The sequence below is a fragment of the Flavobacterium sp. P3_A6 genome (assembly GCF_056403035.1).
This window is the reverse complement of the sequence record NZ_JBFUGG010000028.1, coordinates 1-55977: the sequence shown is the minus strand read 5'-3', so window position 1 is coordinate 55977 and position 55977 is coordinate 1. Positions and strand designations below refer to the sequence as shown.

Genomic DNA, 55977 nt, shown 5'->3' with positions numbered 1-55977 from the left:
GTGCAACTGTATACGGCGTAGAAGCCACACAGCCGAAACCGTCTTTTAAGTATAAGGTATAACTTCCAGGGGTTAAGCTGAATGTCGGGCTGGACTGGTAAGTTATACCGTCTTTGCTGTAGGTTAATGATCCTGTGCCTGATCCTGTAACGGTAACCGAAATTGGTGTTCCCGTATAGCACTGTGCCGCCGGAGCTGTGATCGATGGAACGCTTTCTGCTCCGATAGTAACTGTCGCCTTTGTGGTACAATCATTAGCATCTTTTATCCAAACATCCCAAACCAAATCTGCTCCTGAATTAGTATCTACAGTCTGAACAGCATTAGAATTATAAGCAGATGTTGGAGCTGTAGATGGGCTTTTGGCGTAAGCATAAGAATAATTAGGAGTTCCGTTTGCTGCTACAATTGTAATTTGCGAATTATCATTATTGCAATTTACTTTCGTTGGAGTTGCACTTGTAATTGATAAAGCTGCCACTGGCTGCGTAAGCGTTACGCTATAAGTTGCAGGGCAATTGGTTTTTCTATCGGTTACTGTAATCGTATAGATTCCTGCAGGCTGTGCTGTAGGCACACTAATCGTAGTAACAGTTTCACTAACATTATTAGCACTCTGAATAATTGCATTAGCGGCATTTTTAATTACATAATCATAGCCTCTGTCTTTTACACCATTTACTGTAAACTGAATTGTTCCTTTATCTCCAAAACATTTAATAGGAGTAAGCACAGATCCTCCAGCAACAATATCTGGCACACTTTTTACATTATAATCTAAATCAAAACTACATCCATTTTTATCAGTAGCTCTAAAAATATAGTCCCCTGGATCAAGACTATATTGTCCAGATGCTTCAATTGGAATACTAATACCTGAAGGAACAGCAGTTACTTGGTAACGAATAGGGGATAATCCACCTATTGCCTGAAATTTAACATGCGCCTTATATGCCGGACACTCTAAACCAGTTTCAAAAAACACATCAATACCAGTAATAAGCACCTTAGGCCTAATTATTGCTTGTAGCRGACCAAATTGACAGCCATTAGCATCTTGGATATAAGCCGTTACTGTCTGTGCAGTCCCTGTAGAATAAGTATTTCCAGTTGTAAAATTAGAAGTTCCGTTAAAACTATATTTATAAGGTGCAGTACCTCCAGAACCATTAACTGTAACTACAGCATCAACAGTACCTGCACTACTACAGCCCAATTCTGTTGCATTAATAGTTCCTCCAACTGCAGCTGGATTTATTATCGTAACATTGCTGACTGCAGATTCACAGCCTTTACTGTCAATAACCTTAATATTATAAGTTCCAGCAGCTAGGCCTGTAAATTGATTAGTAGTTTGAGTAGTATAAGCAGCTGCAGTGCTTAATTTAATTGCATACGTATAAGCAGCAGTTGAGCCATTAGCCGCAGTCACTGTAATAGTGCCGTCATTATTATTATTACAAGTAATGTCGGTTGTAACAGCAGTTAATGTAGGTGTCGTTTTTGCAGTAACAATAATAGTATTACTCGTTGCCGGACAGCTTTTACTGTCATTTACAGTAAATACATAACTTCCTGCAAGCGTAGCTGTATAAGGGAATGTTACTGAAGTAGTGGCACCGCTATTACGTGATACCGTATAAGTATAAGGAGCTCCATAACCGCCGTTCACAGTAGCGCTAATAGATGCATTTGCTAGACAGGTTAAATCTTGGTCTAACTTTGCAGTCAAAGTTAACTGATTCTCAATCTTGATATTGTTAATTGTGGCCGTACAATTATTACTGTCGGTTACTACAATAGTATAAGTTCCTACTCCTACTGTATTAAAGGTATTACTTCCTTGTGAGGCTCCTCCGTTTAGGCTATATGTATACGGACTTAATCCTCTCGAAACAGAAACCACTAATGAGGCTTGATTAACTGTATCAAAACAAAAATCAGACGATGCGGCCAAACTCGCAGTAAAGCCTGTAGGAGAGACCACATTTACTGAAGCGCCAACAGCACTAATACATGAACTGACATCTCTTGCAAATACCGTATAATTCCCATCGGATACATTTGTGAATTGTGCGTTACTGTTAAAAGCAGTTATTACTGTAGTTCCATTTGCTGCACGCAATTCATATTCATATCCTGGTTTTCCGCCACTGCCTACCGCAGTTATTGTTGCTCCAGTAGTACAAGTTGGTAATTTGGTTATAGAAGCTGTAACTGTTACACCTGTTGGAGCGTTAATATCTTGTTTTAAAGTATACTGGCAAGCACCTGTAGCATCATTGCGAACAATAATAGTATGAGTACCTGTCCCAAATCCTGATAAAGCTAATGGAGAAATCGTTGTTGTTTGAAAAATACCTCCGTCAACTGAGTATTGATATCCTGCAGCACTAAAGTTTTCGGCCGCAATAGTAATTGTTCCATTGGTTTCACCAAAACATTTCACATCTGTAAATGTTGGAATAGAAGCTTTAAATGCTTTGCTTCCATCAACTTTAATCAGAAACGATCTTTCGTTACCGCATGCTTTTGGAACTTGATACGCATGAATATCATCGACTGCTAAATCATTTCCATCAACAACCTGACTATTAGAAATAATTTGAAATTCTAAAGAAGTATTATTTCCTGGATTCAATGTCAAAATTGACCCTCCTGCTAAATCTGTACTCGAATGCCATATTTCATCTCTTGGGATACTTGGCATGGCTTGAGAAGCGATTACAGTTGTCCCTTTTACCAATTGAACTCTCAATTGAGGTGAAGGCAAATTATTAGTGGTTTTCAACAAATTAATCATGTACAATGACACATTAATCTCTTGATTTGGTATAATATCGTTAATTGTTTTTTGATATAAAACTGCTCCAAGAGGAATAGTTTTACCAATATTAACAGCCAAAAATCTTCCATCTGTAATAGCTGGGGTACTGTTTAATACAGCGGTATGGTCTTTTGGCAAAAACCAGTTAAAATCGTTAGCATGATCTGGTAATAAAGCTTTTGTAACTACATAGTCTCCATCATTCATTAACCAAGGATGCCAATCAGACAAACTGCACGTTGCAAATGCCAATGTATTTCCGTCCTGTTTTTCCCAGCAATAAGCAGCATTTATACCTGGCGATGTTGTATCATCTCCTCTGCCAAAATCTTCCTGCAGTAAATTACTGTAACTAGAAACTGTTTGAACATTATATTTTACAATTACCGTATGATCTCCAGAAGGCACATTTGTAAAAACATTATTAGTTATTGGAGAATTAGGTACTGCAGGATTTGTACCTGTTTGCAAATAATATTCATAAGTATAAGTCGTCCCACCTGATGTAGTTGGGTTATTTACAACAACAGTAGCAGTAGCAGTACCATCACAATTATAAATAGTATCAATGTTATCTTGAATATTTGGATCGGCCGGTTTTGGATCAAGAGTTACCGTATATGGTATTTTGAATACACAGCCTAAAGCATCTTTAACAGCCAAACTATAGGTTCCTGCTATAACATATTTTTGTGTTACATTTTCCCAAGTATTGCCACCGTCAAAACTATACTGATAAGGAGCTGTACCTCCTTCCACATTAGTAATACGTAAAAGTCCTGTAGGCTGACCTCCTACTAATGGACCGCAGCCAGCCAATTCACCAACACCTGCAGACGCAGTAACAGCTGAAGTCGGACCKCTGATGTTAATTGTCTGAACTGGATCAAGAGGACAAACAACAGTTTCAGTACCTGGCCAATTTGATATTGGATACGTAACACTAAAACGAACCAAAACTTTATATTGTCCGCCATATAAATTTAAGAACTCAATGCCTGTAGCATTTCCTTGAACATACGTAGCTCCATTGTCAATACTGTACTCAACTTTATAACCTGTACTACTGCCGTTTAGAGCGATACTTATTTTGGCTTTCTCATCATAACAATTTGTATTTGTATTCGTAACAGTATAAGTTGGTTTTGGCAATAAATCCACTTGCTGTGTTACTGTTACTTCACAATTATTTAGTCCTACTACTCTAATTGTATATAAACCAGAAGAAGTAACTTCAATTTCGTTTGACGATTGAAAAGTAGGAGACCCGTTTACAAAATAAGAAAAAGTATTAGAATAGTTTTTGTCTTGCTGCGTATCAATCTTAATAATCCCCTTATTACAATCCGTTAAAGGAATTTTTATAGATGGAGTCGCTTTAATCTGACCAGCAGATTCAGCAATAGCAACATAATACTGAGTATATGTACAGCCATCAGCCGTTGTAACAGTATATGAATATGCGCCTGAGTCTAAACCTGTGAAAGTAAAATCAGAATTTGCGGTGGTAACTTTATTTAATGAAGTTCCATTTTTAAAAATCTCATAGGTATAAGAGCCTCTTACATCATTTGCAGCCACCTTAATACTACCCTTTTCACCATAACATAAAGGACTAGTTACAAACTGATCCACAGTAAAATTCCTTTGTCTGATCTGAATGTTTTTTATTTCAAAAACACAAGGATTTGTAGTTACTCCTATTTGTTTAATAAAAACAGTATATAATCCAGCCGTACCTATTGTAAAACTATTACTGCTTTGATAAGGAATAGACGGTGTCGTACCGTTAACACTACTAATGCTATACTCATATGAAGTAAGCGGAATACCGCCAATAGTAATATTTCCTTTGGTATTACAAATAATATCAGAATGCGTTTCAGTAGGGTTTAACGTATTTTGATAGACATTAAAATAAAAGCGGTTGAAACAATTCCCCGGATAAGTCAAAGTTAACCTAAACTGACCTGAAGTATTTGCAGTATAACTAGCTCCTGATCCCACTTGATTCCATTTACAAGAACTACTCTCATTAGCACAATTCTTATCGGTTACAGCGGAACAGCTTGTTTCGTCTAATTTCTCCCAAACAATTGTAGAACCATCTGAGATATTCGTATTAATTAGTCGAGTGGAATTGGCACCGCACAAAAAGATATTTGGCAGTAATTTTCCAGCACCACCGCTGACACAAGTAACAACTTCATCAGCAAACGGAATTACAGGATTGGTCATAATTGTTCCAAAACGTGCAACTGTTACCTCCTCTGTTATAGATAAACAGGGAGCTTTAGCAGTATTATAAACATAATATTTGCCAGGATTGGTTACTGTAAGCGTTTGACTGTTACCAAGAATAGTTCCGCTTGTAGCACCAAATTTATCAAAAGGAGCAGTTGACCACTTATAGCCATCATATCCATTTGCTGCCTTAATATCAACACTATTACCGCACAAAATTTCACTCTTAGTAAATTTACAGCCATCAACACCAACTAAAAAATTGGTTGACTGAGGTGTTCCAATATTACAGCTTGTAAAAGAAGATAAACTTGGATCGTCTGTTATTTGAGCCGTATTGATTTCCCCTTTGTAAGTTGCATAAGCCGAATTTTTTATAATATTAGAACAGGCATCACTCAGCTGATTACAAGAATCAACTACTTTAACTTTAAAACGAATCTCATATCTAGGATCATTTTTTTCAACAAACTGCTTAGGAATCGTAAATATAATCGTTCGAGTTGCTGCATTATAAGTATGCGTCACTTTATAGGTTACTCCACTAATAACAATATCTGGTGGTAAAGACGTTATATCAGCAGGATAATTAAAATTAATATTAATTGGCAGAACATCTTTAATAGTAAAACCAGTCGCATTATCATTACCTTGATTTTGAAAACCAATGACGTAATTTAGTTGTTGGCTTAAAGTTACATTAGCTCCTCCAGCATCAGCTCCTGAATTGTCTTTTACTTCTTTTGTCAATAAAATTTTTGGCTCAATGATATCTACTGCAAAAGTTGTTACAAAAGCACCATACCCATCACCGTTTGTGGTCAGCATTAAATCTCCTGCACTTTCATTATTTGGAAGCACTGAATTTCCAGGGTTCGGAATAACCACATTATCTATATCAAAACCAAGTGTGTTTTTACTCGTAGGGTTTCTATTAAGTACATAAGCCCCATTATTTGAAATAGTAGAATTAAAAAAATTGTTAGTAAAATTAAGAGCATCAGAAATTATAGTATAAGAAGAATTTGTTGCTGCCTTAAATTGAAAAGAATCTCCAGAAATATTATAATCTCCTTCTAAAGCAGAAACACCAATTTTAGCATTTACAGGAAATGGACTTGGTAGTGTTTTAAATCCAGAAACAGGAATATTTAAAGTATTAGCACCTTGAACACCAGCATATCCATCGAATACTGAAATAAATTTACTTGGCAGAGTAGGGCTTTCATATACAACAACAAGGGTCCAACCTGCAGCACACCCTCCATTTCGTTTACCTCTTGTTGCTCTTAAATTAGCCAAGGTATAAGTTCCGTCTGCATCACCTAAAACAGACAACAAACTAGTTACATCCTTAAAACAAATTATAGGAGAATCTTTGAATGAATTGTTAATATTTGTATAGTTATATCCATCAAAAATCAATTCTTTTGGATCTGTTTTACTGGCAATCAAATCGACATAATTCCCTCCCGGGACTTTAAATTTTACTTGATTCCAATCATTTAATCTTGGAGTTCCCACAAAATTTTGTCCCCAATCTGATCCTACTTCATTAGGGTAAATTGAAGCCCAATACAACCCAGCCCAAACAATTTTTTTACAGGAGTTATTGATTTTTAAATTGGCTGAGCTTGAACTAAAAATTCCGGATGCCCCACTATCGATATTTATATAGGTACCTGTCTTACCATTATTATCAATACCGAGATTATCATTAGGAGTAGAAGCTTCACTTGCCGTAATAATACTATTCCCTATTAAAACAACATCTCCTTTTACCTTAACATTACCTCCTGCAAGTCTAGGACTAAAAGGGGTAGCAAGTTGCGAATAACTAGAAAATGTAGTTAGAAAAAAGAAAAAAAATAATCCTAGAATAATTTTACTTTCTGTCAAAAAAGAGTTTTTTTGAAAAAATAAATTTTTCAAATTTTGCAATTTGTTTATAGAAGAAATATTGCAAAATAAGTTTTCAATCAAAGATGATAACCAATGACAAATTTTAGAAAAAGTAGGTTTTTTCATGTATTTATATATTTATTTCTAAACATCTTTTCTTATTCAATAGGGCATCTGAATAAGAAATGATGCAAAGAAAATTTTAATTAAATGCGTTTTTTTAACAATAAATTTATGTTATCACAGTGTTTTGTAGTAAAAAACACTAGTAAAATCATTAATTTAAAGAAATTTATATTTTTTTAAACTTTCTTTAAGACAGTTTTTTTATGATTTATATTACAAATACTGTCTTAAAAAAAATAAAAATAAACATTTTAAAATAAAATCAAATAGAAATACAAATTATTTTATGCTAAATAAATCTGAATAAAATTATTTTTCAATTTTAACAATAACCATCTTTCCATTATATGGCTTATTTCCTTTTTCCCCTAATGCATCTGTAGCTTCCTGTAAATTATCAAACTTATCCGTATAAATAAAATACCTGCTTGTATTTACATCATAGAAGAAATTCACATTTGACTGTCCGGCAGCTACTGTCTTAGTGACAAATGCATCTCTTTTTGATACATCTCCATGTACTGCCAATATCATATAATAGCCACTTTCAAGGTTTTTATTATTTTTAATAATCTGCATATTTGCCTGATTATCTCCAAAATCAAAATCTTCCTTTTTCAATGGAACACTACTCACTTTAGTAGTTGCTTTTATTTGTTTTAAAGTAGCCATATCCTGTGCTAAACGATCTTGATCATTTGAAGAAACCGCACGTTTGATTCTACGTTTTTTCTCAATTTCAGTTTCAACTTTAATTTTTTCCAAAGTGGTAATTAAAGCAGAATTAGATTGTTCCGCCTTAGCCTGTTCTGCTTTTAAGTTTTCTATAGTTTTTAAATAATTCTGATTAATAAGATCATTTTTAGAGGTCTTCTTAAGCCTTTCATTGTAAAGCTTGTTAAACTCAGCCAAGTTATCAGCTTGTGTCTTATTTATTTCAGCGATTTGCGTTCTAATAGATTCTAGCTCGGCATTCTCTCCAGCTGTGCTTTTAAACTCTACTGCAGCATTTTTCACTATCCCTTTATCACTTAAATCATTCTCTTCTCTCATCTCTTTCAATGCCTTTTCTTTATTAGCCACAGATGCATCCAAACGAGTCAGCAATTGTTGCTGTCTCCTTTTTGAAGATTCAAGAACACTTGTCAGGTTGTCCATTGATTTACCATATTCATCTTTAGGCATAGCATCTGCTTTAGCTTTTGCTAATGCTTCAATAGCAAGCTTTGCAGCAGCGGCAGCTTCAATTTTTTCCTGCTCTGCCTGAGCGTCTGCTTTGGCTTTGGCATCAGCGGCTAATTTGGCGGCGGCGGCATCTGCAATCGCTTTAGCCTTAGCGTCGGCAGCAAGTTTTGCTACAGCTGCTTCAGCATCTGCTTTCGCTTTCGCGGCGGCGGCTAGTTTGGCGGCTGCTTCAGACTTAGCTTTCGCTTCTGCATCTGCTTTGGCCTTAGTCTCTGCCGCAAGTTTAGCGGCTTCTGCATCTGCCTTGGCTTTCGCATCGGCGGCTAATTTGGCGGCTGCTTCAGACTTAGCTTTTGCTTCTGCATCTGCTTTGGCCTTAGTCTCAGCCGCAAGTTTAGCGGCTTCTGCATCTGCTTTGGCTTTCGCATCGGCGGCTAATTTGGCGGCTGCTTCAGACTTAGCTTTTGCTTCTGCATCTGCTTTGGCCTTAGTCTCAGCAACAAGTTTGATCGCTGCTTCTGCATCCGCTTTCGCTTTCGCATCGGCGGCTAATTTGGCTGCTGCTTCAGACTTAGCTTTTGCTTCTGCATCTGCTTTTGCTTTAGCCTCTGCCACAAGTTTAGCGGCGGCTTCTGCATCTGCTTTAGCTTTCGCATCGGCGGCTAATTTGGCTGCTGCTTCAGACTTAGCTTTTGCTTCTGCATCTGCTTTAGCTTTAGCCTCTGCTGCAAGTTTAGCGGCTTCTGCATCTGCTTTGGCTTTCGCATCGGCGGCTAATTTGGCTGCTGCTTCAGACTTAGCTTTTGCTTCTGCATCTGCTTTAGCTTTAGCCTCTGCTGCAAGTTTAGCGGCTTCTGCATCTGCTTTGGCTTTCGCATCGGCGGCTAATTTGGCTGCTGCTTCAGACTTAGCTTTCGCTTCTGCATCTGCTTTGGCCTTAGTCTCTGCCGCAAGTTTAGCGGCTTCTGCATCTGCTTTGGCTTTCGCATCGGCGGCTAATTTGGCTGCTGCTTCAGACTTAGCTTTYGCTTCTGCATCTGCTTTGGCCTTAGTCTCAGCAACAAGTTTGATCGCTGCTTCTGCATCCGCTTTCGCTTTCGCATCGGCGGCTAATTTGGCTGCTGTATCTCCTTTAACCTTAGTCTCTCCTTCTGCATCTGCTTTCGCTTTCGCATCGGCAGCTAATTTGGCAGCTACTGCCTCTTTGGCTTTTGTTTCAGCTACTTTTTTTGCTGCTGCTGCATCTGCTTTAGCTTTCGCTTCAGCAGCTAATTTTGCTGCTGCTGCATCAGCATCAGCTTTTACTTTAGTATCGGTAGCTAATTTAGCAGTGGCAGCTGCTTTAGCTTTATTTTCAGCAATCAATTTTGCATTGGCATCAGCATCTGCTTTCGCTTTAGTGTCGGCTGCTAATTTTGCAGCTACAGCCGCTTTAGCTTTATTTGCTGCGGCCAACTTTGCAGCAGCATCGGCATCCGCTTTTACTTTAGTTTCAGCAGCTAATTTCTCTTTAGCTGTAAGTTCTGGTTTTTTAACTGCTAATGCAGTGGCGGCATCCGCTTTGGCTTTCGCATCCGCATCCAGTTTCTTTTTACGTTCAATAGCCAAGGCATCAGACTTAGCTTTTGCTAAAGCAACAGCATCAGCTTTAGCTTTATTAGCCGCTTCTAACTTAGCCTTATTAGCTTCAGCAATTTTAGCCTGTTGTGCAGTTTTGGCATCAGCAATTGCTTTGGCATTCGTTTTTGGAGTTGCTGCAACCTTCTTTTGTATTGGAGCAGGTTCAATTAAAGCCCCTTCTTCTTCATCGTCCCCATAATCAAAATTCTGATTCTTGAATTTATAAGCCAAAACAATTATATGAGAACCTCCTAATTGTGAAATATCACCCAACCCCATACCATAGGAATATTCAAGAGCTATTTTTGGAGTAATATTAAGTCCGAAACCAGCTGTGGCTCCTAATACAGAATTATAGCCTGCTTGTGCCCAAATACCTTTTGGAATAGTAAACATAGCTGATCCTGAAAAAACTGTTTTGTCTTTATTAACTTCTGTTTTGATTATACCTGAAAACTTACTTTTGTCAAAGAAACCATAAGAATCAAGGTAGCCAGTGTACATAACATGTCCTTCAATACCTTGGTTAGGGTCATCCTTCATAATTCCTGAATTAAAATTATAAGTAACCAAATTGGTAAACGAAAGTCCGAAATCCAAAAAAGCAGAACCATAATTAATTCCAGGATTAATGGTCAGTAAAGTATTGGATGGGATATTATCTAAAGAAGGATCTGGAAAATTAGAAATGACTTTACCTTTATCTAAACCACTTTTATACGCACTTAGATTAATACCAAAAGTCAAATTACTATCTTCCTGCAAAACGATATTGTGAGCAAAATTAGCAACAAGACCAAAAGTGCTAAATACTCCTTGTGTTTGCTGAAAAACACCTAGCCCAACTCCTTCATTCTCTTTAAAACGCCCTGAATAACTTAATAGATTAGTTTTTGGTGCGTTTTCAAATCCTGCCCATTGGGTCTTATTAAACAAAGTAAGATGAGTGCTTTGCTGTCTAACAAAACTGAACGTTGGATTAATTATAAATGAATTAAATTTTAAAGAGTTTCCTGGTGGGATAACATAAGATACAACACCGTCTTCTTGTTGTGCATAGAAAACATGAACAGAACAGCAAAAAAAGAAAACGCTTAATAAAATTTTTTTCATATTATTTCAGAAGAGTTATCGAACCCTTTTTGGCTGATTCGCCATTTGGAGCAATTATATAATAATAAACAGGGTTGAAATTTTTGAATTCAATATTGGTTTGTGGCCAGCCATTATAATTATCGTAGTTATCGGTTTCGAAGACGATTTCACCCAAAGAACTTAAAATTGTTACATGGGTATTTGTATTGCTATATAAGTCTGGAATAATCCAAGTATCATTAGTACCATCATTATTCGGTGAAATGACATTAGGAATTTTTGGCACATTATAATTTATTACTGTGCTATATTTTACTTTAAATAAAAATGCACAACCTGAAATAATCACTTTATAACTTCCAGCAAGAGTTATATCCAAATTACTTTGCGTAGCACCTGTAACAGGACTATTATTGAAATACCATTGATAAGTCGGATTTGAAACATTAGTCGTACTTGTCACTGTTAATGTATTTCCCTGTTCGACTGGCAATGTTTCTCCCTCGGTAACAATACTGCCATTAGCGCTTAGGCTGGCTGTAGTTTTTAAATCAATTTTAGCAGTATCGTTACAACCTCCAAAATCAATATCACAAGTGTATGTTCCCGGAACATTTGCAGTATATGTTTGACTAGTAGCACCAGTAATAATAGTGCCCTCTTTTCTCCAAATATAAGAATTACCAGAAGCTGCAGTTAAAGTTGTAGTTTCGGAAGAACAGAAAGGATTCCCTTTACTTGATGTAATTGTAGCACCTCCGCTTCCAGAAGAACTTATAACATCGATTCCCTGCGATCTAAAATTATCATCCGAACAAGGTCCATAATTTAATTTTGCATAATAAAACCCAGGATCATTTACAACTATTGAACTAGACGATTGGCCAGATATTAAAACATCATCTTTATACCAGTTGTATTTTAATTGAGGAAAATTGCCCGGTGATGAATTCGGAACACTTGGATCTGGGTTATAAACAGTTAATGTAACACTTCCGCCACTGCAAAAACTAACAGAAGTCTTCTTATCATTGATAAAAAAAGCCCCGTTATAAGCTTTAAAATAGGCTGAAAAAGATTTGGTGTTCATCGTCCCAAAAATTGTAAAACTAGGACTTACAAAACCATTACTGCTTTTAATTCTTAATTGATATTTATCAGAACCAGGTAAATTGGTTGGAATAGCAAAAGTTAATGTTCTATCAGTTGAAGTATCCGGAGGAGTTCCTGCCAAAGCTGCCAAAGGAATTGTAGCTGTCGGAGTTGTAAATAAGCCTGTTGGATCTGACAACTCAACAGTAAAAATTACATTTGAATCAAAACCAGCAACTTTGAATTGCGCCTGATATTCATTAAATACTTGATTCGGATCTGTAGGATGTGGACCGCCTGCACAAATTTTATCAAATGGTAATTTTTGCGGTGTAATTGTTTGTGCAAATACACCTGATGCAGTAAGAAGCACCAACAGCATTAAAAAAAATAAAAATGTACAAGAAGAAAATAAAAAAGTAGGTTTTCTATTCATAGGTCGATATTTATTGCATTTCATTGGGGATAAAATCCAATTTCTACTCGTTCATAAAGAGTTCAACCAATTTGTTCATTCTATATAAATAAGATTTACAAACAATTGAAATGGTTTATTTAAGTAATAAAATGAAAGCTAAACCCTGTCATTTTTTAAGGTCTAACTTTCATTTTATATTTAATACAAAGTTTATTTTTTATTTTGTAGAAGCAGTAAACTTAGTAAGAGCTAGTCTAAAATCAGGTCTTCTAGGATTTGCAAAATCATTGAATGTTTCAATATTAGAAGTTTTTGAATACAAATTAAAGAAAACATTAGTTCCATAATAACTTTCCAAATCTTCATTATTTAAAGAGCCTGCTGAAAATATATTTCCGCTGCAAAAATTAAAATACATTTCTTCGATTCTGATCTTTTTAAGATTTTTATCATTAATATCGATTTTGGAATCCAATATTACAGCTGGTTTAAAACCAGATATTACGCTTTTTCTTAAAACCAATGTAGTATTCTCTGCAACTAAAACTGCTTCTTTTACCAATCCAGCTTTTACATCTGTGTCTATATCATCACTGTCATTTGCTAAAGTAAGGTTCGTTGCAGTTACCGATGTTTGCTTTTTAGTAAAATCCACATCCTCTTTTTTGACATAAGAAGAAATATCTAAACAACGTGAACCACTGCTATTACTTACATAAGAAGATCTAATTGCTAACGAATTATCAATTTTAGCCTGAGCTCCTAATGTGAATTTAAAATCAATTCCGTTACATCTGTAAGAAACTAGCTTGCTCATTATTGGCTCGCCTCCTAAAACTTCAAAAGCTTCACCAGCGGCATAACTTACCATAATGTTTTCTAAGATCGTTTTATTTCCAATCCCACCAAGTAAAATAGCATCAAAATTATCAGCACCTCTAGCCTTTTTTCCAGCATATTCTACTCTGACAAATCTCAATACGCCAGACGAACTTGCAGTATTACTACCGCCATAAGTTGTCAATGCAGGATCTAAATCATCATAATTAACAGAAGAATAAAGTCCAAATTTATTAATCGGAGCATCGCCAAGAATTACGATACCTCCCCAGTCCCCAGCTTTTTTGGCAGTTTTATTAGATGTAAAAACTATAGGATCAGTTTCTAAACCTTCTGCAACAATTTGTGCACCTTTAGTTATTATTAAAGTACCTCTTGAATCCGAATCTCCAATAATTATAGTTCCTGGATCGATAGTAAGTACAGCATTATTAGTAACGTATACATTTCCTTGGATAATATATACATCCTTCTTTGTTAATCTTGTATTTACTGTGATATTACCAGCGAGGATTTGAGTTGCCTCACCATAATCAGCTTTAGCTGGTTTGAATTCAGTCCAATTATTTAACCAATTGCTTGGTCCAAAAATTCCTTTTTCCTGTTGAGCACTTACATTGCTAACAACTGCAAAAAAAACCCAAATAAGTAAAAATTTAGTTTTCATAGGCTTGGGGCTATTAATATTTTTCTCTGTAGGAGAGATTTCATTACTCATAAAAGAGTTTAAGATCGAACTTAGAAAAGATTAATTTTCTAAAAATATATTTTTATTGAGCTTCTAAATCACGTAATGATTTTAATGTTTGCTCATAAAACAAAATTGCATTTACAAGTTGTCCTTTATCACAAAAAGGCAACATTTTTCTTAGATAATCAACTGAAATATCTAAATATGTTTGAGTTGCTTCTTTGTCCAAATCCAAAGCTTTTTTATTATCAGCTGTATCAGGAATTCCTAGATCTGTCATTGTTACACCTGGCTTAGTCGCCAATCCAATTTTAGGCAGTATTCTTACAATCACTTTCATACGCTCGATGTATAATTCTACCAATTCTCCTTTTGACATAGCTTTCAATGTTTTATCATCATTGTAAGTACGAATCGATGCACTTGTACTAATAATACTTTGCGGCATATTAGGTTTTGCCTGTGCAATACATTTTGATGAGCTCAATGCTAACATAAAAATACTGAAAAAAATAATTTTCCCTTTCATATCTTGGTTTTTTAATTAATAAAACAAAAATATACAATTAAATTGAATTTGCAAGTTCTGGGAAATAAAATATAGAACATTTTAATGTAAAATCACCTGTTTTTTTACATTATATCCTATATAATCAACACTTTATCGAAATTAATTGCATATTAAAAAAATTTATAAATAGTAAAATTTAATACAAAAAGTAAGTTTTTACCCGTTAAACATACTGTGTGAAACATGAAAACAATAGTTGCAGACATAAGTAATACAAAAGTTATTAACACACAATGGTTGAAAAAACATTTAGACGATGCTGTCAATTATAAAAAGTTTAAAACAAACTCTGATAATTAAATGAGCCTCTAAAGTTTATATTAGAAAATTTTCGAAACTATCATTTTCTTATATCTTTGCCACATGCAATTCTCAAAAATTTTAGGACAGGAATACATTAAAAATCACTTAGTAAAAAGCGTCGATTTAGGCAGAATCCCTCATGCTCAATTATTTGTGGGCCCAGAAGGAAGCGGAACTTTACCGATGGCGATTGCTTATGCACAATATGTTTTATGCAATTCACAACAAAATACTAACGAGTCCTGCATACTTAAATTTGAAAAAATTTCTCATCCTGATTTACATTTTATTTATCCCACAGTAACAACTGAAGAGGTAAAACAAAAACCAAAAAGCATTGATTTCATTTCTGACTGGAGACAATTTATTTTAGAAAATCCTTACGGCGGCTTATTTGATTGGTATGCCAAATTGGGAGTGCAGAATAAACAAGGTGAAATTCGGGTAGACGATGCTCAGGAAATTTTGAAATCCCTGTCTTTAAAATCATATGAAGGCGGCCATAAAATAATGATCATTTGGATGGCCGATAAAATGAATGTCGCTGCATCCAACAAGCTTCTCAAATTACTTGAAGAGCCACCCGAAAAAACGGTATTTATCCTTATTTCAGAAAATGAAGAAGATATCATTCAAACTATTCGGTCTCGATGTCAGATTACTCATTTTAACGGATTAAGCGAAAAGACAATAGTTGATGCCCTTATTGCAAAAGAACAAATAGAACCCAAAACTGCCTTGAAAATTGCTCATCAAGCGCAGGGAAATTATAACAAAGCCCTTCATTTATTAAATGCTGATGATGAAGCTTCCCCTTTTGAGCTATGGTTTGTTACTTGGGTTCGGGCTGCATTTAAAGCTAAAGGAAATGCCACGGCCATACAAGACTTAATCGAATGGAGCGAACAGATAGCATCATTAGGAAGAGAAACACAAAAGAAGTTCCTTCAGTTTTGTATCGAAATGTTCCGTCAAGCCTTACTGCTCAATTATGAAGCAAAAGAGCTTGTTTATATTGAAACAAAAGTAGAAAAATTTAAACTTGAGAATTTTGCTCCTTTTATAAACGGCAAAAACATTAATGACATCTTTAAAGAATTGTCTGATGCCATGTATCATATCGAACGCAATGGAAATGCCAAAATAATTTTAACAGATTTATCAATAAAACTTACGCGTTTAATTCATAAAAAATAAAGCCCCATGAATAATATTTCTTCAATTTTATTATTAGTTTTTTTAGCTATCACCTTTTTACAATCGTCACAAGATAAATTATTCCACTGGAAAGATAACTTAGATTGGCTTAGAGAACATTTTGCACAAACGCCTTTGCGAAATCAAGTGCCTCTTGCTTTGCTGAACGTCTTGATATTAGAATTGATTTCTGGAATTCTATGTACTGTAGGTGCCATAGAGCTCGCCGTGAACAGTGGCAGAGTTTATGGTTTATATGGAGCAATATTTTCCAGCATAACTCTTATCATGCTGCTTTTTGGACAGCGGTTGGCAAAAGATTATGATGGTGCCAGAACCATTGTTCTGTATTTTATCCCATCTGTAATGGCGGTGTATTGGCTTAACTAAAAAAATCAATAACAATAGCAATGCCAAAACAATAACTCAAAAAGAAATTCAATAAATAAATTAAAACATTTTCTAATTATCTAATACAAAATATGACGGCAAAACACCCTTCTGAATCCTTAACTATATTGACCGATTTGGTTTTACCGAGCGAAACCAATCCTTTGAATAATTTATTTGGAGGGGAACTTTTGGCCAGAATGGATCGTGCTGCGAGTATTGCGGCAGGAAGGCATTCGCGCCGCATAGGAGTAACTGCATCTGTGAATCATGTTGCTTTCAACAAATCTATCCCGCTTGGAAGTGTCGTAATTATAGAAGCAAAAGTATCTAGAGCTTTTAAGAGTTCAATGGAAATTTATTTGGACGTTTGGGTCGAAGACCGTCAGTCTGGAAACAGAACTAAAGCCAACGAAGCGATCTACACTTTTGTAGCTGTAGATGATACTGGAAGACCAGTAGAAGTTCCAGCAATCGAACCCGAAACCGAATTAGAAAAACTGCGCTATGATGCCGCTTTAAGAAGAAAGCAATTGAGTTTAGTATTGGCTGGCAAAATGAATCCGCATGATGCAACGGAACTAAAAGCCTTATTTGCTGAATAATTAAATAGATGGCGTTGAATTTACTTCTATATATTTTCGAGCAAATAACATCTATATCATAAAGTGAATTTAAAAACCGTGAGTTTTAAAATCGGAAGCCGTTTTCTGTGTGAGGAATGGAAGCCAATGCCATTAAGCTAAGCTTTTATTTTTCGTGCGAAGACGCAAAGTTTAGAACCGATTTGTTTGTGGCTTTGCGAGAGCAATATTTAAAAAAAGCTAAGCGAGCAATCCTTAACTTAATGACATTGGTATGGAAGCAAGCAACCTAGTAGTGCGTACAGCCCGCAGCCCACACGAGCGATAGTGAACTGACGAAGCAAATACAAAAACCTATTTTGTTAAAAAGTCGTCTATTGTGACTTCAAAAAAAAGAAGTATTTTTACGAGCATTAAATAAAATCTAAACCAATATTTTGATTACAAAACTTGGTAAATCATATAAAAACAGAAGAAAATGAAAGAAAAGACTGGTTCGGACAAAGAAGCTAAGTTAAAGGCATTACAGCTTACTCTTGATAAATTAGACAAAACCTACGGAAAGGGAACTGTAATGAAAATGGGCGATAAAGCCATTGAGGAAGTAGAAACAATTTCATCCGGTTCTTTGGGAGTTGATTTGGCTTTGGGAGTAGGCGGTTATCCAAAAGGAAGAATTATAGAGATATATGGACCGGAATCATCTGGTAAAACGACTTTGACTTTACACGCAATTGCTGAAGCTCAAAAAGCAGGAGGAATTGCTGCATTTATAGATGCTGAGCATGCTTTTGACAGAAATTATGCTGAAAAATTAGGCGTTGATATCGAAAACCTCATCATTTCACAGCCTGATAACGGAGAACAAGCCTTGGAAATTGCCGAAAACCTGATTCGTTCTGGAGCAATTGACATTGTAGTTATTGACTCGGTTGCCGCCTTGACCCCAAAAAGCGAAATTGAAGGTGAAATGGGAGATTCCAAAATGGGTCTTCATGCACGATTAATGTCTCAAGCATTGAGAAAATTAACAGGAACGATCAGCAAAACTAATTGTACCGTATTTTTCATTAACCAGTTGAGAGAAAAAATTGGGGTAATGTTTGGAAATCCTGAAACAACTACAGGAGGTAATGCCTTGAAATTTTACGCTTCGGTGCGTTTGGATATTCGCCGTTCTACTCAAATTAAAGATGGCGAAAATGTATTGGGTAACCGTACCAAAGTGAAAGTGGTTAAAAACAAAGTAGCACCACCATTTAAAGTTGCTGAATTTGACATCATGTACGGTGAAGGAATTTCAAAAACCGGAGAGATCCTTGATCTTGCAGTTGAATTTGAAATTATCAAAAAAGCAGGCTCTTGGTTCAGTTATGGCGACACTAAATTAGGCCAAGGCCGAGATGCTGTTAAAACATTAATTAAAGACAATCCTGAATTGGCAGATGAACTTGAAGAAAAAATCAAAAGCCATATCAAAGAATTAGCAGATGCCTAAATAATTTAAAACCGACTGGAAATCAATTCAGTCGGTTTTTTTTTACAAGATCAAATCCTTTTAGATTACACATAACTAAAAAATAGTCACGCAACCAAATTGAGTTTTAATCATCTTTATTAAAATTAATATAATTTAATAAAAATTAAAACTATGAAAAAATTAAGATTACAAACTGTTGCTATGATTGCTTTTATTGCTATTTCATTAACCGCTTGCTCCAAAGATGATGATCAACAACAAGCAGTAACAAAGACCTCGCTAGTTACTGCAATTACAGGACCAACTACAGGTGTTCCCAATCAAGAATTAAGTTTTACGGTTACTTATGCAGTAGAAAACAATTGTGGAACTTTTAATAAGTTTATAGAAACAACTAATGAAAACACTAAACAAATTGAAGTGCAATCAAAGTATGAAGGAACAAGCTGCGGTACAACACCAGCAACTAAAACAACCACATACAAAATGAAACCAACAGCTGAAGGAACTTACACTTTGAAGTTTAAAAAAACGACTACAGAATTTGTTACACAAACAATAGTTGTAAAAAAAGCATCATAAATTTAAGAAGGAGGCTCTCAAAAAAATTAGAAAGCCTCCTTCTTATATATATAGGTTTGCATTATTTAATAAATCCGTCTTTTGAAACTCCAATAATTCATTTAGGATTAAACTTCGAACCTGCTCACGCAGTTCTTTTCGATCTTTTGGCACACTAGCCGCAGAAACAGTTTCCACAGGAGACAACATTTTTGCTCGCATCAATCCAGGACTTCCACTATAAAAGGTATATGATAATCTTTTTTTATTGTCAGGAAAAACAAGAGGCACTATTGGCAAATGATGTTCGGCTGCCAAACGAAAAGCTCCATCTTTAAAAGCATCTAATATAAGAGTCTCATCATGAGGAACACCTCCTTCGGGAAAAATACAAATACTAAGCCCGCGGTTAATTCTTTTTTGAGCTTCATTGAACACTTCCATTCTGCTTTTAGAACAGCTTCTGTCCACAAGAATACTTGTTCGTTTATAGAAAAAACCAAATAACGGAATTTTTGCCAACGACATTTTACCAACAAAAACAAAAGGATTATCCACAACAGCGAGCATCAGCATGATATCGGTCATAGAAGTATGATTGGCGACGAACATATAACTTTTTTTTGAGTCTAATTGTTGAACCTTTTCAACTTTGTAATAAAAGCCCATTCCAAAAAGAACGCACTTCGCCCAAATACGGGACATTTTAAAAAAATAAGGATAACCGCTTTCCGTCAATATCGAAATCACCAAAAAGGGAAGCATAATTAGGATGGGAATGAGCATTACCACATAAAACCAAACTCTCCAAACGGCCCACAATACTTTTTTTATACTTTTCATGTGTTGTAATAATTGTTTTAAATGGTCGCATGTAATTGATAACCGTTTATATTTTTTATTGGAGCAATCGAACTTCATTTCGCATATCATCGTCAGTTTTTTGCAACCAATTTAAAATTATGCTCTTTTCAAAGAGCCAAAAATAGGTAAACTTGCGGAAAATTTAGCAAAAGAATTAACTTTGCGAAAAAATAACATACTTCATTATAATAATACGAGTTTAAAAAAATAAAAATGGCAAAAATACTTACAGGCGTTCAAAGTACTGGCACTCCACATTTGGGTAACTTATTAGGCGCAATTATTCCTGCAATCGAATTATCTAATAAACCAGAAAACGAATCTTACCTTTTTATAGCCGATTTGCATTCGATTACCCAAATCAAAAACGGCGAAACACTAAGAAGCAACACTTACAGTACTGCCTGTGCTTGGTTAGCTTGCGGTTTGAACATCGAAAAAGTGATTTTTTACCGCCAATCCGATGTGGCGCAAACAGCAGAACTATCTTGGTATTTAAGCTGCTTCTTCCCATTTCAGCGCCTAACATTGGCGCACTCATTCAAAGACAAATCCGATCGTTTAGAAGATGTTAATGCAGGATTGTTTTCGTATCCAATGCTTATGGCAGCAGATATTTTATTATACGATGCCGAATTTGTTCCTGTTGGAAAAGACCAATTGCAGCATTTAGAAATTACACGCGATGTGGCGTCACGATTCAACCATCAAATGGGGGAAACCTTTGTCATTCCAGAAGCCAAAATCCAAGAAGACAGCATGCTGATTCCTGGTACCAATGGTGGAAAAATGAGTAAATCCGCCAATAATTTCATCAACATTTTCTTGGATGACAAACCGTTGCGTAAACAAATCATGAGTATTGAAACAGACAGCACGCCACTGGAAGCACCAAAGAATCCAGATACCTGTAACTGTTTTGCTTTATATAAATTATTGGCAGATGAAAATCAAATCGAAACAATGAAAGCTAATTATTTAGGCGGTAATTATGGCTATGGCCACGCCAAACAAGCGTTATTTGAATTGATCTTAGAAAAATTTAAAACTGAAAGAGAAAAATACAACTATTATATCAATAACCTTCCAGAAGTTGATGACCTATTAAAAAAAGGAGCTGCAAAAGCTGGTGTTGTTGCTAATGGCGTTTTGAATAGAGTAAGAGAAAAATTGGGATTTGAGATTTAATCCAATTCACTATTTTTTAAAATAAACAACAACTATTTTTAAACATATAAGTCATTTAAGTTAAAGAAAAATTATTAATCTAAGTAGGTTTTAAAATAAATATAAGTTACGACATTCCTTGGAATGCTATGTTCCTTAAATAAACTATTCGGTTTCTATATATTAAAAAAATTGCCTCCAACAGGTAAAACTTAAATGACTTATATATTTAAAATAAAAAGTACTCCTAATTTTTACTCTTTACTGTATCGGCAAGTTTTTCTCAAACGCAGACCCGAAAGAAATAAATGAATCCGTTCCTCCCACTCCTTCTATAATATGAATTTGTTCGTATATAATTTTACGCAACTCTTCATTATTGGCGGCTACAATCTTGATAAACAAAGCATATTTGCCCGAAACCCAGTGACATTCCACAATCTCGGGAATCAATTTGAGTTGTTCGGCTATTGAGTAAGCAAAACGGGCTTCTTTGGTAGTGATTCCAGTATATGTAATAGTTTCAAAGCCGTTGGCTTTTGCATTCAATTTTACTGAAAAGCCAGCTATCACACCCGATTCCTGCAATTTTCGCACACGCAAATGCACTAATGAATTAGACACTTTTAATTCTTTGGCCAATTCAGAATAGGGGATTCTGCCATTTTCACTCAGCTTTCTGATGATTTCTTGGTCTAAATAATCAGTATTTTCGTTGTTCTTGGAGTTTAGCATCAGTTAACTATTTGGTTGAAAATATAACATTGACAATTCTAAAGCAGAAAATGCATTTAAAAATGTCAAAATTACACAATTATCATTCAAAAAAGCTAATTTATAAATAATCGAAATACAAATATGTTAGTTCAACAGATTTCTATCTAGTTTTGTGTCATTATTACAATTCAAAAATACAGACAGAAATGGACAAAAATCAACTGCTTTCAAAACTATGGGAACAATATGCCGCAATAACCCCATCTGCAAAAAAAATACACACTTTACTGGAAGAAAAAGGCGAAACAATTCAAAATGATCACATTGCGATTCGTACCTTTAATGACCCGCGCATCAATATTGCCGTTTTAGAAAAACCTTTCTTGGCTATTGGTTATGAGGCACGGGGTGAATATATTTTTGAATCCAAAAAATTATTTGCCAAACATTATGAACATACAACAGATACAAATGCGCCTAGAATTTTCATCTCCGAATTGGAGTTGGAAAAATGTTCAAATGAATTACGGGAAACTGTAAAAAATATCTTGAACAATTGTAACCAAAACGACTTTGCCCACCCTGAATTAGTTCTAAACGGTGTAATTTGGAAGCCTAGTTCTAAAGCAATTTATCAATCATTATTGGAAGAATCAGAATATGCGGCTTGGATGTATGTGTATGGTTTCCGAGCCAATCATTTTACGATCAATGTCAATGCCTTAAAACATTTTGAAAAACTCGAAGAATTAAACACATTCCTAGAAGAAAATGGCTGGAAATTGAACGCCTCTGGCGGAAAAATAAAAGGAACTCCAGAGCAATTATTGGAACAATCCAGCACATTGGCTGATTTATATACCATCAACTTTGAAGAAGGCTCTTTTGAAATTCCATCTTGCTATTACGAATTTGCATTGCGATATGCTATGGCCGACGGTAATTTGTACCAAGGATTTGTAGCTTCATCTGCCGATAAAATTTTTGAAAGCACTGATGTAAAATTGCAAAATTAAAGACTAAAAAAATTCAATAACTTGTCAAATTCACCGTTTTTTAGGCTGGATTACGGCAAGTTATTGTAGTTTTAAAAGAATATTGTTCTCAAATTGCGAAAAACCGATACTGAAAAACCCTTCTCAAAATCAATAAAACAAAATTTAAAATTGCTTTTTGAAGATTAAATTTAATAATGTCTGCTCAAAAAGACAATTTATAACAATAACCTCAATTATCGTTAAACTGGCTAGTATTATACCAATATATTTTCAGAATAGCAATCGAGGGTTTATCTTTGTGCAAAAAATTTACAAATAATTTTTATTTGTGACAAACACTAAAAAGATGACAGAAAATCAGGAAACATTTATATTCGATTTTGACAGTACTTTTATGAAAGTCGAAGCACTAGATGTATTATGCGAAGTAATTTACCAAGATAGTGCTGCAGGAGTTCAAATATTAAGCGAAATTCAACGATTAACCGATCTTGGAATGGAAGGCAAATTGTCCTTGAAAGAATCTTTGACTCAAAGAATCCAATTATTGCAAGCCAATAGAGACCACATCGGCAGTGTAATTGAAGAACTAAAAAAGAAAGTGACCGCATCTGTAATACGAAATAGAGCTTTTTTCAAACAGCATTCGGATAACATTTATATCATTTCAAACGGTTTTAAGGAAATTATTATCCCAATCGTTCAGGAATATGGCATCAAACCAGAGCATGTTTTGGCCAATACCTTCAAATTTGACCATGAGGGGAAAATAATTGGTTTTGACGAAAAAGATGAATTGTGTGAAAACCAAGGAAAAGTAAAAAAAATCAAATCCTTAAATCTTCAAGGCGAAGCAATAATGATTGGTGACGGATATACCGATTATGAAACTCTTGAAGGAGGCGCTGTTTCCAAATTTTTTGCTTTTACTGAAAATGTAACGAGAAAAATTGTGGTAGAAAAAGCCAGTCAGATAGCTCCATCATTGGACGAAATTCTTTATGAACTTTCGTATAAAGCTTCGGTTTCTTATCCAAAGAACAGAATTAATGTTTTATTATTAGAGAACATTCATCAAGACGCCGTTAATATCTTTGAACACGAAGGTTACAACGTAGAAACGCTCAAAGGATCTTTGTCTGAAGAGGAATTGATCGAAAAAATAAAAGGCGTTTCCATACTTGGAATCCGTTCAAAAACAAATGTGACTGCCAAAGTTTTGGAACATGCCAATAAACTGCACGCTGTTGGAACTTTCTGTATTGGAACCAATCAGGTAGATTTGAACGCCTGCAGTATGAAAGGAATCTCTGTTTTCAATGCTCCATACAGCAACACCAGATCTGTTGTGGAATTAGCTTTGGGACAAATCATTATGCTAGTTCGTAATACTTTCGAAAAAAGTAAATTAATGCACGAAGGCGTTTGGGACAAATCAGCTACAAACAGTGTTGAAATCCGCGGTAAAAAATTAGGTTTGGTTGGATACGGAAGCATTGGATCACAGCTTTCTATCGTAGCTGAAGCACTAGGTATGAAAGTGTATTTCTATGATGCTGTCGATAGATTGGCTCTTGGAAATGCAAAAAAATGTTCTTCTTTGAAAGAATTATTAGCGCTTTCGGATGTTGTTTCTTTACACGTGGATGGACGCGCAAGCAATAAAAACTTAATTGATGCCGATGCTTTTGAAAGCATGAAGCCCGGGGTTATCTTTTTAAATCTTTCCAGAGGCCATGTTGTTGATATTGAAGCATTGGTAGCTAACTTAAAAAACGGTAGAATTCACGGAGCCGCAGTCGATGTTTTCCCATACGAGCCAAAAAACAATGACGAGCCGTTTGTATCTGAACTGCAGGGATTGAAAAATGTGATATTGACTCCCCACATTGGAGGAAGCACCGAAGAGGCCCAAGAAGATATTGGTCATTATGTTGCCAACAAAATCATTCAATATATTAATACAGGTACTACTTATGGAAGCGTAAATCTTCCGGAGATACAGCTTCCGGAGCTTCAAAGTGCACACCGTATCATGCATATTCATGAAAACGTGAAAGGTATTTTGGCACAAATAAATAATATTCTTTTGGAATATGACAACAATATTTTGGGACAATATTTAAAAACCAATGAAACTTTGGGTTACGTAATTACCGATATTGATAATTTCCATAACAAAGATTTGGAGAAAAAATTAAAAAAGATTCCGAATACCATTCGATATAGAATTTTATACTAAAGATTTCAGATTGTTGATTTTTGACTGCAGATTTCGACGCAATAAAAATCAAAAATCAGCAATCGTTAATCCTTAATCAAAACATAATGAACCTTGAAAGTCTTGAAAAGCAATTAGATGGAAAATTATTGTACGACCATACAATGCGTACACTATATGCCACTGATGCGAGTGCTTACAAAGAAATGCCGCTGGCTGTAGCGATTCCAAAAACGAAGGAAGATATTCAAAAAATCATTGCTTTTGCCAGAGAAAACAAAAGCAGCATAATTCCTCGTGCTGCAGGAACTTCTCTTGCCGGGCAGGTTGTTGGAAACGGAATCGTGGTTGATATTTCGCAGGAATTCACCAAAATCCTTTCGGTTGACCCTGTCGAAAAATCGGCTTGGGTAGAACCTGGAGTGATTCGTGATGAACTGAACATCCATTTAAAACCCTATAAATTATTTTTTGGTCCGGAAACTTCCACCAGTAACCGCTGTATGATTGGCGGCATGGTGGGTAACAATGCCTGTGGAGCAAGATCAGTTATTTATGGTTCCACCCGTGAGCATTTACTTGAAATTAAAGGATTCTTGGCAGATGGAAATGAAGTTACTTTTGGCGCTTTGACCAATGCCGAATTTGAAGACAAATGCAACGGAATAAATGTAGTGAGTCCTTTGGAACAGGCAATTTATGTTCAGGCAAAAGAATTATTGGGTTCTCCAGCTAACAGAACATTATTCGACGAAAATTATCCAAAAAAATCAATCCCGAGAAGAAATACAGGATACGCTTTAGATTTATTGGCATACAGCCAGCCTTTTGGCGATCCGACAGAAAAATTTAATTTTTGTAAATTAATCGCAGGTTCTGAAGGAACATTGTTTTTTTCAACATCAATTAAACTGAATTTAGTAGATGCATTAAAACCGTTTGCTGCCTTGGTTTGCGTGCATTGCAACAGTATCAATGAATCGTTGAAAGCCAATTTGGAAGCCTTGAAATTCAAACCTGACAGTGTTGAATTAATCGATCATTATATCTTAGAATGCACCAAAGAAAATATTGAGCAAAGCAAAAACCGATTTTTTGTTGAAGGCGACCCGCAAGCCATTCTTGTTGTAGAATTTTTGAGAGATACGCAGGAAGAAATTCTGGAACTTGCCAAAGAAATGGAGGAATTGATGCGTTCCAAAAATCTGGGCTATCATTTCCCGATTGTTTTTGGTGAGGACACCAATAAAGTTTGGAACCTGAGGAAAGCAGGATTGGGATTATTGTCTAATATTCCCGGCGATGCCAAAGCAGTTGCCGTTATTGAAGATACTGCGGTTGATGTAAATGATTTACCCGATTTTATCGAAGATTTTAATGCCGTTTTAAAAGAGCGAAACCTAAGCTGTGTGCACTATGCGCATGCTGCTACAGGAGAACTGCACCTACGCCCAATCATTGATCTAAAAACTAAAGAAGGAACTGCGCTTTTTAGAACTATTGCTACCGATATTGCTCATTTAGTTAAAAAATACAAAGGCTCGCTAAGCGGAGAACACGGCGACGGAAGACTTCGCGGTGAATTTATTCCGCTGATGCTGGGCGACGAAATCTACCAATTGTTTATCCAAGTGAAAAATACTTGGGATCCTTGGGGCATTTTCAATCCAGGCAAAATAGTGAATACGCCTCCAATGGACACCAGCCTGAGATACAATCCGGGTCAGGAAACTCCAATGCCGGAAACCTATTTTGATTTCTCCGAGCATAACGGAATCGTGCGTGCTGCCGAAATGTGCAACGGATCGGGAGACTGCAGAAAAACAGAAAAAAGCGGCGGTACCATGTGTCCAAGTTATATGGCTACCCGTGATGAAAAACACACCACTCGTGCCAGAGCCAACATACTGAGAGAAACCATCACCAATTCTACCAAAGAAAACAGATTTGACGATGAAGGTCTGCTCGAAGTCCTCGATTTGTGTTTGAGCTGTAAAGGATGCAAATCCGAATGCCCGTCAAATGTGGATATGGCAAAGCTAAAAGCCGAAACCTTACAGCAATACCATGATAAAAACGGAGTGAAATTCCGTTCGAAATTAATTGGCAATACGCCAAAAATTAATCAATTATTTGCTTCTTTGCCATGGCTGTATAATTTTGGTTCCAAAGGAATCATAGGAAACATTATGAAACGTTCTACTGGTTTTGCTACCGAAAGATCGTTGCCGTTAATGCATAAAATTACCTTTGCCAAATGGATCAAAAGTTATAGACAGACGGGGAATTTTATTCAAGGTAAAGTCTATTTGTACAACGATGAATTCCTGAATTTCTATGATGTCGAAATTGGCCAGACTGCCGTGAAGCTTTTTAACCGTTTAGGTTATGAAGTCATAGTTCCAGAAATTGGCATCAGCGGAAGAACGTATCTTTCGAAAGGAATGCTGAAAGAAGCGCGTGAAATTGCCGAAAAGAATACTCAGGCTTTCGCCAAAGAAATACCGGAAAATGCAATTTTAATCGGAATTGAACCTTCGGCAATATTATCTTTCCGAGATGAATATCCTGATTTATGCCGTGGTGATTTAAAAGAAAAAGCAAAAGCATTCTCCGACAGAGCAATGCTTATCGAAGAATTTTTGGCCAAAGAATTGGACGAAGGCCGAATCACTTCCGCTTCGTTTACAGAAAACCAAGAAAGAGTCCGTATGCACGGTCACTGTTTCCAGAAAGCGTTATCATCATTGGTACCTCTCAAAAAAATCCTGATGCTGCCTCAAAATTATACTGTACTCAATATCCCAAGTGGCTGCTGTGGTATGGCGGGATCTTTTGGATACGAAAAAGAGCATTATGACATTTCGATGAAAATAGGAGAATTGGTATTATTCCCAACCATTCGTTCCGAAGAAGAAGCCACATTGATTTCTGCGTCAGGAACGAGCTGCAGACACCAAATAAGCGACGGAACCAGCCGAAAAGCATTTCATCCCGTTGAGATACTTTATAAAGCCTTAAAATAAGTACAATTAGTTTAAAATCAAAAAAGGTTGCAGATATATGAATCTGCAACCTTTTTTGATTTTATAGTTTATAAACTCTGTTTATTACAAATCTGTATAGGACTTGAATCAAAATAAACAAATAACTATTTATCATCTACTTAAAATTTTCATTTTTTTTTGCATGGTAGAAAAATACTCCAAATTAAAGATTTTTACTTCCTATACAAAAGCATTAAAAAATTAATGTTTCACAATCATTATTATTAATAAAAATATTGACTTTGTGAAAAAAAAAATATAACTTCGTCGAAATCTTTAATCAAGTGCGCATAAATAAATTTATGTGCACTTGATATAAAACGGCATAATTTTAGTAGTGAATGAAGTTAATCATAACTTAATTGTTTATTGAATTTATCAAATTTTATGTAATTTTAATTATATAATAAATTATATTACTTTTGCACCCCTTTTCGGAATTTATCTTGAGAGGCATTTTAAAATTAAGGTTTAAAATAACCAATTTAATTAAATCGTTATGGAAGAAACTAAGGTGAAATATAAAGCGGATTATCTATTTTCAAAATGTAATTTTATGAAAGGTATCGGTTCTGTGTTAAATTTACCTGGTAATTATTATGAGTTTAACACCTTCAAAACCGAACAAGAAGCAGACAATAGAGCTTTGACGTCAGATTGGCAAAATGTTGGTAACGACATTGAAAAAGCTAGAAAAAAATTTGAAAAGCAGAACTATAATAAGCTTTGCCTAAAATAGATTCAAATTATGTCAAAAACTCCAGAGAAAAAGCGCACAAAATCAGAACTAGCACAAAGAAGCAATACTCCTTTAAAAGAGAAAGCCTTTAACGATGAAAGATTACTTAAAGCTGAAATTGTTGAAATAAAAGAAGAGCTAGAATTATTAAATCCGCATATTTTTGATGGAGTAGACGAAACAAAAAAAGGAGAACTATTACAAACATTCAGTCAAATGACATTGAGTGTAACCGAGAGACATCATTCTGGACCTCTTCCATCAGCAGAAGCATTAATTCAATACAATTCAGTTATTCCAAATGGAGCTGATAGAATAATGATTATGGCTGAAAAACAGCAAGATCATAGAATGGGATTAGAAAATAAAGCTGTTACATCCCAATTGAATCAAAGCAAGGCTGGTCAAATTTTTGGCTTTATTTTATGTCTTTTAGCACTTTCAGCAAGTACGTATTTAGGGTTTACAGGACATGAAGCAATTGGCTCAATTATTGGCAGTACCACAATTATTGCCATGGCCAGTATTTTTGTACTTGGCAAACTAAGCAATTCAAAATCAGACAAAAACAGCGAAGACAAAGAGAAAAAAGAATAGATTTTAAGAAAACATACCCGTTCTACGAAGTCACACGACTTCGTCACACACGCAGAGCACAAAACAAAAATCAAAAGCCACAAAGTAACAGATGTTATTTTGTGGCTTTTTCTATATTTATATAAGAAATACCTGCAAAATCAGTTTGCAAATATAAATACATATAAGGGAAAAGTCGGTAGACTCCCACTGCTACTCGTTTGTAACGAGTACTTATTTAAATTAGGAGATAAATCGTAGCATTTACAAACCGGTTAATTAAAACAGGAACAACTATAAATAAGTATATTCCTGTATTTTTTATTACCATCCTTTTAAAATCAATATATTTGAAAAAAAGAGAGCCATGATGGTAATGTATAAAGATAAATTGTATTGTAAACACTTCGTTTAGTTCACAACAATAAGTAGGAGTTCCTTGCAAACAAGCACCAGATGGGCCTCGATGCAATACGATTGTGTTGCTTTTCACCAATTGAAAAAAAGTTTTTAAAACAAAATCTAAAATAACATGAAAAAATACTTTATTCTTTTAATCATAATTATCACTACAACTACCTATTCTCAAACTACTGAAGACAATGKGAAAATCTATAACAATAATGAATTGGATAAAAAACCAGAATTTAAAGGTGGCATGGAGAAGTTTTATAAATTTGTAGGCAAAAGCTTCCATGTCCCAGATGTAAAAGGATTAAAAGGAAAGATTATTGTAGAATTTGTGATTGAAAAAAATGGTTCAATCACAAATTTTGTTGTAGTGCAGGATATTGGCTATGGTACTTCTGAAGAAATAACAAAAATATTTAAAACATGTCCAGATTGGCAAGCAGGAATTAAAGACCGAAAAGTTGTTCGATCATTATTCAGGCTTCCGATAACAATAACGGCTGCTGAGTAATGTTATAAAACTAAACAATGGTAGCAATTGACACACTCCGAAAATTAGCCCTTTCATTCCCCGAAGCAACGGAAGATCCGCACTTTGAAAAAACATCTTTCAGGGTAAAGAAAAAAATATTTGCCACTTATGATGATAAACTCAAAAGAGCCTGTATAAAATTATCAGAAATTGACCAAGACGTTTTTTCTGCAGCAGACAAAACCATTATTTATCCTGTTGACAACAAATGGGGCAAACAAGGCTGGACTTTAATTGATCTGGAAAAAGTGCATAAAGACTTATTTGCAGATGCATTGACAACAGCTTATTGTGAAGTGGCGCCAAAAAAACTCGCCGAAAAATTACGTCCAAATGACAGTGCCTTTAGCAGAAATAATGATTGAACAAAAACATGACAACAAAAAAGTGGACAATAAAAAAAGTCTTAAAGACAATTTGGATAACGGCTGGTGTTGTTTTTACGCTTTGGTTATTCTATTCGTATCAATCACAAGGTGTAGACGAGAAATTTTTTGATGACAGCAATACTATTGAAGTTGAAAACACAGACGATTTCTTTTCCTTTACGCCAAAAACAACATTTAAAAATGTCTTTATTTTTTATCCGGGTGCAATGGTCGATCCAAAAGCGTATGTCCCGCTCTGCAGAAAAATAGCCGAGAGCAACATAAAAGTATATTTGATCAAAATGCCTTGGAGGTTGGCATCCAATGGATACAACAAGCCTAAAGAATTACAATTATTTAATGACTCGAGTAAAACATATATTTTGTCTGGGCATTCACAAGGCGCAAAAATGGCCGCACAGTTTGTATTTGAAAACCCTGAGTTAATAAATAAACTAATCCTCATTGGCAGTACTCATCCAAAAACCATTTCACTTGCTGACAGCAAAATACCCATCTTAAAAATTTATGGCTCAAATGATGGGGTTGCTGAGGAAAAATCAATTTTGGGAAACAAGTCAAAACTGCCGAAAACGGCAAAGTTTATAAAAATAGAAGGCGGTAATCATTGTCAATTTGGTTATTATGGCTTTCAATTAGGAGATAACCTAGCTACCATTAGCAGAGAAAAACAGCAAGCGGCAACTTTGAAAATTATTTTAGAATTTATAAATGAATAAAGTACTTACTTAGCGCTAAAATTAAATTACTCCACCAAGAGTCTAAATCCTGAAGATAGACTTTGTGCCTTTGCATGAAATTAGTCTCACAAAGGCGCAGAGACGCAAAGAATTGAAAAAATATAATTATAGAAAACATTCATAAAATAGTATTATAAATGACACCAAAAATAGTAAACCTAAACGAGAAAAAATTAATTGGAAAACGGCTTATAATGAGTTTTGCAGACTACAAAGTCGGCGAACTTTGGAAGAGTTTTATGCCAAGAAGGAAAGAAATAAACAACAACCTATCCAGCGATTTAATCTCGATGACGGTTTATAATCCAACTCATTTTTTATCTTTAAAACCTATAAAAGAATTTGAAAAATGGGCGGCCATAGAAGTTTCAGACTTTGACAATGTCCCTTCAGGAATGGAGACATTCACTTTGGCCGGAGGGCTGTATGCCGTTTTTGATTATAAAGGCTTAAATACTGATGATTCCGTTTTCCGTTATATTTATGGGGAATGGATACCCAATTCGGATTACGATTTGGACAACAGACCGCATTTTGAAATTTTGGGAGACAAATACAAAAACGGAGATCCAGAATCTGAAGAAGAAATATGGATTCCTATAAAACGGAAACAATAAGTTAAGTGCTTGGTGTATTAAAACGATTTTAGAACAAACCTTCCAATGCTTTGTTTTGAATTCCGATTTTGGTGAAATCAAAATTCAGTTTGTTTTTCAAAATCGAGGCATAAACACTTCTAAAATCAATTTCATGTCTTAAATCACCATTGTCCAAATCAGTTAGATTTGGGTTTTTACCAATAATTTCGCCACGGTTATTGCCGCCTATGACAAACATTGGAGCAGCTGTCCCGTGATCAGTTCCTCGTCCATTATCTTTTACGCGACGGCCAAATTCTGAGAAAACAACGATGGTTACATTCTGTAACTGCTGTGATTTTTTTAAATCTTCATAGAAACTAAAAACAGCATCATTGAGTTCGGTCAATCTGTTTTTGTGAATGGAAAGCTGATTGTCATGAGTGTCAAAACCGCCAAGCGAAGTATAATACACCTTGGAATTTAAGTTTCCTTTTATCAGTTTCGAAATCCATTCCAGATTTTTAGCCAGACCAGTCTTTGGATAAACGACATCTGAGGGTGCTGATTTAGCTAATGCATTCTGAATATCATCTGAACCTTCTATTACCGAATTAGCTACTTTTCGAACAAAATCCAATTGCGGATTCCCTGATAACTGCCCTTCTCTTTCTTGTTTGTTTTTAGTCTTAAATCGGTCAGGATCTTTTACGGTAATAGAATTTGGTTCATCGCCTTTTAATGCTAAATTATCAATAGTATCAATGTTTATTCCAGCAGTAGGCTGGTGTTCCTTACACTGCAAATCCAGATAACGCCCCAGCCAGCCATCATTAAGATATTCCTGATGAGTTGGTGCCGTTTGCCAAATTTCCTGACTTCGAAAATGAGAACGCACTGGATTTGGATAACCCACATTTTGGATAACAGACAAATCACCACTTTGCTGCATGCTGGCAAATCCTTTCAAAGCGGGATGAAACGCCATTCCTTTTGCTACATTTAAAACCTCGGTTTTTGAGATAGCGATTGTTGGACGCGAATCATAATAAAGCGCATCTTCAAACGGGATAAAAGTGTTTAACCCATCATTTCCACCGTTTAATTGAACAAAAACTACGCATTGCTCGCCCAAAACCAAATTAGTCTGTGAGCCAAAAGAGTATAAAAAATTAGGCAGCAGAAGTGAACCTCCTGTAAATGTCCCTGTAAGCGCTAAAAATTTTCTTCTGTTCATGATACTAAATCTTAATGTCCAAAGTGAAAAGTTATAAAGGAAATATTTCATTCTCCTTTACAACTTTTGACCTTCGGCAGCTATTATATTAATTGAAATTCGGGGGTTTTTACCATAAAATTGAATAACCGCAATACAGCGTTTTCCGAACCTTCGGTTTTACTGTCAAAATCGTATTTTAAAAGTTGCTCGAAATCCTGCTGATTCGATGCATCAGTTTTAAACAACAACCTATTTTCGAGCTCTGCAATGATTTCCTTGTTACTACCGTCTTTATCCCAATCCAGTTTCACCTTAAATTGCCGATTTGGGTTTTGCGCCATCATCGAATTTTCAGCATTCTGTTTATTTCCCCGAGTTAAATTTTTACCGTTACAAAGTAAATCAGCAACATTATTCCGTTGCAAAAAAATCTGAGAAGTAAGCCAAGAATTGCCTCCGTCCCACCCTTTTACATTAGGCTGGCTGAACAAATCCATTCCTTGATCTTTTAGAAATCTGGCAATTAATCTTTCATTAGGGTTTTCGATATTGAGTTCGTTAGTTAATTGCAGAATATACTCCAAAGGGCTTTTAATCTTAGAACCCGCATTATTTTTAGCAAACTCTTCAGTAAATATTTTAGTCAATAATGGTTTGATTTCAAAATTCTTTTTCTTCAGATAATCACCATAATAACGAACTAATTCTTCCTTAGGATTATCATAAATGAACCATTTTAATATTTTTCGGGTAACCAAATAAGGAATATTTGGCTGTTCGAAAATAATATCAATCATTTCATCTATTTTAAAATTGCCTTTTTTTCCAAAATAAATGAAACTTTCATTGTCTTCAAATTTTGGTCTGTAAACGGCACTTTCTTCCCCAAGACTAAGCCCAGCGAGACCTTTGGCTCCATTTTTTATATCTTGCTCAGAGTAATTTCCAATGCCAAGGGTAAAAAGTTCGAGCAGCTCCCGGCTTAAATTTTCGTTGAGTTTGTCTTTTCGATTGTCCGTATTATCGAGATAACGCACCATTGCATTGCTTTGAACAATCTCTTTGGTCAGTGTTTTGAAATTTCCAAAAGAATTTTTTCTTAGAATTTGATTGTGCTGAAAAATCCAATAATTGACTTTTACTTTTGGAAATGTTGCCACGTAATGATTATGCCAAAAACAAGTCATTTTTTCGCGAAGCGGAAATTCAGACGCAGTCATTTTATCAACCCACCACATCTTCATCTCTTCCAAAGTCTGTCGCTCCTTTTTCTGATTTTCCTGCTTTTGTTCCCTTGTAGCATTTTTATACAATTCACGTTGCTGCAATAATTCTTCCTTTGTTTTTGGGCTGTTTACTAAAAAAAAAGGAATAGAGGAATCAACAGGAGACATAAAGGAACTTTCCAGAAAAGTGGACAATCCTTTTTGAGCAATTTTTGATGCTTCTTTATTAGTAAAACCCAAACGAAGTGACCAAAGCACATTTTGATCCATAATAAAAAGTGTTTAAATGAATTCGAAATCGTTTTAGTATGACCAATATTCATGAAAAAGGTTTAACCATAATCTTAAAAAGATATTCATTCTTCAATAATAACAAGGATTTTAAAAATAAATTTTATGATGACAGAACCACAAAATTATTTAATTGATTTTAAATTTAACAACCAAAATCATATACGTTTACAAATTTTGATATATTTGAGTTTAAAAACATAACCCTCAAACTAATTTAACTATTGGACACTACTCAATTATTACCTTCAGATTTAAAATCGGTTATCGGAACAGAAAAAGTTGATTTTTCAATCCTTGCCAAAAGAAAAGAACCTTTAAATAAATCCTTAGGAATTATTGGTTTTGGAATTATATGGTCAGCATTTATCAGCATTTTTGTAATTGCTTTTTTAGGACCGCTTTTTAAAGGAGAAGAGGTTCATTTTAAAGTAAACGATGAACCGACTACAGCTAGTTGGGATAATTTTGAACCGATGCTTGTTCCGTCTTTAATAATTGGTCTTTTTGTTGTAGTAGGAATTGCCATTTTATGTGGCGGATTTTACTCCTTATTACAAAAAGGCGGGTATTTTGTAGGAACGACAAACAGACTAGTTCACTATCGCAAAGGAACTATTACCACTTATGACTGGGAACAATTTTCAGGAAACATGGAAATAAACAGTAAAAAAGAAGACATGTCTATGGAACTCCGCACTGGTAAAATGGTAAGCCGAAAAAACGAATCTGACAAATACGTTCCTAATATTCTCTATATTTCGGGAGTGGCAAATATTCTTGAAATCGAAAAAATATGCAGAAACAGAATTAAGGAAAACGACCCTACTCCTGCTGTTCTTCAAAATACATGATCACATAAAAATGCCTAATCTGAATATTCAGATTAGGCATTTTTTGATTGTATTATTTAGCAGTATATCTAAAATCAATTGTTAGAACATTTAGAAAAAAGAACCAGTATTTTTATAATGGCAATCACCAAAAAAATGATGGTTCTGGCAGACAAGCCTGATGAACCCGATGATTCCCGGTTAGTGCTGTTGGCAAAAACAGTTTCCTTATTCCCAACCAAAACCTGGGTCAAACTTGGATCATAAGCAACATAACCTGACATGGCAGAAATACAGGTCATAAAATAATCAGACAGCTTATTAGCATTATAACAGTCTGTCACAATGTTAACCAAGCTTCGTATTTTACTGTCCATTTCGATAGAACTGAAATAAGACAATAAAACATAAAAACTGCGGTACTGGACATACGGAATAGCCTGAAGATTGTTTTGGCTTACATTCGTTAGCAGAAAATCAATTTTGCTAATGAGTTTCTTGTTCAGTTGAAACAATGCATCTTCGGGAAAACAATCTTTAAAGTCAAAAATATCGCTGATGAGATCGAATTTATTTTGAGATAAATTTTGGTCAAAAAACAGCACTAAATCATCATTAAGAAACTGATTAATGAAAATCTGAATGTTTGCAGCATCATATACTCTTTGCGGAGACGGAAAATTGTGTCGGGAATAATTTTTTTTCGCAAAAAGATTGTACAAAACCCTATTGGAAACCACAAAATACAGCTCTTGAGGATATTCTTTTAAAGCCAAAACAAGGCTGTTGGCAACATTGACGTCGATATCGGGATTTATTCTTTTCTCAACATTAACCTGTTTTTCTATTCGGATAACATCTTCGGGAGAAAATAACAGAATATTGCTTTTATCTATCTTTAATTCTTCAAACAACTCTATTATGTTCATACTTTTCGCGAATTTTAAAACACAAACATACTCTTTTTAACTCTTTTGCAAAAGATAAATATTAGGAAATTAGGTTACTAAAAGGCATAATGTTTCTAATCAAAACAACAGTTCATTTTGTGCTGCTTAAGAAGAAAATTAAATTTTTAATAGTATAAAAATCAATTTTAGAACTTATACTTTTAATTCTAATACAATTCTCAGAGCCGAATTTTACATTCAAATTTATATTTAGGGTCAAATAATTAAATGACATTCAAACTATTATAAATCAATTAATAAAAAATAATCTTGGTAAATAACAACCTACTAAATAAATTGTAAATTGCTCATTCATAAAATCCAATTTTAAAAATGAATGCAATAATAAACCAGCTATTTGAGATTGAAAAAAAAGCGCTTGAACAAAACATTGATGGTTTTGAGCGCAATCTAAAAAGAATTTACCACGAATTGGAAGAAAAAGGATATAAAATAATAAATCCTTTGGGCACAAATTATGATGAAAGAGACAGTTCTATTGAGGCAAATATTCTTAATTCAAATTCGAAGAAAATAACCAAAGTCATTAGACCAACCATTTATAAAACAGAAAACAATACCTTTCAGCTGATTCAAAAGGCTGTAGTTATTGTAGAATAATAAGCTATTAGGTTTAATTTATAAAGTTTTTATTTAACACATAGAAACATAGATTTTATTTAAAAAAGAATGCAAAAAAGAAATACATTTCTTTCACATAGTGAGCTATGTGTGTTTTAAATAAGTGAAACGCCTACATTAGAAGTTACAAAATCTATGTTTCTATGTGTTGAAAATAGTCACACCAATAGGGAAATAATAATACCATTTTATGAAGAATATAAACATTGGAATTGATTTAGGAACCACGAATTCGGGAATAGCAAAATATGAAAACGGAAAAATCAGCATTTACAAAAATCCTGTTGGTTTCAAAGACACCATTCCCTCGGTGGTTTCATTCCGAAAAGGACGCATACAAATAGGTGAAAAAGCGAGAGAACACAGCGCTACCAACGCCGAAAATGTATTTTCTTCTTTTAAGCGAAAAATGGGATCGGATGAAGTGTATTTCATCAAAGATTTGAATAAAAACTGCAGTCCGATAGAGCTCTCTTCAATGGTTTTGAATGAGCTGGTTAATTTCGCTCAAGGCGAAAGCTTGAAATCTGCGGTAATTACGATTCCGGCTTCGTTTGATACGATTCAGTCAAATGCTACCAAAAAAGCAGGCTATCAAGCGGGTTTTGAAGAAATTGTTTTGCTCCAAGAACCCATTGCCGCTTGTTTGGCGTATTCCAACTCCTTAAATCTTGAAATCACTTCAGATAAAAAATGGCTGGTATACGATTTTGGAGGAGGAACTTTTGACATTGCATTAATAAACATCAATGAGCGCGACCTCAAAGTATATGATCATAAGGGCAATAATTTTTTGGGCGGTGTTGATTTGGACACTTTGTTTGTTGAGAAAATAATCTGTCCGAAAATCGAAAAGGAAACCCACGAAAGTAATCTCTGGGAGAAGCTGATTTCTAAAGAAAACGCCGCCTACAACAAACTGTTTTTTGAACTGCTGTACAAAGCGGAAGAAGCCAAAAAAGAACTTTCGATAAAAGAAACATCAAGCATTGAGATTGACTCCGATGAACTTTCCATCTCCTTGGACATAGACATCAGCCGAAAAGAATTTGAAACAATTATTCAATCCAAGTTTGAGGAATCCTTTCATTTAGTCGAAAAATTAATCAAAGACAATCACTTAAGCTTTTCGGATATTGAGCGCATCATCCTTGTTGGCGGCACCACATACATTCCATACATCCGTCAGCAGTTACAGCAAAGAACTCAAATTCAGGTAGAAACCACTTTGGATCCTACAACTGCTGTAGTCATTGGCGCAGCATATTATGCCGGTTCAAAGCCATCGGAATTAATTGAGGAAGAAATTCTGAATGAACCTGTAATTGATCAAAATAATATTCAGGTTGAAACAATCTATGAACCTCATTCTAAAGATTCAGAAGAACTGATTGTAATTCTTTTGGAGGAATCATTCGACGGTTATTATAGAATTACCCGAGCCGACGGCGGTTTTGACACCGGTCTCTTAAAAGCAAGTAAAAAAATAGCCGAGTTTGTTCCTTTACTGGAAAAAACAACCAATCAATTTACGCTTTTTTTATACGATCAGCAGCAAAAACAAGTGTTTAGCAATGGTAATATTCAAATTACAAATGGCTTATACAGTATTTTGGGCCAGCCAATACCAAATGATATATGTTTAGAATTAGACGAAGAAACAGGTAAAAGCCACATGGAGATTATCTTTAAGAAAAATGATATACTTCCCTTAAAGAAAACCATTTACAAAACCTGCTCCAAAAACATATTGAAAAACTCCGACCAAAAACTGATCATCAATGTTGTTGAAGGCAATGCCGGAAGCATGGTCGGCAGTAACCTTTCCATTGGTTATATCGAAATCTGCGGCAGTGATTTTGAGCAAGATTTGTTAAAAGGAATGGATATTGAGCTTAATTTTAAAGTTTCGGAATCTCGGGATTTAAGTATTGATGTTTATATCAGTGCTTTGGATCTTGAAATAAATGAAGTTTTTAATCCACACCAACGCAAGATTTCCATCGATAAATTATCATTGGAAATCAAAAATGCTTTGGACACTGTTATTGAGGAAATCAGGAGTGAAGAGCAAAACGAAAATTATGAATATTTAGCCAAATTAAAAAGATCCCAAGAATCGTTAACCATTCTCTACAACGAGGCATTGGAAAATAAAAATGACGCCATAACTGATAAAAAATATCAGATTGACGAACTGAAAAAGATCTACATTCAGGAATTTGATGATATTATTCGGCACAAACATGTATTGGCCGAGCTGGAAGAATACAGTAAAATCAAGGATGGGCTTTACTTTTATCTCGAAAAAGCCAGCCCAAGACAAAAAGAAGAGTATGAAAAAATCATAAGAAACGAAAAGGAAATTCTTCAATCCAGCAACAAATATTTGATCCGAAAAAAGAACAAAGAACTCGAAAGTCTGCTGGATAACATATATCAAAACCAGGACGAGAGTTACATAGACTATTTTTATTATTTGCGTTTTGAAGATCCGAGTGCTTTCAAAGACAGGTCCAAACACAGCAAATTGATGCAGTTGGGAGAAAAAGCAATAGACAACTCCAACCTAATCGAATTAAAATCGATATGCCATCAGCTGTATCATTTATTGATTGTTAAGCCCAGAAGAAAAGATGATTTTAATACGTTTGATGGGAATCTTGGGATAAAATAATCTGGTAATGAACCATTAACGCTATCATGCATCTTTCTAAAATTTGCACCTTTGCTTCTTAACGCCTTTGCGAGAAAATGAACTCGCAAAGGCGTTAAGAAACAAAATTTTTTACAAAAAATCAAACCCTTACTGAAAGTCATTTAAAAAACATTAAGTGCAATTCTATCCTAAATCGCCTCAAATATTTTACCAGGCAAAGGTCTTATCACACCTTTCAATTCCATATTCAAAAGTAATCCCGAAATGCGGTAAATAGGGAAATCACAATGCAAAGCGATGATATCCATCAGTTCTTTGCCTGTTTTCAAAAGGTAGTCATACACTTTCTGCTCGTCATCATCCAGCGTCACAAACAATTGTTTTTGAACTGTTTTGGTTTCCTGCACAATATCCCAATTCAGGTTGTAAATCAAATCGGCGGCAGAAGTAATCACATTTGCCTTTTGGGTTTTGATCAAATTATTGCATCCTTGGCTGTATTTATCGGTGGTTCGGCCCGGAACGGCAAAAACATCGCGGTTGTAATCATTGGCCATATTGGCCGTGATGAGTGAACCGCCCTTATCGGCAGATTCAATAACAATTGTGGCTTCGGACATTCCGGCAACAATACGGTTTCTTCGGACAAAATTCTCTTTATCAGGATTAGAAGTACTCCAGAATTCAGTCATAAAACCTCCGTTCTGCTCCATTTTCGCAACGTATTTTTTATGCGGTTTAGGATAAATTTGGTTCAAACCATGAGCCACTACCCCAATCGTCTGTAAATCATTCTCCATTGCCAATTGATGCGCCACAATATCTACTCCGTAAGCAAAACCGCTAACGATTATAGGATCTAATGGCGCTAAATCTTCAATTAGTTTTCGGCAGAACTCTAAACCATAAGACGTTATTTGCCGTGTACCTACGATGCTGATGATTTTGCGGTTTTTCAAATTGATATTCCCGGATGAAAACAGTAAAATGGGGCCGTCAATACAATGCTTCAAACGGTCAGGGTAGTTGTAGTCCTGAAAACAAAGCACTTCAATATTGTTCTTTTGAATGAAATCCAATTCTTGCCTTGCTTTTTCAAAAACACTTTTGTCCTTAAAATTTTTCAGCAAAACAGTTCCTACACCATCAACGGAGGCAAGCTGCTGTGATTTGGCATTCAAAACATTTTCGGCAGTTCCAAAGTGAGTGAGCAGCTTTTTAGCCATAATGTCACCCACACCTTCAATCCGCAATAAAGCCAACAGGTAAAATATATTTTCTTCTGACATATCTTACAATTATACGATAAATATTTAAAAAAAAACTACTTACAAATTCACAGTTCTATTAATTTATAAAAAAATGAACCAAAAAAAGAGTTTCAAAATAAAAATTTGCCAAAAAACAAAATAGTAATCTACTGATAGTGCATTACTTGCAAATTGTTAATAAAAATTGTGAATAAAATTTTGATAACTATTCACGTTGCATAACTTTGTTAACATGAAAATAGAACTTTACATCGCGCAGCTTTTATACCGTTATCAATGTGTAACCGTTCCTGGTTTTGGAGCTTTCTTGGCCGAAATTCAATCGGCTCAACTGCTTGAAAACTCTCATTCTTTTTTTCCGCCAAAAAAAATGATTTCTTTTAATTCCAACATCAAAAATAATGACGGATTATTGGCTAATCATATTGCCCAGGCTGAAAAGACTTCCTATGATTATTCCTTGAGCGCTATCGAATACGAGGTGCTAAACTGGAAAAAAGCGTTACAGGAAAACCGTTCTTTAACCATAAAAAATATTGGCATCCTTAGTCTGAATGCCGAAAACAATATTCTTTTTACGCCAAACGAGCAAACCAATTACAATGCAAAATCATTTGGGCTTACATCTTTTGTTTCGCCAGCTGTAAAAAGAGAATTGGAACTTGTAAAACCTGAAGCGGCAACTGAAATCCAAAAAACAGTAATTGAAGAAGAAAAGCCTATTTTCAATTTTATTCCAGAAACAGAAGCCAGAAAAAGTAATCCTTATCTAAAATATGCCGCAGTATTCGTAATCGGTTTGGCTGTTGCCGGATCTGTAGGATATCCAATATATCAGAACCAAATCGCAACTGAAACTCTTTTGGTAGAAACAGCAGTGCAAAAAAAGGTACAAAATAAAATACAGGAAGCAACCTTCTTTATCCAAACGCCAATACCGCCTGTCACGCTTTCTTTAAAATCGGACAAAAAAGAAGCAGTAAAATTGCCGTATCATATTATGGCTGGCGCTTTCAGAAGTGAAGCTAATGCTCAAAAAAGATACAATCAGCTGGTTGCCAAAGGTTTTTACGCAAGAATTTTGGGTGTAAACAAAAATGGCTACTACCCGGTTTTATACGGAAGCTATACTACTTTTGCGGAAGCAGAAAAAGAGAAAAATAAAATTATCGAAACAGATAATCCCGAAGCATGGATTTTAATTCAGTCTTTATAGAATATATTTTTTAATACTTAGATCACGAATAAAACCAAATCAAAAAAGCGGTTTATTCGTGATTTTTTGTTTACAGCCGTTTCATTATGAAATCAGAAAGCAATTTTAAAGCGCCTGACGACATTTTTCTTCCAAAACCAACCCAAGGAGAACCATAAAGCTTAAGGTTCTTTTAAAACAAATAAAAACAGCCTTTATAAGGCATGGGGCAAATATCTTAAGAACTCAATCTTTTCATAAAGGCAGGTTTGTAAGAGCAATTGAGGAATCAACACTCATAAGGCAAGGAAATTGATTACTTGCTATTATTAAATTACAGTCATTCAGGTTAGTGTCTGATTCTGTTTTCGATCTTCCTGTAGCCGAAAGAAATTCAAGGGAGACGACTTGAAAATACAATTTCTGTCCGACATTATTTTATAGCATCTTTTACAAAAAACCATTAGGTAGATTTTGACAGAAATGAATTTTAGGTCAAAAAGTATTCAGAATTAAAACAGCCGCAGATTAAATCATTTAATCTGCGGCTGTTTTTTGCTGACAAATCTCTAAAAAACTAATTATCAATTAAAGAAAATAAAACTGACTAATCAGTCATTTATTTTATTCATTAATCTTCAATCATTTTCCAAAAAAGTTCAAAAGTTTCATTAATCAATTCAGCTATTTCATCTTTAGACCTATCTACAGAAGTAAAATAATAATACAACCCATTTGTTTGAGCGGTAAAAAGCGAAAAAATAAAAGCTGCGGGCAAAGGTTTTAAAACTACGAGATCAATTCCTTTTTGAATTAAAATATAAAGCGGATGTTCCTCTTCACTCAAGACTCTTGTTATCGCAGATTTATAATAAGGTGAATTGTTAAACTGCTGTAAATACTTAAATTCAATTATATTTTCTAAATTCCATTGCACTGAAGCCACAAACAAGGAACGGAAAGACTCTTTGGAAACTGAATGTGACTCTAAGCTTTCAATAATAAAATCATCCGCTTTCTTGACGATATTGTTATAAATCGCAACAACAAGAATCTCTTTGGTAGCAAAATAGTTAAACAGCGTTCCGTTTGCAACTCCAGATTCTTGGGCGATTTTGCTGGTTGCTGTTCCATGAAACCCATTCTCAACAAACAGCTTAAGCGCTGTTCCAATAATGACCTGATCTTTATTCATAATTTATTTAACTGACTAATCAGTCGTAAAGATAAGAATAAAATTAAAATATGTATTACTGAAAAGAAATAAAGTAATCTATTATTTCTCTCTCTTTTAGAAAATACTTTTTTATGTTTTGCAGCAAGATAATTATTTCTAGTCTTTAATCGGATTATAGTGCTATTTATCTGATTTATTTTTGAATAAAAATATTCTTACTTTATATTTGTATATATCTTATTATCAGAAATATATATAAAATTTGAGTTGTTATTTAAATTAAAACTAAAAAAAATCAAAGATGAAAACCAATCAAATTACTGCCAAAGAATGTGCATATTTAATCTATGCCTATGTAAGCATCTCTACATTTGTATTGATGACAATTAGCAAACTCACGGATAGTCTTGAAAAAGCCCTAAATTTCAATTCGACGGTATCACTAATAATTATTTTAAACATGATAGTATTTGTCTCTTCGCATTTTTTATTCAAAAGAAATCATATCGTTCACAAATAATCATCTTACTAAATTCTAAGTCCTGCGATTAGATTTTAAACAGGATTGACATCAAAAGAGGCTGAATGCTGATTCAGTCTCTTTTTTTGCAAAAAAACCATAAGAAATAGTTTCCTTATAGCTTCATGAATATTCAATCTTTATTTAGCAAATGTCAATAAATCTAACGTTCTTTATTTGGCAGTTTCTATGAACTTTATAGCACGCTCTAATACTTCATCTTTTCCCTGCTGAATACCGAGAATCGTGGGTTTAACTTCAATGTCAGGGATGATGCCGATTCTTTGTGTTTCGTGTCTGTCTGGATAATAAACGCCAATTCCAGGATATCTGGTATGGAATCATTGAAAATCAAAGTTATATGAAATCAAATCTGTTTACCCGCGCTGCAAAAAGCTACATTTTTGTTTTAATTTTAAATATTAATGGTACTCGTTATAAACGAGAACCAGAGGGAGAGGGAATCTGAATAATTCCGTTCAACACAGGTAACATTGTTCGTACTGCGCATGCAGCGAGACCTTTGCTGTTATCTCCTGGCTTTTTGTTAGTTTGATATTTTTCTCATTAATGTTTCAAATGGTCCGCATTTAAATTTTTCATTCCATAAAACGCTGAACAAAATACTGAAAATATAAAATATGATTGAGTACGCTAAAATATAAATCGGCATGGTAGGTTTTTCTTCTTCCAATAAACCGGTATAATGTTTGTTAGTTATGTATGCAAATAGTATCATTCCTAAAGTTAAATGAATAACATAGTGTGATAAAGTCATTTGTCCTGTTTTTTGTAACGCTAAAACAAAGGAATTGGTTGAGAATTTTTCTCCAATATACATACAAACAGAAATTACCATAAATGCAAAGCCCATAGTTATCATTATGAAAGGCAGATAAGGCGGAAAATATTCAGCCATAATATAATCGCTCCAAAAGGGGTTAAAGAAATGCAGTTTTACTAAAACTCGAAGAGTTTGAAAAACAATGAAAATTAAAAATCCACTAATAAAAACATTACGCCTTGTGAGTTTGTCTGTCCAATTCAGCCGTCCTAACCACATACCTACTACAAAGTAGGAAAGCCAAGGAAACATTGAATTCCACCCATTATAAAAAGTATTCCTTAAAAAGCCAAGTGGTGTCCAAAAGTCGTTATACTTGAATGTTGTAAAATTCCAGCCTGTGTCTATTGGTATAATAAACAGCAGAATATGAAAAACGAAAACTGCAGAAATAGCGACCCCTAAATAATAGCGGCTCGGTACGAATAGAAGAAATGCTGCAAAGTGCATATATCCGCCATAAAAATGCAAAATGTCTCCCGACCACCAATTATAGAGTAAAAGTCCTAAGGCAAATAAGAACCAAGAACGTTTCAGTATTATAGATTTTATCTTTGCTTTTTCTTCTTTACTGTAGTCCTTTCTATTTGTCATTAACGAAACGCCCATCCCAGCACAAATAATAAAAATTGCTGTTGAGTTTCCTGTAAAGATGTTTAGAAAGTGTCCAACAGTGTCAGTTGGTGCCATAATAGAGCCAAAGTTGAAATTAAAATTGACAATAAACATTCCAAATATTGCGTATGCCCTTGCTAAGTCAAATCCTATTATTCGCTGTCTCATTTTTAGTTGTTTATTCTCGTTGAGTGCTGTCTGTTATCCTTGCTCGTAACGTCAGTGTGTCAACATCCTTTTTAATCTTTCATGTTCAGACTCCTGCTTCTTTCAAAAATTTCAAATATAGAATTCTTCGAGACTTGATTTGTGTTTTTAGACAGCCTTACATTCCCTTACTACAACTGGTTTGGGACTAAATTAAGTGCAACTTTCAGATTTTCCAAATCATCCTAAATACAAAACCATATTTCCATTAAGCCAATTGCCCAAATCCGTTGTAGCATCTGTTAGCCATTGTGCTTTTATTTATTAATATTTTTCCGCAACAAATTTCTGCCATTCTATTTCAAATTCCTTTTCGGTAACTCCAAGTACATTTTCAAAGTTAGCATAAGATTTTATAAATGCAGGAAGTTTTTCTTTTCCATATTTGGAAACAAGACATTCAACTATCGTGTAGCCGACATTGTAAATTTGATTATTACTGTTTAATTCTTTTAAAGTTGGTTTGTTTTTCATTCCGTAATTTACACTTGTTTTATTTACGATGCCAGCTTCATAATCTGAAAGCGCTTCCCAAAACCATTGTGGATAATTTTTTTCAAATTCTTTCTCAAAGTTTTTATCAAAATCAGCAACTTTTTCATTTTCGGATTTCAAAAGTGCATTTTGAATTAAAATGTTAAGTTGAACGCAATGAGTAAATTCGTGGACTGCTACTTTTTCCATTTTCTGTGGAAAAATACTGCTATACCAAGTTTCATATTTTAAATGAAATACTAAAGGTCCGCGACTAGTTCCGCTTGCTTTACTATTCATTAAACCTGTTGCTTTATTAAATTCATTTTGATTTGGATGAATAAAGACAGAAATTTTTCCGTGTTTTGGGTCGTTTAAATCGGTTCTAATTCTTTCGTAATTCAGTTCGAGTGCTTTAGAAATATCTTCGGCTTCGCTTTCGAGAATTCCATTATAATTAACTACAAAGTTTGTTGAATTTATTTTTTTGGTTTCGCTTTCAACTCTAACTTTTCTAATTAGAAATGTTATAAAAAAGATTGTAGCTAAACTTCCAACAGAAAGTAAAATAAATTTGGCAAATTTTTTTAGTTTTTTCATTGGTGTAGATTTAATTCGATATTTTCTCGCGTTACGAAAGCATCGTGGCTAACGTTCTGGTAATAAAGCGGGTTTGGGACTAAATTAAGCCCATTCATCGGATTTGCCAAATCATCCCAAATACAAAACCAACTTCCCATTAAGCCAATTGCCCAAATCCGTTGTAGCATCTGTTGGGCGATCGGCAATTTATTGGTTAACTATTTATACTTTATTTTACTCAACTATTTAAATTCATTTATTTCAAATAAATTTTTTAATATTCATCATAAATCCCAAATGCAATCCTTCGTGATAATTATTATATTCAAGTGCTTCTTCCACCGAGCCTAAATGAAAACCCATACTTGTTGTTCGTTCATTAAATATATTAAATTCTCCTTTATAAAAATCTGTTTCTGTTTTTTCGATTAATGAAATTAATATTTTTTTCAACTCTTTTATTTCATTTTCTGAGATCTTTTCCGTCGGTTTAGTTCCTGGTTTATAAAGTTCAACTAATTCTTGTGAAAGATATCCTTGTAAATTTGAAGATTTATAAATTAGTACTTGTTGACAAACTATTATATGTCCTATATTCCAAATCAAATTATTACTAAATCCAACAGGTATTTTATTCAATTCTTCTAAAGTATATTTCTCAAAATAATCCAAATATAAATTTCTGTTCTTTTTCCAGATTTTAAATGTATTTTCCATTTATATATTATTGTTTTATGTGGTTGAATTTTCTAGTTCAGTGAGTTGCTGTCGCCCAACGTCAGTCTGTGAAAAAACTAAAATCAGCCTCTTGAGAATCTCATATTGGGCTTTTTTCTTTGGTAGCCCTCCAAATACTTTCTAAATTTAAAGTAGTTTTTTCACAGCCTGACGTTCCCGCGCTACAAGCAGTTTGGGACTAAATTAAGCCCTATTTTCGGATTTGCCAAATCATCCCAAATACAAAACCAACTTTCCATTAAGCCAATTGCCCAAATTCGTTGTAGCTGTTAGGCGCAGATTTTTATTAGTATACTTTTTTTATAATTTCCATTGCTTCATTTTTAGCATCTTCGACATTTTCAAACTTTCGAGAATAGAAGTAAAATAACGCTATACCAAACTTCGGAAGTTCTAAAAAAATAAAATCATTTAAGTGATGAAAGAAATAAAAACTTTCATTTTTTGTTTTAAATATAACTAAAGATTTTTGATTCCTAGATTTAGATTTTTGGGTTACTCTTTTCTGCGCAAATCTAATTTCAGCTACTGCTTTACTTGGCGAATAATCAATGATGGGTCTCATAATAGATACAGGAATGTCTCTTAGATATTTTAAATATGGAGACGACTTTGATTTTATAAATTTTCTCCGAATCTCCAACAATTGAAATTTATATTCTATTATTTCCAACCAACGAATTATGTTTTGCAATTGCTCATTATTGAAAAATGAGTTTGATAAATCTGTATCATTAAAAATGGAAATTATATAGCTTTCAACACTACTCAATAAATTATTGTTACAATCTGCGCAAACTGGAATTGTCGTTTTATTATATGTTTGTTCGCTACCATTTATATCAGTTACAAAGAACTTTTTAGTGCAATTTTCAAATACCCATTTTGGCAATACATGTTCTTTTGTTAAATTATCTTGATTTGCACAAAAGACGCATATTTCTTTTTTTGATTTATCTTTTAAACTGATTTTTGGAACGTGTCTCACTAAAACATCATTCATGATTTCTTTGGAGTTCTGTCTCAATTTGACCCTAAGATTTTTTAGTTTAATGTCAATATCCATGAATGTGTTTTTTTAACGAAGCATCTTGTAAATTTGCGCCTAACTTAACATAACTTCGTCTATACATCTGTCAGTTGGCTAGATTGGCGATACAATCGTCAGTTTTATATTCCCAAATATAATGATTTCCCCACAATTCCAATTCGCTTTATTTTTTTATCAATTCACGCAGGGTCTCCAGCTGGATTTCCATTTTTTGTATAATCGCTTCTTTCTGGGCAAGTTCTTCTTTTAGGGGTTTTTCGGGGATGGTTTCAAAATTATGTATCTGGTATTTAATTAGTTATGAAATAATCTATTATGAATTATTCCTTATTGAAGCTTAGTTCTTGTAATAACGTGAAGCCCGCGTGAGGGGGAGAAGTGAGCTACCGAAATAGCACGGATCACCCGACCCCTTTGAGAAAAGGAGGCGAATCACCGTTCCAATAAATAGCCTCCTTTTTTCAAAGGGGGCACGCCCAAACAAGCATTAATGAACTTAAAAAGTAAATATTTTAGAAGTCCTTAAATTTAGTGAAGATTCAAACTCGCCTTAAACATTCTGAGTTCCTCCCAACTGAAGGTGTCACCATATTTTTCTTTTAAAGGCGAAACTGATTCTTCCTTGTAACCCTCAAAAGCCTCGCTAAGCGCAAGAACTTTATCTTCGGGAAGCACTTCGTTAATGGTAATGGTTTTAGACTGAATCAATTTGGTCAGGTGTGACAGAATGGTTTCCTGGTTGTACTTGCGGATGAGCGCAATTTCTGGAACTGTTTTCTTTTCCAGCCATAGTTCATAGGTTAATTCGACCGTAGATTTCTTAGGTTCTTTGGCTCCGGATTTTTTAGGTGCGTAGCGTTCGGCATCTTTTTCATCTTCAATTAGCGTGATATTGGCTTTCTTGAAATCTTCAAAAACGCGTTCGAGCTTGATTGTTTTGTATTGCTTGATTTCGGCAGAAGTTAGTTTCTCCTTCGAAATAGTTTCTCCTTTTACCAGCGTTGCAACCATTAGCTTGGCTTTCATCAGCTGCAGCACTGCCTTAGTCTGCAGATCATCGAGTATTGTCAATTCATCATAAAATGATTTGGCTTTTTTGAGCCGTTTTACTTCTTCTATTTTCCATAAGATCTCATACACCAATTTGTCCATGGGCTCCATGAAATAATTGAACGCCGCGTTGATGCGGTCTGAAATATGATTGAATTCAACCTTCTCGTTATAAAACAATTTGTCCAGCTGCACCAAAAACTTAGATGAAGGCTCAAGTAACTGCCAAATGATACCGGCTTGATTTTTTGCCCAAACCGAGTGCTTAGATTTAGCAGAATTTTCGGCATCTTCATTGTAACTGAACTGGTGGTTGCGCCATTCTTGAGCCAACTCGTTCCAATCGAAGCTGTTTTTCAGATAGTTAAGAATGAAATTTTTGGTTTCCCGTTTCAAAGCATTAGCTAAGGCTTCTTCCGAAGCTTTGTTCTCGGCATAATCCATCACTTCCTGATCGTTTGAAATGCCGTTCATCCGCAGCGGAGAAAGCAAAATAAGCCCATTTAAAGAACGCAAACGCGATAATGCCACATATGCCTGTCCAGGCAGAAAAACTTGCGATACATCGAGCGCAGCTTTGTCAAAAGTTAATCCCTGGCTTTTGTGAACCGTAATCGCCCAAGCCAGCTTGATTGGATAATGCACAAATGAACCCAGAACTTCCTCCTCTATTTCCTTGGTCATTTCATTTACCGTGTATCGGATATTTTGCCACTCGTACTTATCGACTTCAATGGTTTTGCCCTCATCGGGAAAATGAACCCAGATTTCTTTGCTGGTCATCGTTTTTACGATTCCCATTTTTCCGTTGAAATAATTTTTCTCCAGCGACAGGTCGTTTTTAACAAACATAACCTGTGCTCCTTCTTTCAGATGCAAATTAGAATCTACTGGATATATTTTCTCTGGAAAATCTCCTGTGATTACAGGAAGAAAAGTCATTTGTTTCCCTTCCAAATCTTCGAGCGATTGGGCATTCATCACATCGGCTTTGGCATTATGCGTAGTCAAAGTGATATAGCCTTTATTAGCTTTCAGGTCAAAATTGGGTTTCACAAATTCGTTCAGCGTTTGTATATCGCTGGGCGTTATCTCGTTATTGCGCAGATTATTCAAAACCGAGATAAAACGGTCATCTGTCTGGCGGTAAATTTTCGACAATTCAATGTACAGCGGCGGATACTGCTGAATCACATGCGCATGAAAAAAGAATTTTCCTCTGTAGTAATTTCGAAGTGTGCGCCATTCTTCATCACGGATTATGGGAGGTAATTGTAATAAATCCCCTATAAATAAAACTTGAACCCCTCCGAAAGGAATCGATTTCTTCCGAACGGTCTGCATCATATAATCCATCGCATCAAGCAAATCCGCACGTAACATACTGACTTCGTCAATGATAAGCAATTCCATATTCCTGATTACGGTACGTTTTTGCCCACTCATTTTGAAATGCCTCCGTAAAGTCGCTTTGGTTTCAAACTTCGAAGTATCAGAAAATTGCGGATCTGAATTATCCGGAATAAAACCTCCAAAAGGCAATTGAAACATTGAGTGTATGGTAACTCCTCCAGCATTCAGAGCCGCAATTCCTGTTGGCGCCACAACCACGGTATTTTTGTGAGTGGTCGCAATAATTTCCTTAAGGAGTGTCGTTTTTCCTGTTCCCGCCTTTCCAGTCAGAAAAACCGATTGGTGGGTTTGGTTGATAAAACGGAGAGCATAAGCTGCAGCTTCAGAGATAGATTGCATTTGACGTATAATTTAAAGCGCTAAAATAGTATACTAATGAAATAAAAAAACCTTCAATCTTATTCAAGATGAAGGTTTTATAAATTTATGAAAACTAAAAATTACTTCTTAACTTCTTCAGTTTTTTCAGCAGATTTGTATTTTTCGTTCAATAATTTTGTGATTTCTTTTGTAATGTCATAAGAATCTTTAGCATACAAAACAGAAGCAGCATCACCAGTTCCGTAGATATAATCATATCCCTTCTCTTTACCGTAATCTTTGATGAATTTTTTAACTCCTTTTACAAGAGAATCCATTTCTTTTCCGCTTTCCTGCTGTAATTGCATTTGCAGACCTTGTTGCGCTTGAGCTAATTGCTGTTCTCTACGCTGCAGTTCGGCACCCTTTTTTTGAGCCCATTCCTGACCGTTTGCTTGTGCATTTTTTTGAAAATTAGCCGCTTCTTGTTTAAATCTGTTAATTTCAGCTTCTAACTGTCTTCCTTTTTCGGCAGCTTGCCCTTTGTATTTTGCCTCTAAATCTTTAGTCTCTGTATATTCTTTCATCAACTCAGCGGTATCCACATAAGCTGTTTTAAATTCTTTTGCATCGGGAGCTTTTTTATCACAAGAAACAAGTGATATTGAAATTGCGATAAATAATAATACTTTCTTCATTTTGGTGTATTTCTAGTTTGAGTAAGGATGACAAAAATATAAAAAAATAGATACTATTAATAAAAACTTTTAAATAATGATTGCTTATTTAATATTATCAATTTTAATTATAAATAATGATATATTAATAAAATTTAACTATTTTAGTTAGATCCCTAAAAAAGGTTTTTATTTATTTCTAATGATGTAAATATGAGACGAATATTCCATGTTTTTCATGGCTTTCAAGTTAGACTGGAGCCCAATAAAAAAAGCTTTGATATAATTTATTTTTCCGTTTTTATATTTCTCAGAAAGCAGACTCACATAAAATGAATCAAATTTCATTGGCAATACTTTTTGCAGATGCATGTTTTCTTTGTCAAAGAGCAATTCGATTGCTTTTTTAGAAAAATGCCAAAAGTGAATTGGCACATCATAGGCCGCCCAAAAATTTCCATAATGCTTGGCATCAAAAGATTTAAAATTTGGAACCGCCACAATCAAAGTGCCAGTAGGTTTAAGCAATCGCTTCAATTCTTTAATTTGTTCTTCCAAATTGGGAACATGCTCTAAAACATGCCACATTGAAATGACATCAAAAGAATGGCTTTCTAATTCGGATGTGTTTTCTACAAAAGAGACTCCTTTGCTTTTTGCAATTGCTTTGGCTTTATCGCTAGGCTCTACTCCTACCGTTTTCCAACCATCTTTTCCTGCTACTGCCAAAAACTCACCGGTTCCAGCTCCAATATCCAAAATAGAGCCTTTTGATGGCTGATAAGAATTGATTAAATCTAATTTATTTTTTAATGCAATATTTTTCACAAAATGATAGGCTTTTTCAAAAAGTGATCTTTTGGAATCAGTATGCGAAATATAATCCGCACTTTCGTAATATTTGCCTAATATGTCCAAACTCGGCTGCGGATGCGTAATTAACATGTCCAGAGTCTCATCATGATACAAATCGAAAGTTTCTTGAGAAACGGAGTAATCTTTTACAGTAAGAAAATGTTTTTTGTTTGTAATGTCCATTAGTGTTTTAAATAAATAATTTCAGTCATTGAAATAAGAACTGAAAAGAAATCTTTATAAATTAATTTTAAAATATCAATATTGTTAATCTGCATTTTCCCATCTTATTTTAACAGCAGAAATTTTATCGTTTTCAATTCTTATGTTTTTGCAAACGTAAAAACCGTTTTTATAATAAAATCCTATTGGAGATAAATAAGGATTCTTGTTTCGTTTTACATCATTTTGATGATCTGTTGCCCATCCATTCAAAACTGAACTGTTCTTTTTTAATTCATTGAGTAAAAAGGTTCCAAATCTTTTCCCCTGAATTTTTGAGTGAATTATAATCCCGAACCAAACTTCCTCTTCTCGTACAAAAGTAAAAGCCCAACCCTTCAGTTCATTTAAATCATCTATAAGCAAATAATGCTTTAAGGTTAATAATCCTTCTAAATAATCTTGAAATTCTGATAATTTATTATAACCTATTCTCTCAGGATATTCTGAATTCCAAAGTTCAAACAATGATTGTTTTTGTTCCAAAGTTAAACGCTCAGTTAGAATAACATTCATTTTCAAAATAATTTTTAAATCGTTTATCTAGCAAATATAAGCCTTACGGCCGTAGTTTCACGTGGAACATTTAAAAAGTAAGCAGTATTCAGCCCAAATGAAGAAACAAAATTAATATCCATAATGATAATTTTATTCCAAGAATTTTAATATAACCAAAAATTAGACTTAAAGAAAAGCTTCAAATAACTCTAAGTTTCAAACCAGCAAAATTCGAAATCAAAAATAACGATTCTTCACTCATAAATCAAAAGAATATTTACCTTCCCATATAAATCAAAAGCACTGAAACGTCACTTGGAGAAACACCGCTTATTCTTGAAGCTTGCGAAATTGTCACAGGCCGAATTTTACTCAACTTTTGTTTTGCTTCAATAGACATCGATTTTATTTTATTATAATCGAAATTTTCAGGTATTTTCACATCTTCCAAACGAGAAAGCTTATCTGCATTATTTCTTTCTTTTTCAATATAACCAGAATATTTAACCTGAATTTCTGCCTGTTCTAAAATTTCCTGATCCAAATTATTTTTAGCAACATACTCTTTAACCTTTTCAAATTTCAGAATATCTTCCAAATCAATTTGAGGTCTGGAAAATATTTTAAACATTTTATCCCCTTGATTAATTAATGCGGTTTCTTTAGATTCCAAAATCGGATTTGTCTCTGCAACCGAAACACTTGTTTCTTTGAAAAAGGAAACCATTTTTTCGGATTCATTCAATTTATGCTCCATGCGGCGTAGACGTGCTTCAGAGGCCAAACCAATTTCATACGATAAAGGGGTTAGTCTAAAATCTGCATTATCCTGGCGCAGCAAAGTTCTATATTCGGCTCGAGACGTAAACATACGATAAGGCTCTTCAGTACCTTTTGTAATCAAATCATCAATTAACACTCCGATATAAGCTTCATCTCTTTTAAGAATTAACGGTGCTTGTTCATGAACTTTGAGATGCGCATTAATTCCTGCCATCAAACCTTGAGACGCAGCTTCTTCATATCCAGTCGTACCGTTAATCTGTCCCGCAAAATACAAACCTTCTACTAATTTAGTTTCCAGCGTATGTTTCAACTGCGTCGGCGGAAAATAATCATATTCTATTGCATAACCAGGACGGAAGAATTTCACGTTTTCAAAACCTACAACAGTTCGCAACGCTTTAAACTGAATATCTTCAGGCAAAGAAGTTGAAAAACCATTCACATAAACCTCACAAGTATTCCAACCTTCAGGTTCAACGAATAATTGATGACGTTCTTTATCCGCAAAACGATTAATCTTGTCTTCGATAGAAGGACAATATCTTGGCCCTATACTTTTTATTCTTCCGTTAAACATTGGAGAACGGTCAAAACCTTCTCTCAAAATATTATGCACCTCATTTGAGGTATAAGTCATGTGACATGATTTTTGAAACTCCAATGGTTTCGTCAAATCTGAATATGAAAACTTATCTGGGCGCGCATCTCCTTTTTCCTCATTCATTTTAGAATAGTCCAAAGATCTGCCATCCACTCTCGGAGGTGTTCCTGTTTTCATTCTTCCTGCTTCAAAACCTGCTTTAACCAAATCTTCAGTTATTCCAAATACAGCACTTTCTCCAGCACGTCCACCTCCAAATTGTTTTTCGCCAATATGGATTAAACCATTCAAAAAAGTACCATTCGTCAAAACCACCGACTTGGAACGAATCTCAACACCCAAAGAAGTTTTAATTCCTTTTATCTTTCCGTTTTCAATTATCAAACCTTTCACCATTTCTTGGTAAAAATCAAGACTTGGAGTTCTTTCCAGCATCATTCTCCATTCTTCAGCAAAACGCATACGGTCACTTTGAACTCTTGGAGACCACATAGCAGGTCCTTTCGACTTATTCAGCATCTTGAACTGAATAGCCGTTCTGTCGGAAACAATTCCGGAGTATCCCCCAAGTGCATCAATCTCACGAACAATTTGTCCTTTTGCAATTCCTCCCATTGCCGGATTACAGGACATCTGCGCAATGTTTTGCAAACTCATTGTTACCAACAAAGTTTTAGATCCCAAATTTGCGGCCGCTGCTGCGGCTTCAGAACCAGCGTGACCCGCTCCCACCACAATTACATCATACTCTTCTAAAAACATTTTATTATATATTAATCCTTTTTAAAAAGGAATTATGAAATTTTAAAATTTCGTTCCACGTGAAACAATCTAAACAATCTAAACAATCTAAACAATCTAAACAATCTAAACAATCTAAACAATCTAAACAATCTAAACAATCTAAACAATCTAAACAATCTAAACAATCTAAACAATCTAAACAATCTAAACAATCTAAACTAAACAATCTAAA

The 55977-nt window shown here is 34.6% G+C and carries 41 protein-coding genes; 20 read left to right on the top strand and 21 right to left on the bottom strand.

Going from position 1 to position 55977, the window contains the following annotated elements; translation table 11 throughout:
* The 5 genes from AC1DVP_RS19475 to AC1DVP_RS19455 all read right to left on the bottom strand — a co-directional run.
* Window positions 1–6970 (bottom strand): hypothetical protein (locus AC1DVP_RS19475; RefSeq protein ID WP_477185141.1); only part of this gene is annotated, 6970 nt, incomplete at its 3' end.
* A gap of 438 nt (window positions 6971–7408) precedes the next feature.
* Window positions 7409–11017 carry a PorP/SprF family type IX secretion system membrane protein gene (locus tag AC1DVP_RS19470; RefSeq protein ID WP_477185140.1) on the bottom strand — a complete coding sequence of 1203 codons (3609 nt, stop codon included), beginning with the start codon at window positions 11015–11017 and terminating at the stop codon, window positions 7409–7411.
* Window position 11018: 1 nt separating this feature from the next.
* On the bottom strand, window positions 11019–12527 hold the full coding sequence (locus AC1DVP_RS19465) for a T9SS type B sorting domain-containing protein (protein ID WP_477185139.1): 1509 nt from the start codon (window positions 12525–12527) through the stop codon (window positions 11019–11021).
* A gap of 199 nt (window positions 12528–12726) precedes the next feature.
* Window positions 12727–14016, bottom strand: coding sequence for a hypothetical protein (locus AC1DVP_RS19460; protein ID WP_477185138.1), 1290 nt, complete (start codon window positions 14014–14016; stop codon window positions 12727–12729).
* Between the two features lie 103 nt (window positions 14017–14119).
* The gene (locus AC1DVP_RS19455) at window positions 14120–14569 is read right to left on the bottom strand and encodes a hypothetical protein (protein ID WP_477185137.1); all 450 of its coding nucleotides are present in this window, start codon (window positions 14567–14569) and stop codon (window positions 14120–14122) included.
* 405 nt (window positions 14570–14974) lie between these two features.
* Between AC1DVP_RS19455 and AC1DVP_RS19450 the strand changes: the two genes are divergently transcribed.
* The 5 genes from AC1DVP_RS19450 to AC1DVP_RS19430 all read left to right on the top strand — a co-directional run bounded on the left by AC1DVP_RS19450 (window position 14975) and on the right by AC1DVP_RS19430 (window position 19147).
* Window positions 14975–16111 (top strand): DNA polymerase III subunit, encoded by a 1137-nt coding sequence (locus AC1DVP_RS19450; protein ID WP_477185136.1) that lies wholly within the window; start codon window positions 14975–14977, stop codon window positions 16109–16111.
* A gap of 6 nt (window positions 16112–16117) precedes the next feature.
* Window positions 16118–16501, top strand: a complete 384-nt coding sequence (locus AC1DVP_RS19445; RefSeq protein ID WP_477185135.1) for a DoxX family protein — start codon at window positions 16118–16120, stop codon at window positions 16499–16501.
* Window positions 16502–16593: 92 nt separating this feature from the next.
* A complete protein-coding gene (locus AC1DVP_RS19440; RefSeq protein WP_477185134.1) occupies window positions 16594–17106 on the top strand; it encodes an acyl-CoA thioesterase in 513 nt (170 codons plus the stop codon).
* A 457-nt stretch (window positions 17107–17563) separates the two neighbouring features.
* Window positions 17564–18583, top strand: coding sequence for a recombinase RecA (gene recA / locus AC1DVP_RS19435; RefSeq protein ID WP_477185133.1), 1020 nt, complete (start codon window positions 17564–17566; stop codon window positions 18581–18583).
* Window positions 18584–18736: 153 nt separating this feature from the next.
* Window positions 18737–19147, top strand: a complete 411-nt coding sequence (locus tag AC1DVP_RS19430; RefSeq protein WP_477185132.1) for a hypothetical protein — start codon at window positions 18737–18739, stop codon at window positions 19145–19147.
* A gap of 42 nt (window positions 19148–19189) precedes the next feature.
* On the opposite strand, the gene AC1DVP_RS19425 is transcribed toward AC1DVP_RS19430, so the two are convergent.
* Complete coding sequence (locus AC1DVP_RS19425; protein WP_477185131.1) at window positions 19190–19969, bottom strand: lysophospholipid acyltransferase family protein; 780 nt, start codon at window positions 19967–19969, stop codon at window positions 19190–19192.
* Between the two features lie 234 nt (window positions 19970–20203).
* Here AC1DVP_RS19425 and trpS point away from each other — a divergent pair, with 234 nt between their 5' ends.
* Window positions 20204–21178: a tryptophan--tRNA ligase gene (gene trpS / locus AC1DVP_RS19420; protein ID WP_477185130.1), complete on the top strand. Its 975-nt coding sequence runs from the start codon at window positions 20204–20206 to the stop codon at window positions 21176–21178.
* Between the two features lie 240 nt (window positions 21179–21418).
* Here trpS and AC1DVP_RS19415 read toward each other — a convergent pair whose 3' ends face one another.
* Window positions 21419–21892 carry an Lrp/AsnC family transcriptional regulator gene (locus AC1DVP_RS19415; protein ID WP_111408403.1) on the bottom strand — a complete coding sequence of 158 codons (474 nt, stop codon included), beginning with the start codon at window positions 21890–21892 and terminating at the stop codon, window positions 21419–21421.
* Window positions 21893–22080: 188 nt separating this feature from the next.
* Here AC1DVP_RS19415 and AC1DVP_RS19410 point away from each other — a divergent pair, with 188 nt between their 5' ends.
* The 9 genes from AC1DVP_RS19410 (at window position 22081) to AC1DVP_RS19370 (ending at window position 32144) form a co-directional block, all read left to right on the top strand.
* On the top strand, window positions 22081–22890 hold the full coding sequence (locus tag AC1DVP_RS19410; protein WP_477185129.1) for a 2-oxoadipate dioxygenase/decarboxylase family protein: 810 nt from the start codon (window positions 22081–22083) through the stop codon (window positions 22888–22890).
* Between the two features lie 328 nt (window positions 22891–23218).
* Window positions 23219–25114 (top strand): phosphoglycerate dehydrogenase, encoded by a 1896-nt coding sequence (serA, locus tag AC1DVP_RS19405; protein ID WP_477185128.1) that lies wholly within the window; start codon window positions 23219–23221, stop codon window positions 25112–25114.
* 86 nt (window positions 25115–25200) lie between these two features.
* Window positions 25201–28119, top strand: coding sequence for an FAD-binding and (Fe-S)-binding domain-containing protein (locus AC1DVP_RS19400; RefSeq protein WP_477185142.1), 2919 nt, complete (start codon window positions 25201–25203; stop codon window positions 28117–28119).
* Window positions 28120–28639: 520 nt separating this feature from the next.
* The gene (locus AC1DVP_RS19395) at window positions 28640–28879 is read left to right on the top strand and encodes a hypothetical protein (RefSeq protein WP_477185127.1); all 240 of its coding nucleotides are present in this window, start codon (window positions 28640–28642) and stop codon (window positions 28877–28879) included.
* A gap of 9 nt (window positions 28880–28888) precedes the next feature.
* Window positions 28889–29476: a DUF2335 domain-containing protein gene (locus AC1DVP_RS19390; protein WP_477185126.1), complete on the top strand. Its 588-nt coding sequence runs from the start codon at window positions 28889–28891 to the stop codon at window positions 29474–29476.
* Window positions 29477–29987: 511 nt separating this feature from the next.
* Entirely contained in the window at window positions 29988–30377 is a 390-nt protein-coding gene (locus AC1DVP_RS19385; protein ID WP_477185125.1) for an energy transducer TonB, read from the top strand.
* Between the two features lie 17 nt (window positions 30378–30394).
* The gene (locus AC1DVP_RS19380) at window positions 30395–30763 is read left to right on the top strand and encodes an MmcQ/YjbR family DNA-binding protein (RefSeq protein ID WP_477185124.1); all 369 of its coding nucleotides are present in this window, start codon (window positions 30395–30397) and stop codon (window positions 30761–30763) included.
* Window positions 30764–30771: 8 nt separating this feature from the next.
* A complete protein-coding gene (locus tag AC1DVP_RS19375; RefSeq protein ID WP_477185123.1) occupies window positions 30772–31506 on the top strand; it encodes an alpha/beta hydrolase in 735 nt (244 codons plus the stop codon).
* Between the two features lie 158 nt (window positions 31507–31664).
* Window positions 31665–32144 carry a GyrI-like domain-containing protein gene (locus AC1DVP_RS19370; RefSeq protein WP_477185122.1) on the top strand — a complete coding sequence of 160 codons (480 nt, stop codon included), beginning with the start codon at window positions 31665–31667 and terminating at the stop codon, window positions 32142–32144.
* Between the two features lie 28 nt (window positions 32145–32172).
* Here the strand turns inward: AC1DVP_RS19370 and AC1DVP_RS19365 are convergent, their stop codons facing one another.
* Together AC1DVP_RS19365 and AC1DVP_RS19360 are read right to left on the bottom strand one after the other, a co-directional pair.
* Window positions 32173–33342 carry a DUF1501 domain-containing protein gene (locus AC1DVP_RS19365; RefSeq protein ID WP_477185121.1) on the bottom strand — a complete coding sequence of 390 codons (1170 nt, stop codon included), beginning with the start codon at window positions 33340–33342 and terminating at the stop codon, window positions 32173–32175.
* 83 nt (window positions 33343–33425) lie between these two features.
* Window positions 33426–34820: a DUF1800 domain-containing protein gene (locus AC1DVP_RS19360; RefSeq protein WP_477185120.1), complete on the bottom strand. Its 1395-nt coding sequence runs from the start codon at window positions 34818–34820 to the stop codon at window positions 33426–33428.
* A 245-nt stretch (window positions 34821–35065) separates the two neighbouring features.
* Here AC1DVP_RS19360 and AC1DVP_RS19355 point away from each other — a divergent pair, with 245 nt between their 5' ends.
* Window positions 35066–35695, top strand: a complete 630-nt coding sequence (locus AC1DVP_RS19355; protein WP_477185119.1) for a hypothetical protein — start codon at window positions 35066–35068, stop codon at window positions 35693–35695.
* A 74-nt stretch (window positions 35696–35769) separates the two neighbouring features.
* Here the strand turns inward: AC1DVP_RS19355 and AC1DVP_RS19350 are convergent, their stop codons facing one another.
* Window positions 35770–36603, bottom strand: coding sequence for a hypothetical protein (locus AC1DVP_RS19350; protein ID WP_477185118.1), 834 nt, complete (start codon window positions 36601–36603; stop codon window positions 35770–35772).
* A 354-nt stretch (window positions 36604–36957) separates the two neighbouring features.
* Between AC1DVP_RS19350 and AC1DVP_RS19345 the strand changes: the two genes are divergently transcribed.
* On the top strand, window positions 36958–37245 hold the full coding sequence (locus AC1DVP_RS19345; protein WP_477185117.1) for a hypothetical protein: 288 nt from the start codon (window positions 36958–36960) through the stop codon (window positions 37243–37245).
* A 211-nt stretch (window positions 37246–37456) separates the two neighbouring features.
* Window positions 37457–39943 (top strand): Hsp70 family protein, encoded by a 2487-nt coding sequence (locus AC1DVP_RS19340; RefSeq protein WP_477185116.1) that lies wholly within the window; start codon window positions 37457–37459, stop codon window positions 39941–39943.
* 170 nt (window positions 39944–40113) lie between these two features.
* On the opposite strand, the gene dprA is transcribed toward AC1DVP_RS19340, so the two are convergent.
* Window positions 40114–41214 carry a DNA-processing protein DprA gene (gene dprA / locus AC1DVP_RS19335; protein ID WP_477185115.1) on the bottom strand — a complete coding sequence of 367 codons (1101 nt, stop codon included), beginning with the start codon at window positions 41212–41214 and terminating at the stop codon, window positions 40114–40116.
* A gap of 214 nt (window positions 41215–41428) precedes the next feature.
* Here dprA and AC1DVP_RS19330 point away from each other — a divergent pair, with 214 nt between their 5' ends.
* Window positions 41429–42412 carry an HU domain-containing protein gene (locus tag AC1DVP_RS19330; RefSeq protein WP_477185114.1) on the top strand — a complete coding sequence of 328 codons (984 nt, stop codon included), beginning with the start codon at window positions 41429–41431 and terminating at the stop codon, window positions 42410–42412.
* Between the two features lie 610 nt (window positions 42413–43022).
* Here the strand turns inward: AC1DVP_RS19330 and AC1DVP_RS19325 are convergent.
* Window positions 43023–43586: a TetR/AcrR family transcriptional regulator gene (locus AC1DVP_RS19325; protein ID WP_477185113.1), complete on the bottom strand. Its 564-nt coding sequence runs from the start codon at window positions 43584–43586 to the stop codon at window positions 43023–43025.
* Between the two features lie 283 nt (window positions 43587–43869).
* Here AC1DVP_RS19325 and AC1DVP_RS19320 point away from each other — a divergent pair, with 283 nt between their 5' ends.
* Window positions 43870–44088, top strand: a complete 219-nt coding sequence (locus tag AC1DVP_RS19320; protein ID WP_477185112.1) for a hypothetical protein — start codon at window positions 43870–43872, stop codon at window positions 44086–44088.
* 547 nt (window positions 44089–44635) lie between these two features.
* On the opposite strand, the gene AC1DVP_RS19315 is transcribed toward AC1DVP_RS19320, so the two are convergent.
* From AC1DVP_RS19315 to mnmG, 9 genes are all read right to left on the bottom strand, one after another.
* Window positions 44636–45715: a DUF418 domain-containing protein gene (locus tag AC1DVP_RS19315; protein WP_477185111.1), complete on the bottom strand. Its 1080-nt coding sequence runs from the start codon at window positions 45713–45715 to the stop codon at window positions 44636–44638.
* 303 nt (window positions 45716–46018) lie between these two features.
* A complete protein-coding gene (locus AC1DVP_RS19310; RefSeq protein ID WP_477185110.1) occupies window positions 46019–46828 on the bottom strand; it encodes a hypothetical protein in 810 nt (269 codons plus the stop codon).
* A gap of 243 nt (window positions 46829–47071) precedes the next feature.
* Window positions 47072–47527, bottom strand: a complete 456-nt coding sequence (locus tag AC1DVP_RS19305) for a DinB family protein (RefSeq protein ID WP_477185109.1) — start codon at window positions 47525–47527, stop codon at window positions 47072–47074.
* 307 nt (window positions 47528–47834) lie between these two features.
* Window positions 47835–48614: a hypothetical protein gene (locus AC1DVP_RS19300; protein WP_477185108.1), complete on the bottom strand. Its 780-nt coding sequence runs from the start codon at window positions 48612–48614 to the stop codon at window positions 47835–47837.
* Between the two features lie 513 nt (window positions 48615–49127).
* Window positions 49128–51401 carry a helix-turn-helix domain-containing protein gene (locus AC1DVP_RS19295; protein WP_477185107.1) on the bottom strand — a complete coding sequence of 758 codons (2274 nt, stop codon included), beginning with the start codon at window positions 51399–51401 and terminating at the stop codon, window positions 49128–49130.
* Window positions 51402–51502: 101 nt separating this feature from the next.
* Entirely contained in the window at window positions 51503–52060 is a 558-nt protein-coding gene (locus AC1DVP_RS19290; protein WP_477185106.1) for an OmpH/Skp family outer membrane protein, read from the bottom strand.
* 168 nt (window positions 52061–52228) lie between these two features.
* A complete protein-coding gene (locus AC1DVP_RS19285; protein WP_477185105.1) occupies window positions 52229–53077 on the bottom strand; it encodes a class I SAM-dependent methyltransferase in 849 nt (282 codons plus the stop codon).
* 84 nt (window positions 53078–53161) lie between these two features.
* Window positions 53162–53632, bottom strand: a complete 471-nt coding sequence (locus AC1DVP_RS19280; protein WP_477185104.1) for a hypothetical protein — start codon at window positions 53630–53632, stop codon at window positions 53162–53164.
* Window positions 53633–53891: 259 nt separating this feature from the next.
* Window positions 53892–55763: a tRNA uridine-5-carboxymethylaminomethyl(34) synthesis enzyme MnmG gene (gene mnmG, locus AC1DVP_RS19275; protein WP_477185103.1), complete on the bottom strand. Its 1872-nt coding sequence runs from the start codon at window positions 55761–55763 to the stop codon at window positions 53892–53894.
* Between the last annotated feature and the right edge of the window lie 214 nt (window positions 55764–55977).

Coding starts and splice junctions, on each gene's coding strand:
- AC1DVP_RS19360 (WP_477185120.1), bottom strand. CDS start 34,820: ATGGATCAAAATGTGCTTTGGTCACTTCGTTTGGGTTTTACTAATAAA.
- AC1DVP_RS19410 (WP_477185129.1), top strand. CDS start 22,081: ATGGACAAAAATCAACTGCTTTCAAAACTATGGGAACAATATGCCGCA.
- AC1DVP_RS19300 (WP_477185108.1), bottom strand. CDS start 48,614: ATGGATATTGACATTAAACTAAAAAATCTTAGGGTCAAATTGAGACAG.
- AC1DVP_RS19295 (WP_477185107.1), bottom strand. CDS start 51,401: ATGCAATCTATCTCTGAAGCTGCAGCTTATGCTCTCCGTTTTATCAAC.
- AC1DVP_RS19325 (WP_477185113.1), bottom strand. CDS start 43,586: ATGAATAAAGATCAGGTCATTATTGGAACAGCGCTTAAGCTGTTTGTT.
- AC1DVP_RS19330 (WP_477185114.1), top strand. CDS start 41,429: ATGAAAATAGAACTTTACATCGCGCAGCTTTTATACCGTTATCAATGT.
- AC1DVP_RS19380 (WP_477185124.1), top strand. CDS start 30,395: ATGGTAGCAATTGACACACTCCGAAAATTAGCCCTTTCATTCCCCGAA.
- AC1DVP_RS19465 (WP_477185139.1), bottom strand. CDS start 12,527: ATGAATAGAAAACCTACTTTTTTATTTTCTTCTTGTACATTTTTATTT.
- AC1DVP_RS19445 (WP_477185135.1), top strand. CDS start 16,118: ATGAATAATATTTCTTCAATTTTATTATTAGTTTTTTTAGCTATCACC.
- AC1DVP_RS19370 (WP_477185122.1), top strand. CDS start 31,665: ATGACACCAAAAATAGTAAACCTAAACGAGAAAAAATTAATTGGAAAA.
- AC1DVP_RS19375 (WP_477185123.1), top strand. CDS start 30,772: ATGACAACAAAAAAGTGGACAATAAAAAAAGTCTTAAAGACAATTTGG.
- AC1DVP_RS19395 (WP_477185127.1), top strand. CDS start 28,640: ATGGAAGAAACTAAGGTGAAATATAAAGCGGATTATCTATTTTCAAAA.
- AC1DVP_RS19455 (WP_477185137.1), bottom strand. CDS start 14,569: ATGAAAGGGAAAATTATTTTTTTCAGTATTTTTATGTTAGCATTGAGC.
- serA (WP_477185128.1), top strand. CDS start 23,219: ATGACAGAAAATCAGGAAACATTTATATTCGATTTTGACAGTACTTTT.
- AC1DVP_RS19460 (WP_477185138.1), bottom strand. CDS start 14,016: ATGAAAACTAAATTTTTACTTATTTGGGTTTTTTTTGCAGTTGTTAGC.
- AC1DVP_RS19345 (WP_477185117.1), top strand. CDS start 36,958: ATGAATGCAATAATAAACCAGCTATTTGAGATTGAAAAAAAAGCGCTT.
- AC1DVP_RS19430 (WP_477185132.1), top strand. CDS start 18,737: ATGAAAAAATTAAGATTACAAACTGTTGCTATGATTGCTTTTATTGCT.
- AC1DVP_RS19440 (WP_477185134.1), top strand. CDS start 16,594: ATGACGGCAAAACACCCTTCTGAATCCTTAACTATATTGACCGATTTG.
- AC1DVP_RS19400 (WP_477185142.1), top strand. CDS start 25,201: ATGAACCTTGAAAGTCTTGAAAAGCAATTAGATGGAAAATTATTGTAC.
- AC1DVP_RS19305 (WP_477185109.1), bottom strand. CDS start 47,527: ATGGAAAATACATTTAAAATCTGGAAAAAGAACAGAAATTTATATTTG.
- AC1DVP_RS19350 (WP_477185118.1), bottom strand. CDS start 36,603: ATGAACATAATAGAGTTGTTTGAAGAATTAAAGATAGATAAAAGCAAT.
- AC1DVP_RS19320 (WP_477185112.1), top strand. CDS start 43,870: ATGAAAACCAATCAAATTACTGCCAAAGAATGTGCATATTTAATCTAT.
- AC1DVP_RS19340 (WP_477185116.1), top strand. CDS start 37,457: ATGAAGAATATAAACATTGGAATTGATTTAGGAACCACGAATTCGGGA.
- AC1DVP_RS19450 (WP_477185136.1), top strand. CDS start 14,975: ATGCAATTCTCAAAAATTTTAGGACAGGAATACATTAAAAATCACTTA.
- AC1DVP_RS19290 (WP_477185106.1), bottom strand. CDS start 52,060: ATGAAGAAAGTATTATTATTTATCGCAATTTCAATATCACTTGTTTCT.
- AC1DVP_RS19285 (WP_477185105.1), bottom strand. CDS start 53,077: ATGGACATTACAAACAAAAAACATTTTCTTACTGTAAAAGATTACTCC.
- recA (WP_477185133.1), top strand. CDS start 17,564: ATGAAAGAAAAGACTGGTTCGGACAAAGAAGCTAAGTTAAAGGCATTA.
- AC1DVP_RS19425 (WP_477185131.1), bottom strand. CDS start 19,969: ATGAAAAGTATAAAAAAAGTATTGTGGGCCGTTTGGAGAGTTTGGTTT.
- AC1DVP_RS19390 (WP_477185126.1), top strand. CDS start 28,889: ATGTCAAAAACTCCAGAGAAAAAGCGCACAAAATCAGAACTAGCACAA.
- trpS (WP_477185130.1), top strand. CDS start 20,204: ATGGCAAAAATACTTACAGGCGTTCAAAGTACTGGCACTCCACATTTG.
- dprA (WP_477185115.1), bottom strand. CDS start 41,214: ATGTCAGAAGAAAATATATTTTACCTGTTGGCTTTATTGCGGATTGAA.
- AC1DVP_RS19415 (WP_111408403.1), bottom strand. CDS start 21,892: ATGCTAAACTCCAAGAACAACGAAAATACTGATTATTTAGACCAAGAA.
- AC1DVP_RS19310 (WP_477185110.1), bottom strand. CDS start 46,828: ATGAAAAAACTAAAAAAATTTGCCAAATTTATTTTACTTTCTGTTGGA.
- AC1DVP_RS19280 (WP_477185104.1), bottom strand. CDS start 53,632: ATGAATGTTATTCTAACTGAGCGTTTAACTTTGGAACAAAAACAATCA.
- AC1DVP_RS19315 (WP_477185111.1), bottom strand. CDS start 45,715: ATGAGACAGCGAATAATAGGATTTGACTTAGCAAGGGCATACGCAATA.
- AC1DVP_RS19365 (WP_477185121.1), bottom strand. CDS start 33,342: ATGAACAGAAGAAAATTTTTAGCGCTTACAGGGACATTTACAGGAGGT.
- mnmG (WP_477185103.1), bottom strand. CDS start 55,763: ATGTTTTTAGAAGAGTATGATGTAATTGTGGTGGGAGCGGGTCACGCT.